This window comes from Achromobacter aloeverae (genome assembly GCF_004121055.1).
GTDB lineage: Bacteria > Pseudomonadota > Gammaproteobacteria > Burkholderiales > Burkholderiaceae_B > Bordetella_C > Bordetella_C aloeverae.
On sequence record NZ_PYAL01000001.1, the window covers coordinates 914,768 to 969,667 of the forward strand.

57 protein-coding genes (1 of these 57 running past the window's edge) are annotated in these 54,900 nt (G+C 66.5%); 22 read left to right on the top strand and 35 right to left on the bottom strand.

The window, feature by feature from the left end:
- Nucleotides 1-128: 128 nt before the first annotated feature.
- Genes C7R54_RS03995 through C7R54_RS04005 form a run of 3 tightly spaced genes read left to right on the top strand, consistent with a single transcriptional unit; the run spans nt 129 to nt 2,679 of the window.
- The gene (locus tag C7R54_RS03995) at nt 129-1,580 is read left to right on the top strand and encodes an aminotransferase-like domain-containing protein (RefSeq protein ID WP_129148861.1); all 1,452 of its coding nucleotides are present in this window, start codon (nt 129-131) and stop codon (nt 1,578-1,580) included.
- Complete coding sequence (locus tag C7R54_RS04000) at nt 1,580-1,873, top strand: helix-turn-helix domain-containing protein (protein WP_129148862.1); 294 nt, start codon at nt 1,580-1,582, stop codon at nt 1,871-1,873. Before C7R54_RS03995 ends, C7R54_RS04000 begins: the two co-directional genes overlap by 1 nt.
- Before the next feature lie 23 nt (nt 1,874-1,896).
- On the top strand, nt 1,897-2,679 hold the full coding sequence (locus C7R54_RS04005) for a hypothetical protein (RefSeq protein ID WP_129148863.1): 783 nt from the start codon (nt 1,897-1,899) through the stop codon (nt 2,677-2,679).
- A gap of 69 nt (nt 2,680-2,748) precedes the next feature.
- Here the strand turns inward: C7R54_RS04005 and C7R54_RS04010 are convergent, their stop codons facing one another.
- The 13 genes from C7R54_RS04010 to metE all read right to left on the bottom strand — a co-directional run bounded on the left by C7R54_RS04010 (nt 2,749) and on the right by metE (nt 15,356).
- A complete protein-coding gene (locus C7R54_RS04010) occupies nt 2,749-2,880 on the bottom strand; it encodes an entericidin A/B family lipoprotein (RefSeq protein WP_129148864.1) in 132 nt (43 codons plus the stop codon).
- A gap of 62 nt (nt 2,881-2,942) precedes the next feature.
- Nucleotides 2,943-3,638, bottom strand: a complete 696-nt coding sequence (locus C7R54_RS04015) for a fumarylacetoacetate hydrolase family protein (RefSeq protein ID WP_129148865.1) — start codon at nt 3,636-3,638, stop codon at nt 2,943-2,945.
- 75 nt (nt 3,639-3,713) lie between these two features.
- On the bottom strand, nt 3,714-4,250 hold the full coding sequence (gene ppa / locus C7R54_RS04020; RefSeq protein WP_129148866.1) for an inorganic diphosphatase: 537 nt from the start codon (nt 4,248-4,250) through the stop codon (nt 3,714-3,716).
- A 186-nt stretch (nt 4,251-4,436) separates the two neighbouring features.
- Nucleotides 4,437-6,059 carry a heme biosynthesis HemY N-terminal domain-containing protein gene (locus C7R54_RS04025; RefSeq protein ID WP_129148867.1) on the bottom strand — a complete coding sequence of 541 codons (1,623 nt, stop codon included), beginning with the start codon at nt 6,057-6,059 and terminating at the stop codon, nt 4,437-4,439.
- 3 nt (nt 6,060-6,062) lie between these two features.
- The gene (locus C7R54_RS04030) at nt 6,063-7,271 is read right to left on the bottom strand and encodes a uroporphyrinogen-III C-methyltransferase (protein ID WP_129148868.1); all 1,209 of its coding nucleotides are present in this window, start codon (nt 7,269-7,271) and stop codon (nt 6,063-6,065) included.
- Nucleotides 7,272-7,319: 48 nt separating this feature from the next.
- Complete coding sequence (locus tag C7R54_RS04035) at nt 7,320-8,099, bottom strand: uroporphyrinogen-III synthase (RefSeq protein ID WP_129148869.1); 780 nt, start codon at nt 8,097-8,099, stop codon at nt 7,320-7,322.
- A gap of 105 nt (nt 8,100-8,204) precedes the next feature.
- On the bottom strand, nt 8,205-8,327 hold the full coding sequence (locus tag C7R54_RS29365; protein ID WP_275669677.1) for a hypothetical protein: 123 nt from the start codon (nt 8,325-8,327) through the stop codon (nt 8,205-8,207).
- Nucleotides 8,324-9,034, bottom strand: coding sequence for a TerC family protein (locus C7R54_RS04040; protein WP_129148870.1), 711 nt, complete (start codon nt 9,032-9,034; stop codon nt 8,324-8,326). The genes C7R54_RS29365 and C7R54_RS04040 overlap by 4 nt, the downstream gene beginning before the upstream one ends.
- Before the next feature lie 109 nt (nt 9,035-9,143).
- The gene (locus C7R54_RS04045; RefSeq protein ID WP_129148871.1) at nt 9,144-9,842 is read right to left on the bottom strand and encodes a TerC family protein; all 699 of its coding nucleotides are present in this window, start codon (nt 9,840-9,842) and stop codon (nt 9,144-9,146) included.
- A 400-nt stretch (nt 9,843-10,242) separates the two neighbouring features.
- Nucleotides 10,243-11,124 (bottom strand): succinate--CoA ligase subunit alpha, encoded by an 882-nt coding sequence (gene sucD / locus C7R54_RS04050; RefSeq protein ID WP_129148872.1) that lies wholly within the window; start codon nt 11,122-11,124, stop codon nt 10,243-10,245.
- 24 nt (nt 11,125-11,148) lie between these two features.
- Nucleotides 11,149-12,309 carry an ADP-forming succinate--CoA ligase subunit beta gene (sucC, locus tag C7R54_RS04055; RefSeq protein WP_129148873.1) on the bottom strand — a complete coding sequence of 387 codons (1,161 nt, stop codon included), beginning with the start codon at nt 12,307-12,309 and terminating at the stop codon, nt 11,149-11,151.
- A 10-nt stretch (nt 12,310-12,319) separates the two neighbouring features.
- Complete coding sequence (locus tag C7R54_RS04060) at nt 12,320-12,919, bottom strand: DUF2889 domain-containing protein (RefSeq protein WP_129148874.1); 600 nt, start codon at nt 12,917-12,919, stop codon at nt 12,320-12,322.
- Between the two features lie 130 nt (nt 12,920-13,049).
- Complete coding sequence (gene metE / locus C7R54_RS04065; protein WP_129148875.1) at nt 13,050-15,356, bottom strand: 5-methyltetrahydropteroyltriglutamate--homocysteine S-methyltransferase; 2,307 nt, start codon at nt 15,354-15,356, stop codon at nt 13,050-13,052.
- A gap of 110 nt (nt 15,357-15,466) precedes the next feature.
- On the opposite strand from metE, the gene C7R54_RS04070 reads away from it, so the two are divergent.
- The gene (locus tag C7R54_RS04070; RefSeq protein WP_129149438.1) at nt 15,467-16,399 is read left to right on the top strand and encodes a LysR family transcriptional regulator; all 933 of its coding nucleotides are present in this window, start codon (nt 15,467-15,469) and stop codon (nt 16,397-16,399) included.
- A 7-nt stretch (nt 16,400-16,406) separates the two neighbouring features.
- On the opposite strand, the gene recX is transcribed toward C7R54_RS04070, so the two are convergent.
- Together recX and recA are read right to left on the bottom strand one after the other, a co-directional pair.
- A complete protein-coding gene (recX, locus tag C7R54_RS04075; RefSeq protein ID WP_129148876.1) occupies nt 16,407-17,111 on the bottom strand; it encodes a recombination regulator RecX in 705 nt (234 codons plus the stop codon).
- Nucleotides 17,112-17,116: 5 nt separating this feature from the next.
- Nucleotides 17,117-18,181: a recombinase RecA gene (gene recA / locus C7R54_RS04080; RefSeq protein WP_129148877.1), complete on the bottom strand. Its 1,065-nt coding sequence runs from the start codon at nt 18,179-18,181 to the stop codon at nt 17,117-17,119.
- A gap of 325 nt (nt 18,182-18,506) precedes the next feature.
- Between recA and C7R54_RS04085 the strand changes: the two genes are divergently transcribed.
- The 3 genes from C7R54_RS04085 to C7R54_RS04095 all read left to right on the top strand — a co-directional run bounded on the left by C7R54_RS04085 (nt 18,507) and on the right by C7R54_RS04095 (nt 22,608).
- Nucleotides 18,507-19,196, top strand: a complete 690-nt coding sequence (locus tag C7R54_RS04085) for a response regulator (protein WP_129148878.1) — start codon at nt 18,507-18,509, stop codon at nt 19,194-19,196.
- 115 nt (nt 19,197-19,311) lie between these two features.
- A complete protein-coding gene (locus C7R54_RS04090; protein WP_129149439.1) occupies nt 19,312-20,676 on the top strand; it encodes a sensor histidine kinase in 1,365 nt (454 codons plus the stop codon).
- 300 nt (nt 20,677-20,976) lie between these two features.
- Nucleotides 20,977-22,608, top strand: coding sequence for an MFS transporter (locus C7R54_RS04095; RefSeq protein WP_129149440.1), 1,632 nt, complete (start codon nt 20,977-20,979; stop codon nt 22,606-22,608).
- A gap of 533 nt (nt 22,609-23,141) precedes the next feature.
- Here the strand turns inward: C7R54_RS04095 and C7R54_RS04100 are convergent.
- A complete protein-coding gene (locus C7R54_RS04100; RefSeq protein ID WP_129148879.1) occupies nt 23,142-23,360 on the bottom strand; it encodes a hypothetical protein in 219 nt (72 codons plus the stop codon).
- Between the two features lie 141 nt (nt 23,361-23,501).
- Here C7R54_RS04100 and C7R54_RS04105 point away from each other — a divergent pair, with 141 nt between their 5' ends.
- Nucleotides 23,502-24,404, top strand: coding sequence for a recombination-associated protein RdgC (locus C7R54_RS04105; RefSeq protein ID WP_129148880.1), 903 nt, complete (start codon nt 23,502-23,504; stop codon nt 24,402-24,404).
- Nucleotides 24,405-24,496: 92 nt separating this feature from the next.
- On the opposite strand, the gene C7R54_RS04110 is transcribed toward C7R54_RS04105, so the two are convergent.
- The 5 genes from C7R54_RS04110 to C7R54_RS04130 all read right to left on the bottom strand — a co-directional run bounded on the left by C7R54_RS04110 (nt 24,497) and on the right by C7R54_RS04130 (nt 31,962).
- Nucleotides 24,497-25,600, bottom strand: a complete 1,104-nt coding sequence (locus tag C7R54_RS04110) for a lipocalin-like domain-containing protein (protein ID WP_129148881.1) — start codon at nt 25,598-25,600, stop codon at nt 24,497-24,499.
- A 148-nt stretch (nt 25,601-25,748) separates the two neighbouring features.
- Entirely contained in the window at nt 25,749-28,352 is a 2,604-nt protein-coding gene (locus tag C7R54_RS04115) for an ABC transporter permease (protein ID WP_129148882.1), read from the bottom strand.
- Nucleotides 28,352-29,047 (bottom strand): ABC transporter ATP-binding protein, encoded by a 696-nt coding sequence (locus tag C7R54_RS04120; protein WP_129148883.1) that lies wholly within the window; start codon nt 29,045-29,047, stop codon nt 28,352-28,354. The genes C7R54_RS04115 and C7R54_RS04120 overlap by 1 nt, the downstream gene beginning before the upstream one ends.
- Nucleotides 29,048-29,250: 203 nt before the next feature.
- A complete protein-coding gene (locus tag C7R54_RS04125) occupies nt 29,251-30,543 on the bottom strand; it encodes an aspartate carbamoyltransferase (protein ID WP_129148884.1) in 1,293 nt (430 codons plus the stop codon).
- A gap of 132 nt (nt 30,544-30,675) precedes the next feature.
- The gene (locus C7R54_RS04130; protein ID WP_129148885.1) at nt 30,676-31,962 is read right to left on the bottom strand and encodes an MFS transporter; all 1,287 of its coding nucleotides are present in this window, start codon (nt 31,960-31,962) and stop codon (nt 30,676-30,678) included.
- Between the two features lie 74 nt (nt 31,963-32,036).
- Here C7R54_RS04130 and C7R54_RS04135 point away from each other — a divergent pair, with 74 nt between their 5' ends.
- Nucleotides 32,037-32,720, top strand: a complete 684-nt coding sequence (locus tag C7R54_RS04135) for a TetR/AcrR family transcriptional regulator (protein ID WP_129148886.1) — start codon at nt 32,037-32,039, stop codon at nt 32,718-32,720.
- A gap of 6 nt (nt 32,721-32,726) precedes the next feature.
- On the opposite strand, the gene C7R54_RS04140 is transcribed toward C7R54_RS04135, so the two are convergent.
- A complete protein-coding gene (locus C7R54_RS04140; RefSeq protein WP_129148887.1) occupies nt 32,727-33,185 on the bottom strand; it encodes a hypothetical protein in 459 nt (152 codons plus the stop codon).
- Between the two features lie 123 nt (nt 33,186-33,308).
- Between C7R54_RS04140 and C7R54_RS04145 the strand changes: the two genes are divergently transcribed.
- Both C7R54_RS04145 and C7R54_RS04150 read left to right on the top strand, forming a co-directional pair.
- Nucleotides 33,309-33,572, top strand: coding sequence for a hypothetical protein (locus C7R54_RS04145; RefSeq protein ID WP_129148888.1), 264 nt, complete (start codon nt 33,309-33,311; stop codon nt 33,570-33,572).
- Between the two features lie 41 nt (nt 33,573-33,613).
- A complete protein-coding gene (locus tag C7R54_RS04150; protein WP_129148889.1) occupies nt 33,614-33,847 on the top strand; it encodes a hypothetical protein in 234 nt (77 codons plus the stop codon).
- Between the two features lie 127 nt (nt 33,848-33,974).
- Here the strand turns inward: C7R54_RS04150 and C7R54_RS04155 are convergent, their stop codons facing one another.
- The 3 genes from C7R54_RS04155 to C7R54_RS04160 all read right to left on the bottom strand — a co-directional run bounded on the left by C7R54_RS04155 (nt 33,975) and on the right by C7R54_RS04160 (nt 35,188).
- Nucleotides 33,975-34,487 (bottom strand): BPTD_2524 family lipoprotein, encoded by a 513-nt coding sequence (locus C7R54_RS04155; RefSeq protein WP_129148890.1) that lies wholly within the window; start codon nt 34,485-34,487, stop codon nt 33,975-33,977.
- Between the two features lie 208 nt (nt 34,488-34,695).
- On the bottom strand, nt 34,696-34,851 hold the full coding sequence (locus tag C7R54_RS28815; protein WP_158021145.1) for a hypothetical protein: 156 nt from the start codon (nt 34,849-34,851) through the stop codon (nt 34,696-34,698).
- 199 nt (nt 34,852-35,050) lie between these two features.
- The gene (locus C7R54_RS04160) at nt 35,051-35,188 is read right to left on the bottom strand and encodes an entericidin A/B family lipoprotein (protein ID WP_129148891.1); all 138 of its coding nucleotides are present in this window, start codon (nt 35,186-35,188) and stop codon (nt 35,051-35,053) included.
- A 142-nt stretch (nt 35,189-35,330) separates the two neighbouring features.
- Between C7R54_RS04160 and C7R54_RS04165 the strand changes: the two genes are divergently transcribed.
- A complete protein-coding gene (locus C7R54_RS04165; protein WP_129148892.1) occupies nt 35,331-35,540 on the top strand; it encodes a hypothetical protein in 210 nt (69 codons plus the stop codon).
- Nucleotides 35,541-35,611: 71 nt separating this feature from the next.
- Entirely contained in the window at nt 35,612-37,234 is a 1,623-nt protein-coding gene (locus C7R54_RS04170; RefSeq protein WP_129148893.1) for an NAD(P)/FAD-dependent oxidoreductase, read from the top strand.
- Nucleotides 37,235-37,308: 74 nt separating this feature from the next.
- Here the strand turns inward: C7R54_RS04170 and C7R54_RS04175 are convergent, their stop codons facing one another.
- Nucleotides 37,309-38,571, bottom strand: a complete 1,263-nt coding sequence (locus C7R54_RS04175) for a TIGR03862 family flavoprotein (protein WP_129148894.1) — start codon at nt 38,569-38,571, stop codon at nt 37,309-37,311.
- 118 nt (nt 38,572-38,689) lie between these two features.
- Here C7R54_RS04175 and C7R54_RS04180 point away from each other — a divergent pair, with 118 nt between their 5' ends.
- Nucleotides 38,690-39,046, top strand: a complete 357-nt coding sequence (locus tag C7R54_RS04180) for a hypothetical protein (protein WP_129148895.1) — start codon at nt 38,690-38,692, stop codon at nt 39,044-39,046.
- Here the strand turns inward: C7R54_RS04180 and C7R54_RS04185 are convergent.
- Entirely contained in the window at nt 38,997-39,296 is a 300-nt protein-coding gene (locus tag C7R54_RS04185) for a hypothetical protein (RefSeq protein ID WP_129148896.1), read from the bottom strand. The genes C7R54_RS04180 and C7R54_RS04185 overlap by 50 nt on opposite strands.
- Nucleotides 39,297-39,532: 236 nt before the next feature.
- Between C7R54_RS04185 and C7R54_RS04190 the strand changes: the two genes are divergently transcribed.
- Nucleotides 39,533-40,966, top strand: coding sequence for an aminotransferase-like domain-containing protein (locus tag C7R54_RS04190; RefSeq protein WP_129148897.1), 1,434 nt, complete (start codon nt 39,533-39,535; stop codon nt 40,964-40,966).
- A gap of 85 nt (nt 40,967-41,051) precedes the next feature.
- Here the strand turns inward: C7R54_RS04190 and C7R54_RS04195 are convergent, their stop codons facing one another.
- Nucleotides 41,052-41,339, bottom strand: coding sequence for a DUF1488 family protein (locus C7R54_RS04195; protein WP_129148898.1), 288 nt, complete (start codon nt 41,337-41,339; stop codon nt 41,052-41,054).
- Between the two features lie 371 nt (nt 41,340-41,710).
- Between C7R54_RS04195 and C7R54_RS04200 the strand changes: the two genes are divergently transcribed.
- Nucleotides 41,711-41,869: a DUF3309 family protein gene (locus tag C7R54_RS04200; protein WP_129148899.1), complete on the top strand. Its 159-nt coding sequence runs from the start codon at nt 41,711-41,713 to the stop codon at nt 41,867-41,869.
- A 115-nt stretch (nt 41,870-41,984) separates the two neighbouring features.
- Here the strand turns inward: C7R54_RS04200 and yddG are convergent, their stop codons facing one another.
- Nucleotides 41,985-42,890, bottom strand: coding sequence for an aromatic amino acid DMT transporter YddG (yddG, locus tag C7R54_RS04205; RefSeq protein WP_129148900.1), 906 nt, complete (start codon nt 42,888-42,890; stop codon nt 41,985-41,987).
- Between the two features lie 140 nt (nt 42,891-43,030).
- Between yddG and C7R54_RS04210 the strand changes: the two genes are divergently transcribed.
- Nucleotides 43,031-44,989 (top strand): putative bifunctional diguanylate cyclase/phosphodiesterase, encoded by a 1,959-nt coding sequence (locus C7R54_RS04210; RefSeq protein ID WP_129148901.1) that lies wholly within the window; start codon nt 43,031-43,033, stop codon nt 44,987-44,989.
- Here C7R54_RS04210 and C7R54_RS04215 read toward each other — a convergent pair.
- The gene (locus C7R54_RS04215) at nt 44,981-45,451 is read right to left on the bottom strand and encodes a MarR family winged helix-turn-helix transcriptional regulator (protein ID WP_129148902.1); all 471 of its coding nucleotides are present in this window, start codon (nt 45,449-45,451) and stop codon (nt 44,981-44,983) included. The two genes, C7R54_RS04210 and C7R54_RS04215, sit on opposite strands and share 9 nt — an antisense overlap.
- Nucleotides 45,452-45,455: 4 nt before the next feature.
- Nucleotides 45,456-47,063, bottom strand: coding sequence for an MFS transporter (locus C7R54_RS04220; RefSeq protein ID WP_129148903.1), 1,608 nt, complete (start codon nt 47,061-47,063; stop codon nt 45,456-45,458).
- Between the two features lie 203 nt (nt 47,064-47,266).
- Between C7R54_RS04220 and C7R54_RS04225 the strand changes: the two genes are divergently transcribed.
- The 4 genes from C7R54_RS04225 (at nt 47,267) to C7R54_RS04240 (ending at nt 50,919) form a co-directional block, all read left to right on the top strand.
- Nucleotides 47,267-47,698 (top strand): Lrp/AsnC family transcriptional regulator, encoded by a 432-nt coding sequence (locus C7R54_RS04225; RefSeq protein WP_129149441.1) that lies wholly within the window; start codon nt 47,267-47,269, stop codon nt 47,696-47,698.
- A 129-nt stretch (nt 47,699-47,827) separates the two neighbouring features.
- Complete coding sequence (locus C7R54_RS04230) at nt 47,828-48,649, top strand: IclR family transcriptional regulator (protein WP_129148904.1); 822 nt, start codon at nt 47,828-47,830, stop codon at nt 48,647-48,649.
- A 38-nt stretch (nt 48,650-48,687) separates the two neighbouring features.
- Nucleotides 48,688-49,452, top strand: a complete 765-nt coding sequence (locus C7R54_RS04235) for an HpcH/HpaI aldolase family protein (protein ID WP_129148905.1) — start codon at nt 48,688-48,690, stop codon at nt 49,450-49,452.
- An 18-nt stretch (nt 49,453-49,470) separates the two neighbouring features.
- Nucleotides 49,471-50,919 (top strand): NAD-dependent succinate-semialdehyde dehydrogenase, encoded by a 1,449-nt coding sequence (locus tag C7R54_RS04240; RefSeq protein WP_129148906.1) that lies wholly within the window; start codon nt 49,471-49,473, stop codon nt 50,917-50,919.
- Between the two features lie 42 nt (nt 50,920-50,961).
- Here C7R54_RS04240 and C7R54_RS04245 read toward each other — a convergent pair whose 3' ends face one another.
- Nucleotides 50,962-52,065, bottom strand: a complete 1,104-nt coding sequence (locus C7R54_RS04245) for an ornithine cyclodeaminase (RefSeq protein ID WP_129148907.1) — start codon at nt 52,063-52,065, stop codon at nt 50,962-50,964.
- Nucleotides 52,066-52,374: 309 nt separating this feature from the next.
- Nucleotides 52,375-53,712, bottom strand: a complete 1,338-nt coding sequence (locus C7R54_RS04250) for a D-alanyl-D-alanine carboxypeptidase family protein (protein ID WP_129148908.1) — start codon at nt 53,710-53,712, stop codon at nt 52,375-52,377.
- Nucleotides 53,713-54,038: 326 nt separating this feature from the next.
- Here C7R54_RS04250 and C7R54_RS04255 point away from each other — a divergent pair, with 326 nt between their 5' ends.
- Nucleotides 54,039-54,278 carry a hypothetical protein gene (locus C7R54_RS04255; RefSeq protein WP_129148909.1) on the top strand — a complete coding sequence of 80 codons (240 nt, stop codon included), beginning with the start codon at nt 54,039-54,041 and terminating at the stop codon, nt 54,276-54,278.
- Between the two features lie 17 nt (nt 54,279-54,295).
- Here the strand turns inward: C7R54_RS04255 and C7R54_RS04260 are convergent, their stop codons facing one another.
- Both C7R54_RS04260 and C7R54_RS04265 read right to left on the bottom strand, forming a co-directional pair.
- Entirely contained in the window at nt 54,296-54,601 is a 306-nt protein-coding gene (locus C7R54_RS04260) for a hypothetical protein (protein ID WP_129148910.1), read from the bottom strand.
- A 213-nt stretch (nt 54,602-54,814) separates the two neighbouring features.
- Nucleotides 54,815-54,900, bottom strand: the 3' end of a protein-coding gene (locus C7R54_RS04265) for a flavin reductase family protein (protein ID WP_129148911.1). The gene runs 514 nt beyond the window's last position; only the last 86 of its 600 coding nucleotides appear in the window; its start codon lies beyond the right edge, outside the window — the gene reads right to left on this strand; it ends in the stop codon at nt 54,815-54,817.

Genomic DNA, 54,900 nt, shown 5'->3' on the forward strand with positions numbered 1-54,900 from the left:
GGTGTACACCTGCGCCGTCTAAAAAAGAGCACAGTTGCCAGGACCAGCTTAGAATCCTGAAACTGTGCTCTTGATCAGTTCGCCCCCAATTCCCGCCCCATTCCCGCCCCATTCCCCCATCCCCGCCCATGAAGCTCTACCAGAAGCTCGCCGCCGACCTCGCGCACCAGATCGCCAGCGGCGTGCTGCGCGCCGGCGACAAGCTGCCGTCGATCCGGCAGACGCACCGGCAGCAGGGTGTGAGCGTGACGACCGTGGTCCGCGCCTACTCCCTGCTTGAAAGCCAGGGGCTGATCGAGGGCCGCCCCCAGTCGGGCTATTTCGTGCGTCATCGCGATGCGCCCAGCCCGATACCGGATACCGGCCTTGCGCCCTCCCGGCCAGAGCCGGCATCCGCGTCCGTGGACGTCAGCCGTCTCGTCCTCACGACGCTGCGCGCCATCGGCAGCGGCGCCGCCGTGCCGCTGGGTTCGCCCTACCCCGACCCGCGGCTGTTCCCGCTTCAGCGCCTGAGCCGCCATGCCCAGGCCATCGGCCGCCAATTCACCCTGCTGGGCGTGCCGGATGAATTGCCGCCCGGGAACCCGGAATTGATACGCCAGATCGCGCGCCGCTACCTGGAGAACGGCGCCCGCGTCGACCCCGCGGAGATCGTCGTCACCCTGGGCGCCACCGAGGCCATCAACCTGTGCCTGCAGGCCGTGGCCAGGCCCGGCGACACCATCGCGGTCGAATCGCCGACCTACTACGCCATGCTGCACGCGATCGAGCGCCTGGGCATGCGCGCGCTTGAAGTGGCCACCGATCCCGAAACCGGTATCGACGTCGACGCGCTGGCCAGCATCCTGGACCACCAGCGCGTGGCGGCCTGCATGGTAATGCCCAACTTCCAGAACCCCCTGGGCTACCAGATGCCCGACGCCAACAAGCGGGCGCTGGTCGCGCTGGCCATGCGCCACGACATGCCCATTATCGAAAGCGACGTCTATCACGAACTGCACTACGGCCCCACGCATCCGGGGTCGCTGAAGCGATACGACCGGCGCGGCCTGGTGCTGCATTGCGCGTCCATCTCCAAGAGCCTTGCGCCCGCCTACCGCATCGGCTGGGCCATGCCCGGGCGCTACCGCGACCAGGTGGAGAAACTGAAGTTCCTCAATACGCTGACCACGCCGTCCATTCCGCAACGCGCCATCGCCGCGTACCTGCAGCACGATGGCTACGAACGTCATCTGAGGCGCATGCGCAAGATGCTGGCTCAGCAGGCGCGCATGATGATGGCGGCGGTCCACCGTTTTTTCCCCGCCGGCACGCGCACGTCCAATCCGCGCGGGGGCTATGTCCTTTGGGTGCGGCTGCCGCCGCCCCTGGATGCCATGCGGCTTTACCGCCTGGCGCTGGCGCGCGGCATCACGGTCGGCCCCGGTCACATGTTTTCAACGGGGAGCGGCTACCATAACTTCATCCGGCTCAATTACAGCTACACTTGGTCGCCGGAAATCGAACAAGCCTTGATCACCCTGGGAAAACTGGCGACGACCTGCCTGCGCCAGGACACCGCCGCCGCAAGGAGCCGATGATGGTTGTTCCACCTGAAGCCCACGCAGACCGCCCGGATGGCGCCGACCACGTGGATCCCATCCTCGCCGCGGTGCTCCAGGCGTTCTGGGACACCCGCCAGGAAGCGCCCGGCAAGCGTCTATCGCTGGCCCGCCTGAGCAAGCGGGCCGCCCTGCCCATGAGCACGCTGCGCCGTACCCTCGCGCAACTGGAAGACGCCGGCCTGGTGACCGTGGCGATAGACGAGGACGGCGCCGGCAGCGTCGTGCCCGCCCCGGAACTGCTCGGCCTGATCGAGGATCTCCTGGGCTAGACCCACCCTGGAATGGAACGCGCATGTTTTCGAGTAGTCCGGCAAGACTGGTTTCCCTGGCTTCCCTGATAGGAACGACACTGTTGACAGGCTGCGCGGGCCCCACCGCGGTCAAGGCCGTGGTCGCTGATCCGCCGGCCTATTCGGCGCACCATATGACGGCCCGGAACCTGCAAGCGACCGGGCGCGAAAAGCTGCCGGCCGCCGGTTCCGAGGCCTTCGGCTACACGACGATCGTGATGTCCGGCGAGATACGCCAGACACCCGTCAATGGCCGCCCCTTCGACGTGACCTTCGAAAACACCTACTACAACGACCGTGACGACGGCATGCTGCGCGGCATCTTCATGCGCAAGAGCAACGGGCTGCCATCGAGCTTTCGCGTGGACCTGAGCTACCACGGCTTCGTACCCTTGATCGTCCAGGCCGGCTCATCGACCGCGGAAACGATGATGCGCACGCTGACCGCGCGCGACATCGATCAGTGGCCCCGGGACTTCGCCGCGATGCCTGAACACGGCAGTTTCACGTTCGCCTGGACCGCCGGATTCGCCGGAGACCCGGTGCAGACGTATCCGCGCAAGCTCACCTGCACCAGCGGCGAAAACTATCCCGCCTCCCGTTTCATGCCCCAGGTGCCGGGGCAGGCGATCGACCTGAAATGCAACTGGCTGGACGACAATGGGGTGCAGTCGGACAAGACCAGGCTGGTCTATCTGCGCGCCTATGCCTTGGCCCTGCCCGTGGAACAAACCACCGCGTCGTGGACATCCACGACTCGCTACGACACCCTCCAGGTCCAATGAGTCCAATGGGCGGGAATAAAAAACGCCACCCGCGAGGGTGGCGTCCTGGACTTCCAGCCATGCTGCCGCTTATTTTTCGGCCGCATTGCTGATGGCATTGCCGGCGCGGCTGAGGTCCTTGCCAGCCCCGGCGACCGTATTGCAACCGGTCAGCATCAACGCAAAAGCCACCGATACGGCCATTATGATTTTCGAGCGCATTATGCGATCTCCTAGCGAAATAAGTCGCCGGCGCCAGCGTCACCGCCAGCCCGGCGACTGAATCATACGATTTCCACGCGGAGTTCGCCCAGTCCCGCCACGCCGCCGACAAGCTGGTCGCCCTTGACCACCGCGCCCACGCCTTCCGGCGTGCCGGTGAAGATCAGGTCGCCGGGTTGCAGCTCGAACAGGCCCGACAGATACGCGATGCTTTCCGGGATATTCCAGATCATCGATGACAGATCGCTTTCCTGCTTGCGCGCGCCATTGACGTCCAGCCAGATTTCGCCCTTGTCGAGCACGCCCGTCACGCTGCGGGGATGGATAGGACCCAGCGGCGCCGACTTGTCGAAAGCCTTGCCCACTTCCCATGGCCGGCCCTGCTTCTTGGCCTCGCCCTGCAAATCGCGACGCGTCATGTCCAGGCCCAGGGCATAGCCCCACACATGGTCGTTGGCCTGGTCCACGGGAATATCCTTGCCGGCCTTCCCGATGGCGACCACCAGTTCCATCTCGTAGTGCAGGTTGGAGGTCTTGGACGGATACGGCAGCTTGCCCGTTTCGCCGTCGGCCACGGCGACGATGGCGTCGGCGGGCTTGCAGAAGAAGAAGGGATCCTCGCGGCCGGTAAAGCCCATTTCCTTGGCATGCTCGGCGTAGTTGCGGCCCACGCAGAAGACGCGGCGCACCGGGAACAGCGCGGCGCTGCCGGCGACGGGGACCGCCGTGACCGGCAAGGGGGGCAAGACATAATCCATGCTATGACCTCGATATTCAGGAGTAAGCCGCAAGGCCTGTCGCGCCTTGCAGCCCGTGGGATGCGCAAGCGGGGCTTATTTGTCGCCCTTGTTGTAGCGGTCGACGCTGCTGACGATTTCCTGGTGCGCGGCGTCCACGCCCTTCCAGCCCTTGACCTTCACCCACTTGCCCTTTTCCAGGTCCTTGTAGTGCTCGAAGAAGTGCTGGATGCGGCTGATGTCCTCGACCGGCAGGTCTTCATAGGACTTGATGTTGCGGTACGGCGGGTAGAGCTTTTCCACCGGCACGGCCAGCAGCTTGGCATCGCCGCCCGATTCGTCGTCCATTTCCAGCACGCCGATGGCGCGGCACTTCACCACGGCGCCGATCTGGATCGGGAACGGGGTGATCACCAGCACGTCGGCCGGGTCGCCATCTTCCGACAGCGTCTGCGGGATGTAGCCATAGTTGCACGGGTAGTGCATGGCGGTGAGCATGAAGCGGTCCACGAAGATCGCGCCCGTCTCCTTGTCGACCTCGTACTTGACGGGATCGGCGTTCATGGGGATTTCGATGATGACGTGGAACTCTTCCGGCAGCTTCTTGCCGGGGCTAACGCGATCGAGGCTCATGGTTCTAACCTTTATCAGTCTGGAAACGGTTCGAGAAAAAACGTGTGATGGATGGATGTCGCGAAATCGGCAGGAGCGCTGCGCGCAGCCCTTGTTCATGAAACCAGGGGGATCGAGCCCGTGACTACGGTCGGGGCTCGGACCAGGACCTGGGTCGACCTCTCCCAGCCCTATCCCCTCGGCATCCTAGGCGCCGCCGGATCGGCCTCCGCCGGTCTTGTCGCCATGCGGCTTGTCGTGCGCGTCGTCCGATCGGCTGGCGCCCGCGGGCGCCTCACGCGTCTCGGGCGGCACGTCGTCCAGCCCGGCCACCGGCAAGGGCGCGCTGTCGAAGTAATCATCCAGTTCAGCGGGCGGCTCGGCGTCAGCGATGACGGGCTCCGGCGACATGATGGTCGGATCGGCCAGGCCTTGCTCGGTCAGCGAACGCGCATCCGGATCCAGCACATAATCGGCCGCCGGCGCGAAGTCGGGCACGGGGTCGTGCACCGTGGCGGGCGCCGGCCCTGGCGCTTCCGACGCCTCGGACAGGAAGCCGCTTTCGGCATCCAGGTGGCGCGGATCGGCGTGCGTATCGGCAGCCGGCAAGGCTTCGTCCACCGCCAGCACGGGCAGGGCCACGCCCATCGCCACCGCGGTTGCCTGGCGCCAGTGCCGCGCCGCATCGGTAGGCCGGTCCAGGCGATCGTAGAGGCTGCCCAGCAGGGCATGCGAACCCGGATCGGCGCGACGGCTAACGCTGCGCAAGAGATAACGCTCGGCCTGCCCCCACAACTGGCCGACCAGGCACAGCGTGCCCAGCGCGGTCAGCAGGTCGGGATCGGTGGGACGCTGCTGCAGCCACGACTCGGCGCGCTCCAGGCGACGCGGCACCTGCGCCGCATCGCAGCGCGCATAGGCAGCCACCAGGCGCGGATCGAACTGGCGCGCGATGGCCGCGTCAAGAATGCGCGCGGCCTCGTCGCCCTCGCCCGCCGCCTCGAAGGCCGCCGATGCGGCCAGGGCGATTTCAGGCAGGACGCGCTCGTCCGTCTTCATGTCCTTCCAGATGGCGCGCCAGTCACCGGCCCCCGTAGCGGCGCGCAGGCGTGCCGCGCCGGCCGTGTCGATCATGGCCAGGGCCTCGTGCTTGTCCATGGCGCCGCGCCGCAACAGCCCGCGCGCCAGCGTGAATACCCGGTCATGGTGATTCAGGGCGCGCTCGGCCCGCAACAAGAGGCGCGATGTATGCAAATGCCGCGCGCCGCCGTCCTGCAAGGGTTCGAGCACTTGCAGCGCCTGCTGCGGACGCCCCTGTTCCAGCAGCATATCGGCGCTGACCGTGGCCACGGCCTCGATCAGGCCGGGGTCCGTGCCCGCATGTTCACGGGCGCGGTCCAGCATCACGTCGCGCCGCACGAACTCGCCCAGGCCCTGGGCCGCGCGCGCCGCCGACAGCGCCGCCAGCACGCGGCGGTTGCGCGCGCGGGTCTGCTCCAGCAGCTTGGTGAGATCTTTTTCCGCGTGGGCGTAGCGGCCTTCCAGCAGGCCGATCCAGCCGCGCTCCAGCAACTCATGGTCGCGCGCCTGCGCGCGGCGGCCGCGCCAGGCCCGCACCCGCTCCGGGATCGCCAGCAGCCACGCCAGGAGGCGCAGGCCGATATAAATGGCGAGGAACAGGCCGATCAACAGCAGCACCGTCAATGTCAGCGACATCTCGATGCGATAGGGCCAGACCAGGATCAATACGTTGCCCGGGTGTGCGCGCAGCACCACCGCCACGGCAACCGCGATAACCGCCAGCAATAACGTCCAGAACCAGGCGCGCATGGATCAGTCCCGTCCGCGCGTGTTGGTGCCGGCGGCGCGCAAGGCGGCCACGGCGCTCAGGCTGTCGCTGACATCGGGAACGGGAACGGAAATCTCCGTCTGCAACAGTTCGCGTGTCAGGTTCAACGCCGCCAGGGTGTCGGCGGAACGGCGATCGAAGTACGTATCCAGCGTCCGGTTGACCGACTCCAGCTCGCTCTTCCAGATCGCGGGCTGGCGCATCAGCAAGGACAGCTGGACGGACAGCAGCCGCTGGCGCAGCGTCGAACGCAGTTGCAGCGCCTGTTCCGGCGACAGCAACAGCGCCGACGGTTCGTCGACACGCTGCACGCGGATCAGGTCGCCCAGCTCGTGCACCAGTACCGCGCCGCCACGTGCCGGCCAGGAAGCGATCTCGGCGCGCCAGCGTTCCCACCAGGCAGCATCGGCTGGCAGAGTCTCGGCCGCCGAGGCAGGCGCGGCGGGGGCCACGGCAGGCGCCGCGCCGACGGCCGCGCCAGGCGCGGTGATGCCGGGGGCCGCCGCGTCGGGCGCCAGCAGCGGCGCCTTGCCGACCAGCGCGACCAGGCGTTCGATACGCGACGATTGCGCCGGAACGTCGACGGTAGGGACGGCGCGCAGCCGGTCGAGGTCGCCGTTGATAGCCTGCTGCAAGCTGGCGAAACGCGGCCTATCGGCGCGCGCCAGGCGCGATTGCGCGGTCTCCAGGGCCACGATGGCGTTGCTCACGTTCCCCGCCAGGCGTAATTGCTGGCTGGCGATGGTCAACATGCGCTCGACATCATTGGCCAGGACGTCATCGCTGGCGCTGTCGTTGAAGGCCTGCCAGGCCTGTTCGAGGGTGACGTACTGGCTCTGCGTTTCGCGCAGGGCGCTTTCCAGGGCGGCGGCCTTGCCTGCCTGGGCCTGCGCCAGGGCCAGGGCCTGGCGTGCATCGGCGCGAGTCTGCGCCAGGGCGGCGTTCAGATTATCGAAACGGGTGGCAACCTCGCGCCCCGCCGCCAGGAACTCCCGGCGCTGCATGAAGAGCGCCGCGGCCAGCACGATCGCCAGCACGATGACGACGACCAGGGCGGATATGGCGGGAGAGACGCCGCTTTTGCGCGCCGGACGCGGCGGCGGAGCGGCTGCGGGCTTGCCCGCGGACGGCGGCGTGGCGCCGGTGGCGGCCGGAGGCACGACCGGCTCGTTGGCAGGGGTATTGTCTGTCATGGGGCGATTGTATTCGCTCGGAAAGTGAAACGCGCGTGTCCCGGGCTATCAGGCGGCAACAAAAGCTTCAAAGAGTGCATCGTTGTCGGAAACATGCACACTTATTGCATGCTGCGCAATCCCCTCCTCGCTCACCATCCGCGTTGCCAAGGCGGGATGGGTCACAAGGAAGCGGCAGCCGCGCCACCATGGCAACACCCCCGCGCGGACCACATTGGCCCGCACGGCGGCGATGCCTTCCCCGCTGGTCAACAACCATGCCGGCCGCGCGTCCTGGTCGCGCCAGGCGCGCAGCTGCGCCATCTCGGCATCCCCCCATTGCGCAGGCGCCCGCAGATAGGCCGCGTGCGGCAGGACCTCTACCCCCGCGCCGCGCAACTGCTCGGCCAGCCAATCCCGCCCCTGGGTGCCGCGCACGATGAGCACGCGCCGCGGCAGGGGACCGCGCTGGCGCAAGGCATCCCACAGGGCTTCGGAATCATGGCTGGGGGCCGTCGGGCCCGGATGGACCAGGGTGGCGCCGTCGAACCAGCCTGTGGCGCGCACCGCGGCCGCGCTGCCCGGCCCCACCGTGCCGACGACGCAGGAAGACGGCCAGGCCGTCACGCCGGCGGCCCGCAATTGGGCCAGGTAATGCCGAGCGGCATTGCCGCTGACGAAGACCGCCAGGTCGTAGGCCTGCGGCCGTGGCAACTGGTCCGGTTCGCAAGACTGCGTGGCCAACACCAGCGCCGGCCAGTCGCGCACCTGCCAGCCGGCCGCCGACAGGCGTTGCGCCAGCGCGTGGTTATTGCCCTCGGGCCTCGTCAGGACTGCGATTTCGGACATGGCTCCCCGGCCAGCATAAACACAATGGACAAGCCCGGCATGGCAGCCGCGCTTGTCCATTGGAAGGCCGCACCCGGAATACCGGCTACGGCCCGGTGCCAGCGATCAGGAAAAACTGGCGGCAACCACCGTCGCGATGACGCCCAGGATGGCCAGGACGAACAATCCTTGCAGCAGGCTCAAGCCACTTTCGGATTGCTGGATATTGGTGGTTCTACGCAGACTCATTGAAGCGCTTCCTTGGAGACGATCTTGCGGCTGGCGAACCAGCGGCCCAGCAGGACCACCAGCAGCGCGCCGACGATTTCAGCCCCCAATTTAACCATACCGGGCTGTTCCCCAAAATTGCGCGTGATCAAAACATCGGTGACCAGCATGCCGCCCGCGATCCAGCCCAGCAGCGCGGCGCCCAGGGTGACAACCAGCGGATAGCGGTCGATCAGCTTCAGCACCAGGGTCGAGCCCCAGATGATGATGGGCACGCTGACCAGCAGGCCGAACACCACCAGGCCGATCTGGTGATCGGCGTGGGCGCCTTGCGCGGCGCCGGCGATGGCGATGACGTTGTCCAGGCTCATGACGAAGTCGGCGATGATGATGGTCTTGACCGCCGCCATGATGGACGTGCCGCCCTTGATCTTGTCATGGCCGTCGTCCTCCGGGATGAGCAGCTTGACGCCGATCCACAGGAGCAGGAGCGCGCCCACGATCTTCAAGGCCGGGATATTGAGCAGGGTCAGGGCGAAGGCGATCAGCACGACCCGCAGGATGATGGCCCCGGCGGTGCCCCACAGGATGCCTTGCATGCGTTGCTTGGGCCCCAGGTTGCGGCATGCCAACGCGATGACGACGGCGTTGTCGCCGCCCAGAAGAATGTCGATCAGGATGATCTGGAAAACGGCCGCCCAACTGAGCGTCTGGAAAAATTCAAGCACGGTACTACCCCCGAAACATGATTTGTTGCTGTCTGGACGGCGATGCCGTCCCCCCGTCGTTGTGCGAAACGACGGGGTTGGACCATGAATCGAGATTGTAGTTCAGGTTTCAGTCAGCTTTCCGCCGAGCGATCAGGATTTTCCCTAGGGCCAGCACCAGCAAGGCGCCGGCGATGCCCACCATGGTGGCGAAATTGTGCTGCGAGACCCCCAAGGCGGTGTCGATGCGGGCGATGGGCGCCTGCAGGGCCGGATCGCCCACCAGCAGTTCACCCGCGATGAAGCCCAGCAGCGCCGCGCCCACCCACACGATGATGGGGAAGCGCTCGATCACCTTCAGCAGCAGCGTGCTGCCGAAGATCACCAGCGGGATGCTGATGGCCAGGCCCACCACCAGCAGCGTGGTGTCGCCCATCGCGGCGGCTGCCACGGCCACCACGTTGTCCAGGCTCATCACCAGGTCGGCGATCATGATGGTCCGGATCGCCGACATCAGCGAGCCGTGGGTCTTGCCATCGCCTTCGTCCTCGTCCTCGGGCAACAGCAGGGTCACGCCGATATAGACCAGCAGGACCGCGCCGATGAGCTTCAACCACGGCAGCAAGAGCAGCTTGGCGGCGACCAGCGTCAGCACGATACGCATGATGATCGCGGCGGCGGAGCCGATGACGATGGCTTTTTTCTGTTGCTCCGGCGGCAGCGCCCGGGCCGCCAGCGCAATGACGACGGCGTTATCGCCTGACAGAAGAATGTTTACCCAGATGATTTGCAGCAATGCGAGCCAAAATGCAGCTTGTGTTAATTCCATACCCCTCTTTCCTCAGATCCCCGAAATGGTTAATGCCTGAACATGAATGAAATGCGCTGACCGCCTTGTGCGAGCAATGGCCGGTTCTATATATGTGTGTAGCGCGAGTTGTGCCGGCATTATAGAGACCTGAAAGCAATTATTCAGCTATTTGTCGGCTACCTGGAGGGTAAACGAGGGCTTTTTACAGGAGTTAACGTAAGAAAAACGGCCCAAACTTTCAGTCTCCTGAATATGAGCTTAAATAAACGCACACCCTCGCCATAATATGGACAAGCGCCAGTAATGCGGACAGCCCTACTTTCCGATAAGGAACGCTCCAATAAAAAACCCGCCACAGGGGCGGGTTTTTCAGGAAACCGACACGGGGCCGGCTTCCTGCCAGGCAGGCGCTGACGGTTTACAGCACCGACTTCAGCAGCTTGCCCATCTCGGACGGGTTGCGGGTCGTGCGGATGCCGCAGCTTTCCATCACTTCCAGCTTCGCGTCGGCAGTATCGGCACCGCCCGAGATCAGCGCGCCAGCGTGGCCCATGCGCTTCCCGGGGGGCGCGGTAACGCCGGCGATGAAGCCGACCACCGGCTTCTTCATATTGTCCTTCGCCCACAGCGCGGCGTTGACTTCGTCCGGACCGCCGATTTCGCCGATCATGATGACGGCGTCGGTGTCGGGATCGTCATTGAACAGCTTGAGCACGTCGATGTGCTTCAGGCCGTTGATGGGGTCGCCACCGATACCGACGGCGCTGGACTGGCCCAGGCCCAGTTCGGTGACCTGGCCCACGGCTTCGTAGGTCAGCGTGCCGGAGCGGCTGACGATGCCGATGCGGCCCTTGCGGTGGATGTGGCCGGGCATGATGCCGATTTTGATTTCATCGGGCGTGATCAGGCCGGGGCAGTTCGGGCCCAGCAGCAGCGTCTTGCTGCCCTTGGCCTTCATGCGGTTGCGCACTTCCAGCATGTCACGGACGGGGATGCCTTCCGTAATGCAGATCGCCAGGTCCAGTTCTGCTTCGACCGCTTCCCAGATGGCGGCGGCAGCGCCCGCGGGCGGCACGTAGATCACCGAAACGGTGGCGCCGGTGTCGGCCTTCGCTTCCTTGACCGAAGCGTAGATGGGAATGCCTTCGAAGTCCTCACCCGCCTTCTTGGGGTTCACGCCAGCCACGAAGGCGGCCTTGCCGTTGGCGTAATCGCGGCACATGCGGGTATGGAACTGACCCGTCTTGCCCGTGATGCCTTGGGTGATGACTTTGGTGTCCTTGTTGATCAAGATCGACATTTGTGAATCCTTGGCTATAGCTTCTTATTTGACGGCGGCAACGACTTTGGTGGCCGCTTCGGCCATGGTGTCGGCGCTGATAATGGGCAATCCGGAGTCGGCGAGCATCTTCTTGCCGAGTTCTTCGTTGGTGCCCTTCATGCGGACGACCAGCGGAACGCTCAGGTTGACGGCCTTGCAGGCGGTGATCACGCCTTCGGCGATCACGTCGCAGCGCATGATGCCGCCGAAGATGTTGACCAGGATGGCCTTCACGCCCTTGTTCTTGAGCATGATCTTGAAGGCTTCGGTGACCTTCTCGGCCGTGGCGCCGCCGCCGACGTCGAGGAAGTTGGCCGGTTCGCCGCCGAACAGCTTGATGGTGTCCATGGTGGCCATGGCCAGGCCGGCGCCGTTCACCAGGCAGCCGATGTTGCCGTCGAGCTGGATGTAGGCGAGGTCGAACTTGCTGGCTTCGATTTCAGCGGGATCTTCTTCGTCCAGGTCGCGGTAGGCAACGATTTCCGGATGACGGAACAGGGCGTTGGGGTCGAAGTTGAACTTGGCGTCCAGGGCAATGATGTTGCCCTTGCTGTCGCGGTTCAGCGGGTTGATTTCGACCAGCGAAGCGTCCGTTTCCATGTAGCACTGATACAGCTTCTGGAACAGGTCCACGGTCTGGGCGGTCGAGTCGGCGGGCATGCCGATGGCGTCAGCCACCTTCTTGCCCTGCTCGGCGGTCAGGCCGACCAGCGGATCGATGTATTCGGTGACGATCTTTTCCGGCGAGGAATGGGCCACTTCCTCGATATCCATGCCGCCTTCGCTGGAAGCGATCAGGGCGACCTTCTGCGTGGCGCGGTCGGTAACCAGCGACACGTAGTATTCCTTCTGGATGTCGGCGCCTTCCTCGATGTACAGGCGGTTGACCTTCTGGCCTTCCGGGCCGGTCTGGTGCGTCTTGAGCTGCATGCCCAGGATCTCGCCGGCCAGCTTGCGCACGTCCTCGATGGAACGGGCCAGCTTCACGCCGCCGCCCTTGCCGCGGCCGCCCGCGTGAATCTGCGCCTTGACGACCCAGACCGGTCCCCCCAGCTTCTCCGCGGCTGCCACGGCTTCGTCGACGGAGAGAGCGGGGATACCGCGCGGCACGGTCACGCCAAATTTCTTCAGCAGTTCCTTGCCTTGATACTCATGGATTTTCATGTGTTACCTGTCAGGTCGTATGAGAAAAAAATGAAGGGTCTGAGGCGGCTTGGTCGGCAGACTCCACGCCGACGTACCACTTCGGGTAATGCGTCTGGACCACGGGGCCCGTGACGTCGAGCGCATGGCAGCCATCCAGCTGGAAGGGCCGCTTCTGCGTTGTTTCGGCGTTCTCATGACGCCGGCTGGCCATGGACTGCACCGCGGCGGTGGGCAGCACCAGGGACAACTCGGTCATGTGAGTACAGCCCTGCACGCGGCCAAATTTTTCCTTGACGCTCTGACGAAAATTCTTCACCAGATTCATGCCGACCAGGTTCTGGTAGGCCGCTTCAATGCAGGCGCAATGCTCGCCGTAGGGGGCGGCATCGTAGGCAGCCTGCGCCGCGACGATCCGGTAGCTGTCGTCGATGGTAATACGCAGGTGCATGTGATGTATAGGGCGGCCGGCCGGCATCGTCGTGCCGTCGCTCCTGTAGAAATCGTAGGCCTTGACGTCGATCAGCTCTGCTTCGAGGTCCCACATGCCGTCGTCACGCGCATAGCCCTGCACACGGATGGACCGTGTGTGCAACGGTGTGCGCGAAATATCCGGCGGCGGCAGAGGCATGCGGTTGGACCAAAGTCAGGTTGTTGCAAGGCAACAAAACCTGAAAAGTATAACGCAGGGCGCATTCCATAAAAAAGCGGGGCGGAACCGTGCGGTATCCGCCCCGGCGGCCGCTGCCCCGCCCCGCGCTTCAGGCCGTCTCGCGCAGCGCCCGGGCCGCTTGGACCATGCTCACCAGCGACGCCTCCGTTTCCGGCCAGGCGCGGGTCTTCAGGCCGCAGTCCGGATTGACCCACAGACGCTCCCGGGGCAGGCGCGCCGCGGCCTTGCGCATCAGGTCCACCATCCAGCCCACTTCCGGCACGTTGGGCGTATGGATGTCGTAAACGCCGGGACCGATGTCGTTGGGATAGCGATAGTCCTCGAAGGCCTTCAGCAAGTCCATGTTGGACCGCGAGGTTTCGATGGTGATCACGTCCGCGTCCATCGCGCCGATGGACTCGATGATGTCGTTGAACTCCGAGTAGCACATATGGGTATGGATCTGCGTATCGCCCCGCACGCCGCTGGTGGACAGGCGAAAGCAATCCACCGCCCAGTCCAGGTAGGCTTGCCAGTCCGCGCGGCGCAGCGGCAGGCCTTCGCGTATGGCGGGCTCGTCGATCTGGATCACGCGGATGCCGGCCCCTTCCAGGTCGACCACCTCGTCGCGCAGGGCCAGGGCCAGCTGGCGGCAGGTCTCGGCACGCGGCTGGTCGTCGCGCACGAAGGACCACTGGAGGATGGTCACGGGACCGGTCAGCATGCCCTTGACCGGCTTGTCGGTCAGCGACTGCGCGTAGGCCGACCAGCCCACGGTGATCGGCGCGGGCCGGGCCACGTCGCCGAAAATGACCGGCGGCTTGACGCAGCGCGAGCCGTAGCTCTGCACCCAGCCATTGCGGGTGAAGGCAAAGCCCGCCAGCAATTCACCGAAGTATTCGACCATGTCGTTGCGCTCCGGCTCGCCGTGCACCAGCACGTCCAGGCCTATTCTCTCCTGGAAGCGGATGACCGCTTCGATTTCCTTGCGGATGGCGGTCTCGTAGGCCGAGTCGCTGAGCGCGCCGGCCTTCCAATCGCGGCGCAGGGCGCGGATTTCCTGCGTCTGCGGGAAGGAACCGATGGTGGTGGTCGGATAGGCCGGCAGGTTCAGCCGGGCCTGCTGGCGGACGATGCGTTCGCCGAAGGGCTCGCGCTCCAGCTTGACGTGGGTCGACCCGGCCAGGCGGGCGGCCACGGCCGGGTTGTGGATGCGCGGCGATCTGGCGCGGACCTGTAGCGCGGCGCGCTGGGTGGCCAGCGCTTCCCGTACCGTGGCGTCGGCGGCGTCGGCGGCGCCGCCCAGCGCCTGGCCCAGCACGTTCAGCTCGTCCAGCTTCTGGGCGGCGAACGACAGCCAGCTTTTCAGTTCGGCGTCCAGTTCCGTTTCGAACGCGAGGTCGACGGGAACGTGCAGCAGCGAGCACGACGGCGCCAGCCACAAGCGGTCCCCCAGCTGCGCGTGGACCGGCGCCAGGGTGTGCAGCGCCGCGTCCAGGTCGGTGCGCCAGATGTTGCGGCCATTGATCACCCCGGCCGACAGCACCTGGTCGTCGCGCAGCGCGGCAGCCACGTCGGCCAGTTGTTCGGGTGCGCGCACCAGGTCGACGTGCAAGCCGGCCACGGGCAGCGCGGCGGCGGTCCCCAGATTGTCTTGCAGGCCGTCGAAATAGGTGGCCAGCAGCAGCTTCACCGGCGCCTTGGCCAGGTCGGCGTAGACGCGGCCATAGGCGGCGCGCCACGCGGCAGGCAGGTCCAGCGCCAGGATGGGCTCGTCGACCTGCACCCATGCCACGCCCAGCCTGGCCAGGCGGTCCAGTACCTCGGCATAGACGGGCAGCAGCGCGTCCAGCAGGGCCAGCTTGGCTTCGTCGCCGGCGCCGGCGACGTACGCATCGCCCTTGCCCAGCCACAGCCAGGTCAAGGGCCCGGGAATCACCGGCTTGACGGCGTAGCCCAGCGCCTGCGCCTCACGCACCTGGTCGAACAGGGCCGTGCGCGCCAGGCGGTAGGTCTGGTTGGGGGTGAGTTCGGGGACGATGTAGTGGTAGTTGGTGTCGAACCACTTGGTCATTTCGCAGGCGGCGGCCGGAGTACCGGTGGGCGCGCGGCCGCGGCCCATGCGAAAAAGCGTGTCCAGGGTGACCGGCCTGTCGTCCCGCTGGGCAAAGCGCGCGGGGACGGCGCCCAGCAGCGTTGTCCATTCAAGGATATGGTCGTACCAGGCAAAGTCCCCCACCGGCACGAACGCCAGGCCGGCGTCGGCCTGCATTTTCCAATGACGGGCGCGCAGTTCGCGCCCCGTGGCTTCCAATTCTTCCTGGGTCGACTGGCCGGCCCAGTAGGCCTCGACCGCACGCTTCAGTTCGCGCTGCGCGCCGATACGAGGAAAACCCAAGTTATGAATTGTTGTCATGAAATTTAGAAATAAAGAGAGGTTCGCTCAAGTTTCAGCATTGTCTCCGCAAAGAGACTTGAGGCAAAATCAATCTCTGCATTTATTTCATGAAATCAGCTCATACAACCATGTTGGAAATCCGCCATCTCGAAACGCTCGCCGCCATCCGTGACGGGGGCAGCTTGCTGGAGGCCGCCGAACGGCTGCACCTGACCCAGTCGGCGCTGTCGCACCAACTGCGCGAGTTGGAGGCCCGGCTGGGCACCCCGCTGCTGAACCGTCGCACCCGGCCCGCGCGGCTGACCACCGCGGGCCTGCGCGTACTGGCCCTGGCCGACGACGTGCTGCCTCGCGTCCGCGCGACCGAACGCGAGCTGCAAAAGCTGGCCGCGGGACGCACAGGCCGCCTGCACATCGCCATCGATTGCCACTCCTGTTTCCAATGGCTGATGCCGGCGCTTGACGCCTTCCGCGCCCAGTGGCCGGAAGTGGCGCTGGACCTGTCGGCGGCATTCTCCTTCGCTCCCCTGCCCGCGCTGGTGCGCGGCGACCTGGACCTGGTGATCACGTCGGACCCGCAGCCGCTGGAAGCGCTGGAATACGAACCCCTGTTCACGTACGAAGTGGTGCTGGCGTTGTCCGGGGCCAATCCGCTGGCGAATGTGCGCTACGTGCAACCGGAACAGTTGGCCGACCAGGTGCTGGTCACTTATCCGGTGGACCGGCAACGGCTGGATGTCTTCACCCGTTTCCTCGATCCGGCCGGCGTCGAGCCCGCCGGCGTACGCAAGGCGGAACTGACGCCCATCATCGTCCAGCTGGTCGCCAGCAACCGCGGGGTGGCGGCCTTGCCGAACTGGGCGTTGACCGAATACCTGGACCACGGATGGCTAAGCGTGAAGCCGCTGGGGCCGCAAGGCGTATGGAGCACGCTGCACGCAGCCGTTCGGTCCGAAGACATGGACGCGCCCTATATCAAGGACTTCCTGAGAATCGCGCGCGACGTGTGCTTCCGCAACCTGACGGGCATCAAGGCCGCGCAGCGGGAAAGCAAGGGATAGGAGAGGACTACTCGTCGTCGCTTTCACCCAAGATGCGCCGGATGACATCGTGCGCGAACCCGCGGCCGGCGAGGAAACGAGCCTGCTTGGCATAGGCGGCGCGGTCGGCAGGCCGCTCGCCGTAGCGTTTTTCCCAGACGACGCGGGCCCGTTGGTACTCGGTGGCGCGCAGGTCCTGCTGCAACTCGCCCACCTGGGCCTCGGTTACACCTTTCGCGCGCAATTCCTGCACGATGCGGGCCGTGCCCTGGCGCTCGGCGCGTCGATGCACCAGGCTCTGCGCATAGCGCTCGGTGGAGAGCCACCCTTCCCGCTCCAGATCGTCGAGGACCTTTTCCAGGTCGTCGTCGGCCTCGGCATACGCAGCCAATTTGCGCGCCAATTCAGGGCGCGCATACTCGCGGCGCGAAAGAAAACCGACCGCGCGGGCCTTCAGGCTGGGACCACGGCGCGGGGCCGGCGCCGTGGCATCGCTGGGATCGGCGGAAGCGCTGGGATCGGTGGTCGCGGTGGCGGTAGAGGCGTTGGAGCGCCCTGCCCCGCGGTGTGAACGACGGTCTGAAGTGCGGGTATAGACCTCGCCCGCATCGTTCCCGTCATCCTCGGTCGCTGACGGTCGCCCGCGGGCCAGTTGCTCGAAACCGCCGTCATCATCGTCCGCGCCAGGCCGCCCGGCCCGGCGCGGACGCGAAGGTCCGGTTCCCCAGACCATACGGCTCAATCCTCTTCGGCTTCCGCCTCGCTGGCGGCGAAGGTGTTGGCGCGGCTGACGATACCCTGGTTCTCGCGCACGCGGTTTTCGATTTCCAGGGCGACATCCTTGTGCTCCTTCAGGTACTCGCGCACATTGTCCTTGCCCTGGCCGATGCGATCGCCGTTGTAGCTGTACCACGCGCCCGACTTGTCGACCACGCCGGCCTGCACGCCCAGGTCGATGATTTCGCCCTCGCGCGAGATGCCCGAGCCGTACATGATGTCGAATTCGGCCTGCTTGAACGGCGGCGAAACCTTGTTCTTCACGACCTTGACGCGGGTCTCGTTGCCGATGACTTCATCGCCCTTCTTGATGGAGCCGATGCGGCGGATGTCCAGGCGGACCGAGGAATAGAACTTGAGCGCGTTGCCGCCGGTGGTGGTTTCCGGGTTGCCGAACATCACGCCGATCTTCATGCGGATCTGGTTGATGAAGATCACCATGCAGTTGGTGCGCTTGATGGTGGCGGTGAGCTTGCGCAGCGCCTGGCTCATGAGGCGGGCCTGCAAGCCCGGCAGCGAGTCGCCCATCTCACCTTCGATTTCGGCCTTGGGCACCAGCGCCGCCACCGAGTCGATGACGATCAGGTCCACCGAGCCGGAACGCACCAGGGCATCGGTGATTTCCAGGGCCTGTTCGCCCGTATCCGGCTGCGAAATCAGCAGGTCCGTCAGGTTGACGCCCAGCTTGGACGCATATTGCACGTCAAGCGCATGTTCCGCGTCGACGAACGCGCAGGTACCGCCCAACTTCTGCATTTCAGCGACGACCTGGAGGGTCAGCGTGGTCTTGCCCGACGATTCCGGCCCATAGATTTCAACGACACGGCCGCGCGGCAGGCCACCGACGCCCAGGGCGATGTCCAGGCCCAGCGAGCCGGTGGAGACGACCTGGATATCGTGTTCGACCTCGTTGTCGCCATAACGCATGATCGAACCCTTGCCGAACTGCTTTTCGATCTGCGAAAGCGCGGCGGCCAACGCCTTGGCTTTTTCGGCGGCGGCGGCCTTGCTGTTTTTGTCGTCCATGAGGTGTGTCCTGTCTAAGTCCGGATGGGGATTTTGGGTCGAAATTCGGATCGAAATTCGGGTCGAGAGCGAGGGCGAACGCGAGCGGGTACGCGATGGCCCGTTTGGCGAATGCTGGATTATGGCATTGGATTCTACTGGACAAAAATCCAGTATGACAAGTCCGTCTCGGGATCTCGCGCCACAACCCGCCCGTGTATTCCCGGAATAGGCAAGCCCGTGCCGGCGTGCCAGAATCGCACCGGAGACACGAACCGGGCCACGAACCCGGTTCCCGCCCTGGCTGCGACCCCATAAATAACCAACACATAGCGAGCCCGGTCCCATGCGTATTCTGATTGCCGAAGACGACAGCATCCTGGCCGATGGCCTGTCGCGCTCGCTGCGCCACGGCGGCTACGCCGTCGACGCCGTGCGCGATGGCATGGCCGCCGACCTGGCGCTGACCGCGCAGGCCTTCGACCTGCTCATCCTGGACCTCGGCCTGCCCCAGTTGGCCGGCCTGGAAGTCCTGCGCCGCCTGCGTTCCCGCAATTCCCACCTGCCGGTGCTGATCCTCACCGCCGCCGACAGCGTCGAGCAGCGCGTCAAGGGCCTGGACCTGGGCGCGGATGACTACATGGCCAAGCCTTTCGCCCTGTCCGAGCTGGAGGCGCGCGTGCGCGCGCTCACCCGGCGCGGCGCCGGCGGCGGCGCCACGCTGGTGCGCCACGGCAGGCTGGTGTTCGACCAGACCGGCCGCGTGGCAACCGTCGACGACCAGACGCTGGACCTGTCGGCGCGCGAGGTCAGCCTGCTGGAAATCCTCCTGATGCGCAGCGGCCGCATGGTCAGCAAGAACCAGCTGGTGGACCACCTGTGCGAGTGGGGCGAGGAAGTCAGCACCAATGCCATCGAAGTCTATGTGCATCGCCTGCGCAAGAAGCTCGAGCCCAGCGGCGTCAAGATCATGACGGTACGCGGCCTGGGCTATTGCCTGGAACGGGAACCCGGTGCGAGTTTTCTCCCGAACTGAATCGACGACGCCGGCACCGCTGAACCAGGAGGCCCTGGACGTCGTGCGTGCCGGGGCGCGCGGCCCCAGCTTCCGGCCGCCGCGCCGTTCCCTGCTGGGCGAAATCCTCGACTGGATGCTGGCGCCGCTGTTCCTGCTGTGGCCGATGAGCGTCGCCATTACGTACGTGGTGGCGCAGCACATCGCCGACGTGCCCTATGACCGGTCGCTGGCCAACTCGGTGAACCTGCTGGCGCACCAGGTGCGGGTGGTCGACGGCAAGCCGGTCCTGCCCATGAGCGATACGCTGCGCCAGGCCCTGCGCGCCGACGAAACCGCCAGCCTGTTCTGGCTGGTGGTCGATGGACAAGGCCGTTACGTGGCCGGCGACCGCGGCCTGCCGCTGCCCAAGGGCACCGGCCCGGCCGAATCCGGCGCCGTGCGCTTCGAAGACGACAGCCTGCGCGGCTTCGCCATCCGGGTGGCCTATACCCGCATCCAGACCGATCCACGCGTAGCGGGGCCGGTCACCGTGCTGGTCGCCGAAACCGGCGAAAAGCGGGCGCAGCTCGCCAACGAAATCATCAAGGGCGTCATCATCCCGCAGTTCGTGGTCCTGCCTATCGCGGTGCTGCTGGTGTGGTTCGGCCTGTCGCGGGGCGTGGCGCCGCTCAATGCCTTGCAGCAGCGCCTGCGCGCGCGCCGGCCCGATGACCTGTCGCCCATCGACGAACGCGCCGCGCCAACCGAAATCGCCCCCTTGGTCGGCGCCATCAACGACCTGCTGGACCGCCTGTCGGCGACGGTGCAGACCCAGCGCCGCTTCGTCGCCGACGCCGCGCACCAGTTGAAAACGCCGCTGGCCGGCTTGCGCACCCAGGCCGAACTGGCGCTGCGCGACGCCAGCGCCGACGAAATGCAGGCCAGCCTGCGCCAGTTGGTGACCGGGTCCGAGCGCGCGACCCGGCTGGTCAACCAGCTGCTGCTGCTGGCCCACGCCGAAAATCCCGCCGCGGTGGGCATGACGCTCATCGACCTGGCCGACGTGGCGCGCGAGCAGACCACCCAGTGGGCGCCGCAGGCGCTGGCCCTGCGCACCGACCTGGGCTTCGAGGATCCCGACGGCAGGGTCCCCATCGAAGGCAACCCCATCCTGCTAGGCGAGTTGCTTAACAATCTGCTGGACAACGCCCTGCGCTATACGCCCCGGGGCGGCCACATCACCGTGCGCGTGCGGCGCCAGGGTGATTTCGCGCTCCTGGAAGTGGAGGACTCCGGCCCCGGCATTCCGCCGGACGAGCGGGAACGCATTTTCGACCGCTTCTACCGCGTGCTCGGCACGCCGGCCGACGGCAGCGGCCTGGGGCTGGCCATCGTCCGCGAGATCGCCGGCAAGCATGACGCTACCGTCGCCGTCAGCGACAACCCGGACCCGGCCCGCGCCGCGCCCGGCACCCGCTTCACCGTTACGTTTCACCGCCACGTTCCGTCGCCAGGCTAAGTCGATTGCCAGGGTCCGCCATCAAGGTCCACCACCAGGGCCCACCACCAGTGGTTCGCCGCCCGGGGTCACGGCCGCATCATCGCACCGAAGTTACATAAAGAAACACATTCATCGCCACAGGCCTGACAAACGTCAGACCCCCGTCAGCCTCGCGTCCTAACTTGCAGGCTGCCCCGGACTGATAACCGTCGACCGGGATAAAGAGCACGGCGCCCGATCGCCGGCCATTTTCGAGGAGACATCATGAGCACAGCATCCATGCCGCGCGCAGGGGGAGGCCTGGCGGCCCCGCCTGCCATGACCCGCAACGAACGCAAGGTGATTTTCGCGTCGTCGCTGGGCACCGTATTCGAGTGGTACGACTTCTACCTGTACGGTTCGCTGGCACCCATCATCGCCATGCACTTCTTTTCAGGCGTCAATCCGACCGCCGGCTTCATCTTCGCCCTGCTCGCCTTCGCGGCGGGCTTTGCCGTGCGTCCGTTCGGGGCGCTGGTGTTCGGCCGCCTCGGCGACCTGGTCGGGCGTAAGTACACCTTCCTGGTCACCATCGTCATCATGGGCCTGTCGACCTTCCTGGTCGGCCTGCTGCCCAGCTACGGGTCCATCGGCATCATCGCCCCCATCTGCCTGATCGCGCTGCGCCTGCTGCAAGGCCTTGCGCTGGGCGGCGAATATGGCGGCGCGGCCACCTACGTGGCCGAACACGCGCCCATGGGCCGCCGCGGCTTCTATACCAGCTGGATCCAGACCACGGCCACGCTGGGGCTGTTCCTGTCGCTGCTGGTGATCCTGGGGGTGCGCAGCTATGCCGGCGAGGAAGCGTTCCGCGATTCCTGGGGCTGGTGGCGCGCGCCGTTCCTGCTGTCCTTCGTCCTGCTGGCGATTTCGGTGTGGATCCGCATGCAGCTGAGCGAGTCGCCTACTTTCCAGCGCATGAAGGAAGAAGGCAAGACCTCGAAGGCGCCGCTGACCGAATCGTTCGGCCAGTGGAAGAACCTCAAGGTCGTCATCCTGGCGCTGCTGGGCCTGACCGCCGGCCAGGCCGTGGTCTGGTACACGGGGCAGTTCTACTCGCTGTTCTTCCTGACGCAGACGCTGAAGGTCGACGCCAACACCGCCAACATCATGATCGCGGTGGCGCTGTTGATCGGCACGCCGTTCTTCGTGATCTTCGGCGCGCTGTCCGACCGCATCGGCCGCAAGCCCATCATCATGGCCGGCTGCCTGATCGCCGCGGTGACCTACTTCCCCATCTTCCAGGGCATCACGCACTTCGCCAACCCGGCGCTGGAAAAGGCGCAGGCCAACGCGCCCGTGACGGTGCTGGCCGACCCCGCCGCCTGCTCCTTCCAGTTCAATCCGGTGGGCACGTCGTCGTTCACCAGCTCCTGCGACGTGATCAAGTCGTTCCTGGCGCGCAACTCGGTCAACTACAAGAACGAGGCCGCGCCCGCGGGCACGGTGGCCAAGGTGCGCATCGGCAATGACGAGTTCACCGCGTTCGAGGGCGCCGGCATGCCGGCCGCGGACTTCAAGGCCAAGGTCGCCGACATGGACAAGACGCTGACGACGGCGATCCGGTCCCACGGCTATCCCGCCAAGGCCGATCCCGCGCAGTCGAACAACGTCATGGTGGTGGTGCTGCTCACGATCCTGGTCATCTACGTCACCATGGTGTACGGCCCCATCGCCGCCATGCTGGTGGAACTGTTCCCGACCCGCATCCGCTACACGTCGATGAGCCTGCCGTATCACATCGGCAACGGCTGGTTCGGTGGCTTCCTGCCGCCCCTGGCCTTCGCCATCGTGGCAGCCACCGGCAACATCTATGACGGCTTGTGGTACCCCATCGTCATCGCCGCGATGACCCTGGTCATCGGCACCCTGTTCATCCGCGAGACCAAGGATGTCGACCTGAACCATTGATGATTCCGGGCCTGGCGCCACGCGCGCCGGCGCCCGCGTTCCCCTGCCGGGCAGGATGCTGCACCTGCCTGGCCTTGGAAGCTCCCCCTGGGGAGCTTTTTTTTATGCGCCGGAACGCGCAACCATGCCGCCGGACAACATCTCGCAAGAACCTCCCCCAATCGGGGAAACCGCGGATCCGGGTCCCCCGGTCCGCGGGTTTCGCCCCTGGAGGGGAACCGCGCGCGTAGCGCGGTTGGGGTGGGCCTTCCTCCCGGTCCGCCGGTGGCGCGTCCTGGGGGGCCGCGCGTAGCGCGGTAGGGGGGCCTCTACAAAAAAAAACGGCCCGCCTGGTAGGCAGGGCCGCTACGGGAGCACACGATGTCGCGCTGTTTAAGGCTCGCGGGGAGCGCGGCATCGGTGTCAGAGGGCGTCCATGCAGTCGGGGGACAGGGGGATCAATCGTCCTCCGACGGGTTGCATGACCGTCATCCGAGCAGGCAGTCTAGTTTCCCGCCTCTGACACCGTCCTGAAAAATTCAATACGAAAAAACTTAACGCCGCATTCCCGCGCCAACCACCACCACGCCCACCACGATCGCCGCGATGCCCGCCCATCCGGGTATCGGCACCGACTTCTCCGTTTCCGCGGTCGCCTTGATCGATCCAATCTGCAGCACGGTATCTTCCGATTTGTAGCTGAAGCCCCGATAAACCAGGGCGACGATGCCCAGCACGATCAGAAGCGCTCCGATAACGGTCGTGGTTTTCATGGCGGTCCTCTTCGAAGGATGAGTAGGGATGCGGCGGAAGATACCGCGCGGCCCCCCGGCCGTCAGTGACAGAACGTGTCCAGTGTCATGATCGGCGACAGCGTCCAGGTCGTATAGAATCCATCCTTTTGCCCGACGCTCATGTGGTTCAAGAATCTGAAGATATACCGTCTCTCCGCGCCCTGGACCGTCATGGGCGACGCCTTGGAAGACGCACTCGCCAAGTTCGCCTATCAAGGCGGCAATAACCTGGAAATGCAGAGCCTGGGGTGGATCGCCCCGCGCGAAAATGGCGGCCTGGCGCATGTCGTCAACGGCCAGATCCTGCTCTCCCTGCGTGCCGAAAAGAAACTGCTGCCGGCGACCGTCGTGAACCAGGTGACCAAGGCCCGCGCCCAGGAAATCGAGGAACAGCAAGGCTACAAGCCCGGCCGCAAGCAGATGAAGGAAATCAAGGAGCGCGTCACCGACGAGCTGCTCCCCAAGGCCTTCAGCATCTATCGCGACACCCGCGTGTGGATCGATCCACGGAATCACTGGCTGGTCATCGATGCCGCCGCGTCGGCCAAGGCCGACGAGGTGCTGGGCCTGCTGGCAAAGACCATCGATCCCTTCCCGGTCGAAGGGCTGTACGTCAACCAGTCGCCCGCCTCGGCCATGACGGGCTGGCTGGCCGCCGACGAAGCGCCGTCGAACTTCAGCATCGACCAGGACACCGAGCTGAAATCCTCCGGCGACAGCGGCGCGGCCATCCGCTACGTCAAGCACTCCATCGACACCGACGACGTGCGCCGCCACATCCAGAACGGCAAGCAATGCACCCGCCTGGCCATGACCTGGTCGGACCGCATCTCCTTCGTCCTCACGGAAGGCCTGGACGTCAAGCGGGTCGCGCCCCTGGACGTATTGAAGGAGAACACCGACGCCATGGCGCAGAACGACGACGAGAAGTTCGACTCCGACATGGCGCTCATGACGGGCGAACTGTCCAAGCTGATGGCCGAGCTGGTCGAGGCACTGGGCGGCGAAAAGAAAGGGATCTGAGCCCGCGCGCGGGCACGGGATCTGACAAATACTTAATAGCCAGTCATTTCCAGGTATCCCGACCCGCCCGTCGACAGCCGCACCGGTCCTTCCTAATAGGGAAAGGACGTCCCCATCCAGGCCTTGGGCTGCAAGGCGTCGACCGTGATGTCCACCTCGCCGTTGACATCGCCGGCGGCCTCGCCGCCGGTCACGCCGGCGATCCGCACGCGCCAGCGCGTAGGCACCTGGCGGCCATCGTCCTGGCGGCTCCACGCCAGGGCTTCCAACCGGACCTGGTCGCCGCGCAAGACGGTGGCGCGCCCATCCGCGTCTATCCACGTTCCCGCCCGATACGGTTCGCCGTTCGCCTGGCGCACCTGGAACAGCATCACCTTGGCGCCGGAAGCCAGGTGCAGGGAAAACCAGTCCCATCCCCGCTGGTCGGCGGACAAGGGCTGGCTGCTCCACTCGCGATCCAGCCACGCCCTGCCCTGTACCCGATGCACCTTGCCCGCGCGCTCCACTTCGCCGTTGACCCGGTAGAACGGCTGGCTGTAGTAATACGAAGCCTGTCCCTGCCCCGATTTCTCGCTATAACCGCCGTCGCCATGAAGCACCAGGGGACCGTCGGCCGTCAGGTCCAGGCTGTAGCGGAAGTCCTTGCCGCTCGCCTGCATGGTGAGGTGGTCGAAGTCCGGCCCCCGCAAGGACCAGTCATCTATCCAGGCGTTGAACGATGGCGGCGGCATGGCGGACGCCTGCGAGGACACGGTCTCGGCGCCGGACACGGAGGGGTGCCGGGCGTCGGCCGGCGCCCGCACGATCACCCCGGCCTGCCCGATGCCGCCGCGCGCGAACTTCTCGGCGAACTGATGGGCGCTCGCATCGGTGAGGGCCGCATGGGCCATCCAGGCATTCGGGCTGTCCCACCCGGCCTGCTCGGCGCCGGGCCGCAAGGCCGAGCGGAACAGGGTCCATTGGACGCCCCAATCGTGCCCATCCTCGTCCTTCAGGTCCGCCGTCACGTACCACCATTCGATGCGATACCCGTCATGCGGCCCGTGGTCGGCGGGAAAAACCAGGGGCCGGCCGCGCATGACGCGCGCATACGCGTCGGCGTCGCGTCCCAGGCCCGCATAGCCCGCGCGCGACGCCGGCGGCGCGGCAGCATCGTCACAACCGCCAAGCAGGCCGACCAGGAGCAGAAGGGCCATGAGCGCGCGGGCTACGGGTCGCGCGCGGGCTACGGGTCGCGGGCGGGCCGCGAGTCGGCGGACCATCGACGGGCGGGAGCCGACCAGGCGGGCGCACGGCATGGCCAGCAGCCTCGCCGCGGAACGGATCCAGGAAAAGTCCCGCCTATTACGTCTCATCGGCGAACTGCCTGATCAACTCCGCCGGCTGCCGGCGCCGCAACTGCCACACCGGCCATGCGGCCGCCAGCAGGCTCGTCAGCAGGCCCAGCATCCCCAGCGTCAACAACTGCGATGGGAAGACATACAGCGGAAGCCGCCAGCCGAAGGCCTGCACATTGACTACCGCCACCAGCGTCCACGCCAGCAGCACGCCCAGGGGCATGGCGCATAGCACCGTCATCGAGGACAGCGTCAGCACCTGGCCCAGCGCCAGCCAGGCCAGGCGGCGGCGCGGCACGCCCAGCGCCCACAGCGGCGCCAGTTGCGCCAACCGTCCCTGGCTCAGCGTCAGCAGGCTGATGAACAAGGCGATCCCCGCCACGCCCAGCGTCAACGCGTTCAGCGCGCCAGTGGCGGCGAAGGTGCGTTCGAATACTTGCGTGGACCACAGCTTGATCGACGCCTGCTCGGCGACTTGCATGCCCTCCCCCGCATAACGCTGCTCCAGCGCCGCCCGCAGCATCGCGACGACGTGCTCGCCAGCGCCGGGCGCGGAGGCCGCATAGACGTTCACGCTGCGCAACACCGCTGCCGGATCCCGCCGCCGCAATACGTCGGCGTCCATCAGCACATGCCCGCGCGGATTGCCGTAATCGGCGTAACGGGCCACCACGGTAAACATGGATGACGGCGCCGACGCCCCGGCCGCGCCCGCGCCCAGGTCGAGCGCATCCCCCAGCCGCAGCCCCAGCCGTCGCGCCAACTGCTCGCTCACCATCACGCCGCGCCCGGCCGCGACCTGCCGCCACGCATCGGCCGACTGCTCCAGCAGGGGCCATTGCCGCGCGGTCTCGGGGTCATCGACGACGCCCTGCAACTCCACGGGCCAGCCCCGTACCTGCGTGGCGGCACGCCACTGCGGCAGCGCCGCGCGCACGTCGGATCGCGTCCGCAGCCATTGCACGGCTTCGACACCCTGGGCGCTGTCGCGCGGGTTCAGATAAATGTCGGCGGACAGGCGCTGGTCCAACCACCCAACGAAGGTCTTGCGAAAACCTTCGGTCATGCCGCCCACGCCCACGCTGGCGCCCAGGGCCAGCAACAGGGCCATCAAGGCCAGGCTCAAGGCCGGCAATTGCTGCCGGCTGTCGGCGATGAACCACGATGCCAGGGGCCCGCCCGCGTGCCGCGCGCCCCAGGCCAGCATCGCGTCCAGCAAGACGGGAAGCAGCAAGGCCGAGGCCAGCAGGATTGCCGCCTGCATCGCGAACGCCGTCGCCAGGCTGTCGCCCGCCAGCGCGCACGCGATCGCGAATGCCGCCAGCAGGGCGGCCTGCAGTACGTGGCGCCGCTGCCGCGACGCCTGCGCGCCGCGCCACGCCTGCGGCCGCGCGATGGCCAGCAGGGGCAGGCGGGACGCGCGCCAAAGGCTGCCGGCGCCCGCAGCCAGCGCGCCCAGCAGGGTCATGCCCATGCCTGCCCACCACCACCAGGCCGGCAGGCTCAGGTGTCCCGCCACCTCCGCGCCATACAAGCCGCGCAAGCTGGCGGCCATATTGCCCAGCAATAGTCCCGCCAGCACATAGCCGCTGGCGACGCCGGCCACCCCGCCCACCAGTGCGAACGCACCCAGTTCGACCGCCAGCGCGGCCATCAGCGCTCGCAGGCTCACGCCGCATGCCCGCAAGGTGCGCAACAGGGACCGGCGCTGCTCCAGGGCAAGGCCGATGGACGCATGCACGATGAACAGTCCCACGATGAAGGCGAGCATGCCCAGCGCCGTGAGATTGAGATGGAAGCTTTCGGTCAGGCGTCCAAGATCGTCGCGGTCGTCGGCGCGCGCCAACACCAGTTGGTCGGACCACGGCGCGGGAGGCGCGAATTCGGCGCCCGCTCCCGCCGCCTGGCTTGCGCCGGCCACCAGCAGGCGCGACACCTTGCCCGGCTCGCGCAGCAGCGCTTGCGCATGGCCGATATCCGTCACCAGCACGCCCGGCGCCAGATCGGGTTGCACGTGCAGCACAGGCAGTTCCTTGCCGTCCAGCGTCACGGGCCTGGGACCCGCCCCCTGGCCATCCTTGCCCGCCATCCGGTCCTCTCCCGAGCCCTCTTTCGCCCCCTCTCGCTCGCCACCGCGCCAGCTTTCCGCCAAGCCCAGCCGCCGCACCGTATCCGGTCCGGCCCACACCTGCCCCGGCTCGCCGATGAACGTAGCCATATCGAAGGCCTTGGCGACCTGCCCCGCCACCGCCGTTCCGGGCGGCAGGCTGAACGGCTCGATGCCCATCACCCGCAGCGTCACGGGCGGCGTACCGGGAAACCGCAGCGAGCCCTCCAGCACGGGCGATACCTGCCATCCGGCGAGGCGCAGCCGCACGTAGACGTCCTGGTCGATAAAGTTGCCGTGGCGCGGCAGCCATTGCGTCTGCGCCGGTCCCAGCAGCACCGCGCTGGCGCGCGCATAATCGGCCCTGGCCTGCGCATTCAGGGCCTGGACGCCGCTCCACAGGGCCGTCGCCAGCCACAGGCCGCACGCGATGCTGGCGCATTGCAGGGGATGCCGGCGCCAATGGCCGGCCAGGGCCCGCATGCAGGAAAGAAATGCCCGCATCACATCCGCGCCGCCGTCGACGTGGCATCGGCATCGCCGTCGCCGCGGACCTGCCCCAGATGCAGGGTCACCCGCCGCGACAGGCGCGCCGCCATGCGCATGCTGTGCGTGACCATGAGCAGGCTGCTGCCCGCGTCGCGCACCAGCGCCAGCAGCAGGTCCAGCACGGCATCGCTGCTGCCCTCGTCCAGGCTGCCGGTCGGCTCGTCCGCCAGCACCAGGCCCGGCCGGCTGGCCAGCGCGCGCCCGATGGCCACGCGCTGCTGCTGGCCACCGGACAACTGCTCGGGATAGCGCGCCAACAGGGGCGCCAGTCCCAGGCGCTGCGCCAGGTGCTCGCTCCATGCCGCATCGTGGCGGCCCGCCAGGCGCGCCTGGAAATCCAGGTTGGCCGCCACATCGAGGCTGCCGATCAGGTTGTACTGCTGGAACACCAGGCCGATGCCCGTTCGGCGCCACTGCGCGAGGCCCGCTTCGCGCCGCGCATGCAGCACCTCGCCGTGGACCCGTACGCAACCGCTGTCGGGGTAATCCAGGCCGGCGACCAGGTGCAGCAAGGTGCTCTTGCCGCTGCCGGACTCGCCGGTCAACGCCAGGCTTTCCCCCGCATCCAGGCGCAGGTTCACGCCGCGCAACACCGGCAGGCGGCCCTGCGCGGTAACGAACGATTTATGCAGATCCTCGACGACAAGCACGCATGTCTCCTGGCGGCGCGTCCGGCCATGACAGCCCGGCCCGCCGACCGATGGAAAACCATGCCGCCCGCCATCCCGACGTACAGGATGCCGGCGGCGCAAAAACACGCAAACCCTCCGCAAAACACCCGCAAAAACAAAAGGCACTCCGCCCCAGGGGCGCGAGTGCCTTCCGAGACCACGCGGGGCGCGGTCCGACGAGCTTACTCCAAACCGTGGAACACCGAGTCGTCGGGTCCGACGTGCGAGGGATGCTGCCACGTCACGTCGCGCATCGAATGCTGCACCAGGCCTTCCACGCCCAGCAGCACGGCGAAGATGGCCATGCGGATGGGAATCCCGTTGTCGGTCTGGCGGAAGATGGCCAGGCGCGGGTCGTGGTTGAGGTCGGTGCTCAGGTCGTTGGCGCCGGGCCGGCTGTCGCGCGGCAGCGGATGCATCACGATGGTATCCGGGCCGCAATAGGCGTCGATGGTGGCGCGGTTGATCTGGAAATCCGGCGTATAGCCTTCTTGCGCCTCGTCGACGAAACGCTCCTTCTGCACCCGCGTCGCGTAGATGACGTCGGCGCCCGACAGGCCTTCGGCCAGGGACGTCTTCTGCTCGATCACATTCCCGTTGCGCGCGGCCTGCTCGATGATGTACGACGGCATTTCCAGCCCCGGCGGCGACACCAGCGTGAACTTCACGCCGCGATACAGGGCCAGCAGCTTGATCAGCGAATGCACCGTACGGCCGTATTTCAGGTCGCCCACCATGGCGATATGCGCGCCATCCAGCAGCTTGCCCAGGCGCGAGAACTCCGTGAGGATGGTGTAGAGATCCAGCAGCGCCTGGCTGGGGTGCTCGCCGGGGCCGTCGCCGCCGTTGACCACCGGAATATTGGTGGCGCGCGCGAATTCCGCCACCGACCCCTGCTCCGGATGGCGGATCACCATGGCGTCGACATAGCCGCTCATCACGCGGCTGGTGTCATAGATGGACTCGCCCTTGGCCATCGACGAGAACGTGAAACCGGTGGTGTCGCACACCGACCCGCCGAGCCGGCAAAACGCCGACCCGAAACTCACGCGCGTACGCGTGCTCGCTTCGAAGAACAGGTTGCCCAGCACCGCGCCTTCCAGCACCCGCGACACTTTCTGGCGGCGCGCGATGGGCTGCATCATGTCGGCCACGCGGAACAGGTCCTCCACCGACTCGCGCGTGAACTGGTCGACCGATAGCAGTTGCGGCTTGCCCTCCACGCTGATGCGTTCGCGCAGCGGCCCGGACAGCGCGCTCTGCGTATATTTTTCGAGCAGCACATTGTTCTGCACGATTTCCGTGACGAAGCGCTCCACCACTTCCGGCATGGTGCGGAATTCCTGCGAACCTTCCGGCAGCAGCCAGGTATCGAGGGCGCGCCGCTTGACGCCGATACGCGTGGCGAAAACGTCGCGCGTGAGGTTGAGGCGACGCATGGCGTCGCGCAAAAAGGCTTGCTGGGAAATGGACATGGTCGCCCCTGGGCGGTGGGAAGGATTATGTACGCTTTGCGTATATTAATCCCGAGCAAAAACCATGTCTATCGGATTTGCGCGACTTTTGCGTATATATGACAGCAGGGTCGCGGCGCGGTCCAATCATCCTCAGGCCGACGGCTGCGCTGCTGCGGTGCGAGCGACCTTCGCGTTGCGCACCTGCAAGGCGATGAGGGCGGCGACGACGCCGGTGGCGCCGGAAATCAGGAACGCATTCAGGTAGCTGCCCTGCGCGGTGCGGACGGCGCCCGCCATGAAGGCCGCGCTGGCGGCGCCCAACTGGTGGCCGGCCACGATCCAGCCGAACACGATGGGCGCATCGCGCTCGCCGAACGATTCCACGGTCAGTCGCAGCGTCGGCGGCACGGTCGCGATCCAGTCCAGGCCGTAGAACACCGCGAAAATGCCCAGGCTGTAGATGGAAAAATCGGAAAACGGCAAAAACATCAGCGACAGGCCACGCAGCCCGTAGTAGACGAACAGCAGCTTGCGCGGGTCGTAGCGGTCGGTCAGCCAGCCCGACGCCGTGGTGCCGACGAGGTCGAACAAACCCATCACGGCCAGCAAGCCCGCCGCGCGCACCTCGGCGATGCCCTGGTCATTGCAAAGCGCGATGAAATGCGTGCCGATCAAGCCATTGGTCGTGAAACCGCAAACGAAGAACGTGGCGAACAGGAACCAGAAGTTGCGGGTGCGCACCGCCCTGCCGAGCACGGCAAAAGCCGCTTTAAGGGGATTGGCATGCACCGGCGCGGGCGCCTTGTAGCCCACACCGGCGCCATAGGGGACCATGCCGATATCGGACGGCCGTTCAGGCAGGATCAGCCAGGCCAGCGGCAAAAGGCAGAAGCACACCGCGGATATCGTCAGGACCACGGGCCGCCACCCCCCGCTTTCAGCCAGGGCGGCCAGGCCGGGCAGGAAGATCAACGTGCCCGTGGCGGTACTGGCCGTCAACAGCCCCATCATCAGCCCGCGATGCTTGACGAACCAGCGATTGACCACGGTGGCCCCGAAGACGATGGCCACGCAGCCGGTGCCGACGCCGGACAGCACGCCCCAGCTAAGGACCAGTTGCCAGGGCTGCGTCATCCAGGCGCTGGCGCCGGTGGCGACCGCCATCAGCGTCAACGCGCACAGCAGCGTGCGGCGCACGCCGAAGCTTTGCATCAGGGCCGCCGCGAACGGGCCAACCAGGCCGTAGAGAAAAATACCGATCGCCGCGGACAGCGAGGTGACATCGCGGTCCCAGCCAAACGCCTTCTCCAGCGGCACGATCAGCACGCCAGGCGCCGAACGCTGGCCCGCGCCCGCCAGCAGGGCCAGGAAGGCGATGGCGACCACGACGAACGCATATTTCTGCCCGAAGGGACGCCGAGATATCGTTGAATTCATGTTACTGACCGGTACGTTTCAGATTGGCGCATAATACGGATCTGGCCTTCGCACTGTCAAGGACATTCGTGATCATGAAAAAAGCCCCCTCGACACCGTCGCCCGCGCCCTCCCCGGAGGCCGCGAAACCCTTGCGCGCGGCCGACCGCATCCAGCGCACCGCCGCCGAGCTTTTCTATCGGGAAGGCATCAGGGCGGTGGGCGTGGACGAGATCGTCAATCGCGCCGGGGTCACCAAGCCCAGCCTCTACCGCAGCTTCGGCTCCAAGGATGAACTGGCGGCCGCCTACCTGCGCGACTACGAATGCCAGTTCTTCGAGCGTTTCGAAGCGGCGATCGCCCCCCACCAAGGCGATCCGCGCGCCCAGCTCATTGCCTATTTCACCCATATCGCCAATCGGACGGCCTCGTCGGCCTATCGGGGCTGCGGCATGACCAACGCCGCCGTGGAATACCCGCGCGCGGCCCACGATGGCCCGCCGCACCCCGCCCGCCAGGTGGCGGAGGAGAACAAGCGGGAAGTCCGCCGCCGTTTCCGCGACATGGCGGCTGCCGCGGGCGTACGCGATGCGCAGGGGTTGGGGGACGCGCTGCTGCTGATCCTGGAAGGCTGCTTCATGACCGGGCAGTTGTTCGAAGCCGACGGCGACCGTCCCGCCAAGGCCGCGCCCGCGGCCGTGCGGCACCTGATCGATGCCTACCTGGCCGACAGCCACGATAGCCAGGCAGCGACCTGGCCAAGGACGGCCGGGCGGTAACGACGGCTAGGCGGACACCGGCGCCGGGACCGTGATCATCAGCATCGCCCTGCTGTTCTGGTAGGACGCATCGTCTCGTGTCATGTTCGCGCTGGCGCCTATCGCGCTCCAGCAGCCGAGCACGAAAGCGACCACCGCGCAGCCGTAGGCCAGCACGCTGACCAGCAGGGGCAGCCAATGGCCGCGACTGGCCCGGCCCGCCGCGATCTGGCGGAACAGGCAGAAATGGGAAAGATAGGAAAACAGCAGACCCACCGCGGCGCAGGCCAGCCCCGCCGTATACGCCAGCATCGCTTCCTGCAGGTCCGGCGGGTCGATATCCGGGCCCACGATGCCCAGCGTGAACGACAACGCCAGCAGCAAGGCGACGCCATTGGCCAGCCCCAGCAGCCGGAATCCCGCCAGGGCATGTTGGGTCAAGGCCTGGTAGGCGTTGGCGGGGCGCGTGTTTTCAGGCAAATCCATGGGATGAGGGCTCAAGAACCGGGTAGAAGGACGGCCCCACAGCATAGCGGGGAAACGCCACCACGGGAACGAGGCTTGCGGAACGGCGTGTTCCGCTACAGTCGCCCGATGGGGAACCTGCTGATGAACAAGCGACGCAACACGCAAACATCCACCGATGATCGCGCTGACCCTCCGCGCGAGACCGGCCTGAACGCCCGGATATTCCCACCCACGAGCCCGGTCGAGGTACCGCGCCTGCCGCCCAGGAAAACGCCCGCCGCCGGCACGTCCTCCACGGACGCCGCCACGGCGCATGCTCCCGTGGAACTGGACGAGGACCATAACTGGGCCGACAACACGCGGCCGGCGCCCTACAAGAAGAAGGTCCGCACCTCGATCTTCTGATTGTCCGAGCATCCGCGCCTCGTCAACGAACGGAGACCAATATGGCCACTACCGCACGCACCCTCAGCCCCGCCACCGACAAACTGCGCGACTACCAGACCCAGGCCGATGCCCGTGATGGCACGCACGTCCTGCCCATGCCCGATCAGCAGCCCGTGGTGGCCGGCATGCCGCGCCGCGCGCGGGCGCTTAGCGACCCCGGTGATCCTGGGATTCCCCGTCCGGAAGACGACGTCTACGGCAACCAGGCGTCGGACCTGTCGGAAAAGCCCTAGGGGTCCAGATCGGCGCCCCGCCCAGACCGCGGGCACCGCTCGCGGCAGGCTCAACGCCCCCGCAGTTGCCCGCTTCAGTTGCCCGCTTCAGTTGCTGGCTTCAGTTGCCGGCATCGGCTGCCCGGCATCAGTTGCCCGCATCAGGCAGTGGCACGCCCTGCAGTTCCGGAGCGCGCCGCTTCTGCAACGGGAGCGCTTCGCTGCCCGGCCCCTTGCGGCAGCTCGGCGTCGCCGATTGTATGGACTGACGCGCCGCTTCCATTTCCTGCTGGTCCCACGGATCTTCTCCGAAGACGGTGACCGTCACCTTCGCATAGCGCGCGGTGTTGACCGGACCGTCGGGCCGCACCTTGATCACCTCCAGCAGCTTGGCCGGCTCGGTGCGGTTGAAGACGGTGAACGTGCCGGTGGCGGTCCGCTCGTCGTAGGTCACGTTGGACAGATAATTGACCCCGTAGGCGTACACCACATCGGTATGGCAGACGCGCACGAATTCAGCGGTGCGGCGTGCCGCGGCCTGGTAGTCGACCTGCACCGGGAAGGTCGACGTGGGGAAATTTCCCTCGGGGGTAATGCCCTCGGCGGCGCAACCGCCGAGAAGAACCAGGGCGCTCGCCAAGAGAGGCCGGAAGACGGACATGGATGCTCCAGGGCAAAGGAAGACTCGAAACCCGGGAATTATGCATCAGCAGCGCGTGCCCCTGCCAGGCGGCCTGCCCGATCCGCGCTATCCCGTGCCTTTGGTTCGTCCATCCGCGCTATCCGCCGGTCCGTCCGGCCGGGCCTGCCGGTCCCCGGCCCGCGACGATACCCCGCCCACCGGTGCACCATGCGACCTCGGCGCCCCGTCAGCGCGCCGCCATCGGCCCCACGTAGGCGCCCAATGCGCTTGCTCCAGGCCGCGTCACGGCAATCTTGCCGGCACGCCGCTCGATGTAGTTCAGGGCTTCCAGTTGCCCCCGCACCGGCTGGGGAATCTCGAAACCCACCAGGGAAGCTTGCATACGCAATTCCTTCAGCCAGCGAAATTGCTCGGGCGTCAATCCAGGCGTCGTTCTGAACATTCTTATGCCCCTAAGATCAAAAATCGAGTCATCCTCGGGAAACAAAGCACGGGAAACGCGACCTTGCCGCCGCGCCCCCGCTCCGGCTACCGGATCAGCGCATCGGCCCTGCCGCCGCGCCGACCCGGCCCAAGGCCGATCACTTGTTACGATCGGCCGCGTTCTGGATTTTCTCGCCGCCGCGCTCGATGTCCTGGCCGGCGCCGTGCATGGTGTTGCATCCCGCTACGAGGGTGGAAAAGGCAAGCATCGCAATGAGAAGGGCTTTGTTCTTCATGGTCTATCCTTTGTTGGCGATAAAAGAAAAATCGATGGAATACATCGACTTCCCATGCCCATCAGCAAACGACATGCCCGCGGAATCCAGGCATGCGCCATGCCTGCATAGCGCACCATCGTCCCGGACCAGGAGGCCCGCCATGTCCCGCTACGCACCCACCACGCGCCATCCGCGCCCCCCGCAAGCCTGCGACATCGCCGGCCCGGGCGCCCGCCTGGCCCTGTTCCGCATCCACCGCGAACCGGCGCCGGGCGAACCGCCCTTGCCCGACGAGCCGCCGCTGCCCGGCGACCCGCCGCTGCCGGGCGATCCGCCGGGGTCGCCGCCCTCGCCCCAGGCCCAAGGGTGAACTACACTTGCGGCTGCGGCCGCATGACGCGGCCGCCCTGCTTTGCGCCATAAGCGGCGCCGGATCTCACCATGTTGCGTATTTCAGAAATCAAGCTGCCCCTCGATCATGCCGAGGATGCGCTACGCCCCGCCATCGTCCAAAAGCTGGAGATCGCGGACGACGATCTCATCTCCTTTTCCCTCTTCCGCCGCGGCTACGACGCCCGCAAGCAGGCCAACATCCTGCTGGTGTACTCGGTCGACGTGGTGCTGCGCGACGAAGCGGCCGTCCTGGCGCGCCATGGCGGCTCGCCGCACGTGGCCCCCACGCCGGACATGGCGTACCGCCCTGTCGCCAACGCCAGCGCGGCGCCCGGCGCCGCCCGCCCGGTGGTGGTGGGCATGGGCCCCTGCGGCCTGTTCGCCGGCCTGATCCTGGCGCAAATGGGGTTTCGTCCCATCATCCTGGAACGCGGCAAGGCCGTGCGCGAGCGCACCAAGGACACCTGGGGCCTGTGGCGCAAGGAGGTGCTCCATCCCGAATCCAACGTGCAGTTCGGCGAAGGCGGGGCCGGCACTTTCTCCGACGGCAAGCTCTACAGCCAGATCAAGGACCCCCGCCATCTTGGCCGCAAGGTGCTGGAAGAATTCGTGCGGGCGGGCGCGCCCGAGGAAATCCTCTACGTCAGCAAGCCCCACATCGGCACGTTCCGGCTGGTCAGCATGGTGGAAAAGATGCGAGCCAGCATCGAAGCGCTGGGCGGCGAAGTCCGCTTCGAGCAGCGCGTGGCCGACCTCGACCTGCAGCACGGCCAGCTGCGCGGCTTGACCCTGGCCAGCGGCGAATACCTGCCCTGTACGCATCTGGTGCTGGCCATCGGCCACAGCGCGCGCGACACCTTCGAGATGCTGCACGCGCGCGGCGTCTTCCTGGAGGCCAAGCCGTTTTCCATCGGCTTTCGCATCGAGCATCCGCAATCGCTCATCGACCGCGCCCGCTTCGGCAAGTTCGTGCGCCATCCCCTCCTGGGCGCGGCGGACTACAAGCTGGTGCATCACAGCGGCAACGGCCGCTCGGTCTACAGTTTCTGCATGTGCCCCGGCGGCACGGTGGTGGCCGCCACGTCCGAGCCCAATCGCGTCGTGACCAATGGCATGAGCCAATACTCCCGCGCGGAACGCAACGCCAATGCCGGCATCGTGGTCGGCATCACGCCGGACGACTATCCCGGCGGTCCCCTGGCGGGGATCGCGTTCCAGCGGCAGTGGGAATCGCGTGCCTACGAACTGGGCGGCGGCGGCTACCATGCGCCCGGCCAGACGGTCGGCGACTTCATCGCGGGCCGGCCATCCACCGCGCTGGGCTCGGTACAGCCCTCCTACAAGCCGGGCGTCACGCCGACCGACCTTTCCACGGCCCTGCCCGACTACGCCATCGAGGCCATCCGTGAAGCATTGCCCGCCTTCGATCGCAAGATCAGGGGCTACGCCATGCACGACGCCGTACTCACCGGCGTCGAAACCCGGACGTCATCGCCGCTGCGCATCACGCGCAACAACGACGACTACCAAAGCGTCAATACCGCCGGCCTGTTCCCCGCGGGCGAAGGCGCGGGCTATGCCGGCGGCATCTATTCGGCGGCCATCGACGGCATCGAGGTCGCGGAGGCCGTGGCGCGCGACCTCGTGGCACGCCAGGCCAAGGCCGCGTAACTAAGGCCACCTGAGCAAGGCCATCTGAGCAAGGCCATCTGGCCAAGGCCGCCTGAGCGCCGGGGCGGCCCTGGCTACGGACGCGCCCGCGCCAGCTCCAGGCGCCGCGCCGCGCCCGCCCCGGCCACCGCGCCGGCGGCAAAGCAGGCCGTCAGCAGATAGCCGCCAGTGGGCGCATCCCAATCCAGCATTTCACCGGTGCAGAAGACCCCCGGCATGCGGCGCAACTGCAGGTCCTCGTCCAGTTCGTCCAGGCAGACGCCCCCCGCGCTGCTGATGGCCTCGTCGATGGGCCTGGGCCGAGACAAGCGTATTGGCAGGTCCTTGATGCAACGGGCGAGCCACGCAGGGTCCTGGAATGCCTGCGCGGGCGCGCACTCGCGCAGCAAGGCCATTTTCACGCCCTTGAGTTTCAGGCGGCTTTGCAGATGACTGGACCAGGAACGCGCGCCGCGTGGATGCGCCACGTCCATGGCGACGCGGGCGGCATCCATTTGCGGCAACAGGTCCACGCGCATTTCGGCGTACCCGCGCGCGCGCCATTGCTCCCGCAGCGCCGCCGACAGGGCATAGACCAGCCCGCCTTCCACGCCGGTGGCGGTCACGATGAACTCGCCGCGCCGCGGCTCGCCGTCTCCGACGCGTGCCGCCACGGCCTTGACCGGCTCGCCCGCATGCCGGTCACGCAGGAAAGGCGACCAGGGCGCATCGAAGCCGCAGTTCGACGGCGCCAGCGCATGGACCGCCACGCCTTGCTCGCGCAGCACGGACACCCACGCCCCGTCCGATCCCAGCCGCGCCCAGCTGGCGCCTCCCAGCGCCAGCACCACGGCGTCGGCGGCAACGCTGGTCTCCCCTTGCGGACCAGCGAAACGCAAGGCGGCGGACGTGGAAGCGGGGCCTTCCGTCCAGCCTAGCCAGCGGTGCCGCATATGGAAATGCACGCCGTCCGCGCGCAAGCGCGCCATCCATGCCCGCAGCAACGGCGCGGCCTTCATTTCCTCGGGAAATACGCGCCCGGACGTGCCCACGAAGGTCCGCACGCCCAGGCCTAGCGCCCAGTCGCGCAAGGCTTGCGGCGACAGCGCTCCCAGCCAGCGCTCGATCCTGGGCCGTGCCGCGGCGTCGTAGCGGCCGAGAAAGGCTGGCAAAGGTTCGCTATGCGTCAGGTTCAAGCCGCCGCGCCCGGCCAGCAGGAATTTTCGTCCGGCCGACGCCATGGCATCGTAAACCTCCACGCGCGCGCCGGCGGCGGCCAGCACCTGCGCCGCCATCAGGCCGGCGGGACCGGCGCCGACGACGACGACAAGGGGCGGGGAATTGGGCGTAGGGGCCATGAAAGCGATTGCGGACGGGCAAAGGCGTAATACTAACAACCCGCGACTAACCAACCCGCGGCGCCTCGGTTAGCATCGAGGTTGGCGCCATTTCGCGCGCGCAGCACAGGATGCCACCATGAGCCATACGCCCCCCTCGACGCCCGATCAACCGCAATGGGGCTATGAACGTCCCGACTGCCGTGGCGCCAACGCGCTGGGCCTCTTCATCGACGATCTGCAACGGGTTCTGGACACCCACGCCGGGGACATCGCGGCGCAGCCGGCACAGTTGTACGAGGCACAGGCCCAGGCCAATGAACTGGTCCGCCGGTACGCGGCCCTGGACGGCGCCCCGGCGGCCTTCACCGGCCAATCCGTCAACTTGCGCGTGGCGCGCAACAGTGCCGGCGCCGTACAGCTGGTGCCCCTGTTTTCCGCCTCGCTCAAGCAGGCCCTGATAACCTTGTTGAATGCCGGCGGATCCAGGCAATAACCGCGCGGGCATGCATCATCAAGCGGCCGGCGGCGCGCGCGGACCAGGGAGCCTGTTCAACCACGCGCACGTTCGCCGGCCCGTCCGCGTAAAACAGCACGCGGCCGCCGTAGGCCATCGCGTGCGCCTGGCCGGGCACCAACGGTATGCGTATGGAAAAAGCGTCGTCCCCCAAGGGAACCCATTCCTGCACCATGACACGGCTGCCACACACTCCCAGCACGGTGCTGTTGGCACGAACGAACAACATGCGGGATTCTCCTCGCGCCAAGCTGATATCGCGAATACGCTCGATTTCTGTGTCCATTTGACGGCTCCACCGATCAGAATTGATCTGCCGCCAGATTAGGTTTCGCGCAATCGTTCTGGCAGGTACACATTGCCCTTATCTTCATCAAATCAGACGAACAAAGCCATCTCTGTTATTGTCGATTTCAAGACTATCTGTATCTACCCTGCCCATTCGGGCACCCGCATGATTGGGCCATGGAACCACTGTATCAACGCTTGGCCGATCACTATCGGCAAGCCATTCGTTCTGGCGTATTGGCACCCACGGCACGCATGCCGTCCGTCCGTAACCTGGTAAGACTGCATCACGTCAGCCTGTCCACGGCGCTGCAAGCCTGCCGCCGTCTCGAAGACGACGGCCTCATCGAAGCCCGCCCCCGGTCCGGTTATTTCGTCGTCAAGCGCAAGCGGGCGACGCTGCCGCCCATCGATGAACCCGACATCGGCAAGGTGCTGGACCCCGCCTCCTACGTCGGCATACACGACCGCGTGTCGGACTTCATCGCGAAGTGCGAAGTCCATCCCAACAAGTTCAATTTCGCCACCGCGGTAGCCACGCCGGACGCCTACCCCACGGATGCATTGAAGCAATCGATGCTGCGCATGGTGCGGCGCCATCCCCAACTCCTGACCAGCGCCGTTCCGCATGGCGGCCATCCATGCCTGCAAGCGGCGCTGGCGCGCCGGGCCCTGGACAGCGGCGTCAACGCGGCGCCCGACGACATCCTGGTAACGCACGGCTGCATCGAAGCCCTGAACCTGGCGCTGCGAGCGGTGGCCGGCCCCGGCGACACCATCGCGGTGGAATCGCCCGCCTACTTCGGCCTGCTGCAAATCCTTGAAAGCCTGGGCATGCGTGCGCTGGAAATTCCGACCAGCCCGCACACCGGCATCTCCATCGAAGCGCTGGACCTTGCCTTCCAGACGCATGCGGGCATCAAGGCCGTGGTGGCGGTGCCCAATCTGCACAACCCCTTGGGCAGCATCATGAGCGAGGCGGACAAGGCCAGGTTGGTGGCGTTGTGCGAGCGGCAGCACATACCCCTGATCGAGGACGACACGTACGGGGCCCTGGCCGATGGCGACGATCCCCTGCGCGCCGCCAAGGCCTGGGATCGCGAAGGCAATGTGATCTACTGCGCGTCGCTGCACAAGACGCTGGCGCCGGGGTCGCGCCTGGGCTGGCTGATCGGCGGCCGCTGGAAAGCGCGCATCGCGATGCTGAAGTTCGTGCAAAGCCGTCCCAACGAACCCTTGATGCAGTTGGCTGTCGCGGACGTCCTGGGCGCCAAGGCCTACGATCGCCACCTGGTGCGGCTGCGCGGCCGCCTGAAGGCGCAGCGTGAACGCATGGCCCAGGCCATCGCCGACTACTTCCCGCCGGGTACGCGCTTGAGCATTCCGCACGGCGGCATGCTGTTATGGGTGGAAATGCCGGATGGACGTTCGTCCAGAAGCGTGTTCGAAACGGCGCTGCCCCTGGGTATCCGGGTGGCGCCCGGGCGCATGTTTTCCAACTCGGACCGCTACGAACACTTCCTTCGTATCAGTTGCGGCGCGGCCTTCACCGCCGACGTGGAAGCCGCGATCCGCACACTGGGCCGCATCGTGGCCGAAAACCCGGCGTGAAGCGATCCCGCGGGAAAGCACGGCCTTGGCGGAATCAGTGGTCTTAGCGGTCTTAACGGCCTTAGCGGCCTTAGCCTCAGCCGCCCTAGCGGCCGGCGCGCTCATTGGGGAAATCGGCCGAGCTCAGCAGAACAGGCAAGGGGTGGCTTTCCCGAAATTTCCGCTCCGCCAGCGCATGCAAGGTGCGCCGGTGCCCGTGATATGCGTCCAGCAGGCTTGCTTCCTCCGCGCCGGCGCCAAAGCGGGCGCGCAGTACCTCCCACGAAACCCCCGCCTGTATCGTCCGTGCGCCCGCCGCGGCCTCGAACCAGATGACATGCGCGGCACGATCGTTTACGGCGTTGTCGTTTATGACGATATTATTCATTGACATGACACTCTCCGTAACGATTCTTGGGCTGTGCAGCGTCGAATAAACACGCTAGGCCATCGTAGCGAACGGCGGCTTTACCGTGTGTAACGCAGTTAAGCGTTCGACGTATTTGGGCAACATCATCCAAAAGAGAATTTGATTTTCCTCGAAAGCCTGCCCCAGCCCGCAGGCAAAACAAACCGCGAAGCGCGCGCGACCGCGATCGATCCGGTGTGTATCGGCCTCCGACGATGCCTGGCGCTGCCGACGGAAGCCGGCGCGATGTCGGGCGCGCTTCTTGCTTATTGCGCAGCAACGGTTCAGCGCGCTCCCGCGCAACCGGAACGACTGGCGACGGTCCCTGCCCAAGGGGCGGATAGAAGGAGAAGACCATGACTCTCGGAACCATCCTGTTGATCATCCTGATCTTGCTGCTCATAGGCGCGCTGCCCAGCTGGCCGCATAGCCGGAACTGGGGCTATTACCCGAGCGGCGGCCTGGGCATCGTGCTGGTCATCGTCATCGTGCTGTTGTTGATGGGACAGATATGAGGAAGGGTCGCCGCGGCCCACGGGTTGCTTGAGTGACACCCATTGAGTGCTGCTCATTGAGTGCCACCCATTGAATGCCACCCGTCGCGAACGCTCCCCCATGGGGAGCGTTCCGCTATCCGGCGGAGGGACCGCGACGACGGGTTGCGTGCCAGCACAACAGCGACCCCGCGCAGACCATGAGCGCACCCTGCCAGAACGCGAACGATAGCGGCGCATCCAGCACCCAGGCCGCCAGCGCCGCCGATAGCAGCGGCGTGAAGTAAGAGGCCGCGGCCATCACGGTCACGTTCCCATGCAGGATGCCGACGTTCCACGCGGCATAGCCTCCCCCCATGGCGCCCGCGGCCAGCAGCACGTGCAGCAGCGCCGTGCCGTCCACCCGCGCGACGCCGCCGTCGTACCACGCCGCCTGCACCCAGAAGGCCAACGCGGTCAGCGCGAAGAAAAAAGTGATGCCATTGCGTCCGGCAGCCAGCCGGGTGGTCACCGTGCAATACGCCGCCCACAGTACCGCGCCCAGCAAGGCCAGACCATAACTGAAGGGGTTGTCGCCGACATGGGCGGCCAGGCTGGCAAGCGCCAGCGCGTCGCTTCCTTGCGCCCAGGCCACGCCCAGCAAGGCCAGCGCCAGCCCTGGCCAGACCAGCCGGCCGGCGCGCTGTCCGTTGAAAAAAATGGCGAAGGCAACGGTCAGGCTGGGCCAAAGGTAGTTGACCATGCTGACTTCGATCGCCTGCTGGCCGCTGTGGGCGTATCCCAGGGAAAGCGCCAGGCAAGTCTCGTAGGCGACGAACAGCAGGCTGCCCGCGTACAGATAACGGCGCGGAAACGCACGCAGCGACGGCCAGCCCGCCGCGAAGTACAGGAACAAGGCGCCCACGGAATAAATCGCCGCCGCCCCCAGGGCCGGGCCGAGACTGACCGTAACGCTGCGAACGAGGCCGACCATCGCGCCCCACAACAGGATCGCGGAAAGACCTATCAAGGTGGCGTGGTTGCGGGCTTGCTTGCTGGGCATGGGTCCGGTTGTTCTTGCTTTGTATCAAAGCGCCAACAATACAAAAAAATCAAAATACAGCCCAATCTCAATAACACGGCGACACGCGCAAGGTCGCCTTGACGTCCTAGCGGCGATACGCGGCACATGGAGTTCGAAGGATGCAGTTGCAGGGCCGGGGATTTCGCTGGAGCGTGTATGGCCTGCTCACGCTGGTGATCGTGGCGGGGCTCGCCCTGTCCGCCTTCATGGCGGCCAAGGCCGAAAGCGTGGGCCAGGCCCTGCGCCCCTTGCTCAGTGAAAAGCTGCCGGCCTACAAGCATCTGGGCGAGTTCGAACACGCGGTGCTACTGTACCAGCTCGCCCTGAACAAATACGCGACGCGGTCCATCGACCATGACCGCTTCCTGCAATTGACGGCGCATCAGCGCAAGGACATCGCGCGTGGACTGGACAGCCTGCGGCGCGACTTTCCCGATCACGCCGGCGTGTCGCCCATCGGCGCGGCAAGCGCCGGCCTGCTGCCGCTGGCCGGCCAGCTCGACGACATGCTGGCGGACGCCGCCGGCAATCCTCCTGGCGCGCGCGGCCTGCTGCAACTGGCCAACCGCTATGCCAACGACATCCACGACCAGCTTGGCTATTTGAAGCAAGGGGTCTCGACCAGCCTGCTACAGGCGCAGGCCCTCACCCATACCGGCATCGACGCGATGTCGCGCCTCGTGCACGCCTATACGCTGCTTACCCTGGCCGCATCGCTGTTCATGATGTACCACGTGCGCGCTCGGCTGCGCACCGAGCAGCAGCTGGCTTTCCAGGCCTCGCACGATCCCCTCACCGACCTGGCCAACCGCCGGTCCTTCGAACGGCGCCTGCGGGCCGTCAAGGACCGCTCGCACACGCTGGTGCTGGGCATGATAGACCGCTACGACCGCGTGGTCGGCGGCCTGGGATATGCCTACGCGGACCGGTTGATGCGCGAAATCGCCCACCGTTTGCGCGCCGCGGCGGAACGGCACGGAGGCGAGGTCTTCCGCCTGGACGGCGCGACCTTGGCGGTCCTGTATCGCGGCAAGCAAGACGCCGGCGGCAAGGAGATGGCCGCCACGCCGGACGCACTGGAGGCCCTGCGCGCCGCGATGCGCCATCCCTTCCGTTTCGGCCAGCACGAGGTCTTTCCCAGCCTGAGCCTGGGCAGCGCGCAGCATCCGGCGCAGTCCCGGGACGTGGCGCAACTGCTGACCCACGCCGACGCGGCGCTGCGCGCCGCCCGCGAAGCCGGCGGCGACCTGCTGGTCCCGTACTCCGAAGCCCTGGGCGAGCAGACCCGGCATACGCTGCAGCGCGAAGCGCAGCTGGCGCATGCCCTGGAGCGCGAGGAGCTCGTGCTGTACTACCAGCCGCGGGAAAGACTGGCCAGCGGCGAACTGGCCGGCTTCGAGGCCCTGCTGCGCTGGCGGCACGACGGCGAACCGATCTCGCCCGCCGAGTTCATCCCCATCGCGGAAGAGTGCGGGCTGATCATCCCGATCGGCGCATGGGTGCTGGAGCAGGCCTGCCGCCAGGCGCGACTGTGGCAGGCACTGGCGCCGGAGCTCGTCGTCGCCGTCAATATTTCGCCGCGCCAGTTCGCCCATCCGGACTTCCTGCGCATGGTGGCGCGCGTCGTGGCCGAGACCGGCGTCGATCCCGCGCGGATCGAGCTGGAAATCACCGAAGGCATGCTGATGCACGATCACCGCCGCGGCGAAGGCCTTTTGCACGCCCTGCGCGAACTGGGACTGCGCCTGGCCATCGACGATTTCGGCACCGGCTATTCCAGCCTGGCCTACCTGAAACGCTTCCCGGTGGACATGCTGAAAATAGACCAGTCCTTCATCCGTTCCCTGCGTCCCGACGGCAACGATGCGGCCATCGTGCGGGCCATGATCAACATGGCCCGTCACCTGGGCTTGCGCGTCATCGCCGAAGGCGTGGAGACGACCGCGCAACGCGGCTGGCTGCGCGACTGGGGCTGCGACGAGATCCAGGGCTTTTGGTACGGCAAGCCCATGCCCGCGGCGGTGGCGGGGGTCTATGTCAGATCGCCGGCAACGGTATCGATACCCGCGTCAGCGTGAGGCGGGCGTGGCCTGGGTCGCTTGCTGGGCGGCCTGCTGGGCGCCCTTGAAGTTTTCCTCCAGCAGGGTCAGCACCTGGTGAAAGACTTCCAGCTGCCTGGCCGACAGGCCGTCCAGCGCATGCTCGAAGAATTCCGCGCGGCGCGGCAGCGCGTCGGCCACCACGCGCTTGCCCTGCGCCGTCAGCGTGGCGTTGATCAGGCGATTATCCTGCTCGTCGATGCTGCGGCTGATCCAGCCCAGGCCTTCCATGGCCTGCAGCTGCCGCGTCAGCGACGCGGGATCCAGCCGGCAGCGCTCCGCCAGGAACTTCTGCGAGCAGCGTCCCTCTTCATGGAGCGCCAACAGGATGCGCCAGCGCGGCAGGACATGCCCCACCTGGGCGCTGAAGGCGCTCATCATGACGCGATAGGTCTGGCCCAGCTGCTGGACGGTCCGCAGCCCCTGTTGTTCTTTTGTCATGACGCTATTCTGCCACGGGAGCGCTCGCCGGCTTGCCGGTCGCCCGCGCCAGCTTGATCGGCGGCACGCGCCGCACGCCCCACAAGGTGAGGATGGCGACGACCAGGACCACGATCTGGCCATCGTGTATCGCGCTTACCAACGATTCGCGCGCCATCTCCAGCAAGGACGAACCGTTGCCGCCGGCCGCCGCGACCTGCCCCATGAAGTCCGACTGCGCCTGGGGATTGACCAGGATCTGCGGATCGTCCAGTTGCGCCATCCAGTGGCCCGCCTGGCTGGCCGCCAGCGAGGACTCGACGCCGCTGACGTAGCTGTGATTCACCATGGTGCCGACCACCGCCGTGCCTATCATGCCGCCTATCATGCGCAGCGACTGCAGCAAGGCCGTGGCAATGCCGAGATGGGAACGACCGGCGGTTTGCTGGGCGAACACCGTCAGGTTGGGCATCACGAAGCCCAGGCCCAGGCCGGCCATCAGCATATAGGCCGCAATCAGCGCGCGCGGCGTGTAGTGGTGGGTGGTGATCACTCCCGCCGTCGCCAGGCAAAGCAGCAGGCACCCCACATAAAGCATATGGTTGGGATTCTTGATGCGCGTGACGATGCGGCCGTTGGTGATGCTGCCCACGGTGATGAACGCCACCATGGGCGTGATCAGCAGGCCCGCATCCTTGGGCGACAGCCCGAAGCCGCCTTGCAGCAGCAGCGGCGCGTAGAACAGGAAGGAAAACATGGTCACGCCCAGCAGCAAGGCGAGGGTGAACAGCGCGGCCAGGCTGGGGTTGCGGAACATGTCCAGCGGCAGCAGGGGCTGGGCGCAGCGTCGCTCCCAGTAGATCAGCAGGACAAAGGCCAGCACGCTGGCGGCGGCCAGGCCGAAGGTCGTGGTGCTGGCGCCTTGCCCGGGCAGCAGTTCCACCATCAGCTGCAAGCCGCCCAGCGCAACCGCGATCAGCAAGGCGCCCGGCCAGTCCAGCCGGATATTGCCGCTGCGCTCGCCATGGCGCAGATGCGGAAGGTGGCGCACCACGAACCAGAGGCCCAGCAGGCCGACCGGCAGGTTGACGTAGAACACTGACCGCCAGCCATAGTATTCCGTGAGATAGCCGCCCAGCGTCGGCCCGACGGCGTTGGCGATGCCGAAGGCCGAGCTGAACATGACCTGCCAGCGCAAGCGCACGTGGGAATCGGGGAAAAGATCGGGAATACAGGCGAAGGCGGTACCCACCAGCATGCCGCCGCCTATCCCTTGCAGCGCCCGCGCCAGCACCAGGAAAAGCATGCTGTTGGCCGCGCCGCACAACACCGACGCCAGGGTGAAGAGGACGATGGCCCCCACCACGAATGGCTTGCGGCCGTAGTAGTCCCCCAGGCGGCCGAAGATGGGGATGGTCACCACGGACGTCAGCAGGTAGGACGTGGCCACCCAGGCATACAGGTCGAAGCCCTTGAGCTCGGCCACCACCGTCGGCAGCGCGGTGCCGACCACCGTCTGGTCGACCGCCACCAGCATGACGACGAAGCACATGCCCAGCATGGCCATCAGCGATTGACGGAAAGGCAGCACCTGGCCGGCGGAATGAGGGGTGACTGGGGCACGCGGCGCCATTTATGGACTCATCAATAATTGATCTATCAATGATTCTACCGCAACACCCTCATTCGCGGCACGGGCCAGTTGGCGGAGCCGGATGGCGTTGCGCCGGTGGTACAGTGAAATCCCTCCGCTGCCCAGGCGCCGGGGCGCGAGCCATCGCGATCGTGCTTCTTGCATGCTTCGTGGTGCGCGCCCGCCGCGCCACCGCGACCGACATGCTAGACACGCTGGACGATCTCGACCACCGCCTTATCGCCCTTTTGCGCGACGACGGGCGACTGCCCACCGCCACGCTGGCGAAAAAACTCTCGGTTTCGCGCGGCACGGTGCAGAACCGCATCGACCGGCTGCTGCGCAGCGGCGTCCTGCTGGGCTTCACCATCCGGCTACGCAGCGAGGTCGAGATCCCCGCGGTGCGCGCGATGACGCTGGTCGAGGTGCGCGGCAACGAAACGGACGCCGTGGTGGCGGCATTGCGGCGCCTGCCGGAAGTGGTCGAAGTCCATTCCACCAGCGGCCGCTGGGACCTGATGGTCGAAATCCGGGTACAGGACCTGGCGACCTTCGACCGCGTGCTGCGCGACCTGCGCAGCATCAAGGGCATCGCCAATTCCGAGACCAACCTGATGCTGGCCCATTACAAGTAAATGCCGGACAGGCGGCCGCCGGCCTTAAGGCGCGACGCCGTCCCGCGTTGACGAGGCCATGGGGGGCGCTTAGAATCGTCTGATATCCGAACATTTGTTCGTATTCCGATCAAACATGACCCTGAGCGCATGACCGCAGCCGCCCCCAATCCCAAGAACCAGGTCAACTCCGTCGCCAAGGCCTTCGCCGTGATCCGGGCCTTCGACGCATCGCTGCCCGAACTGACCATTTCCGAGATCGCCGCGCGCGCCGGTCTGGACCGGGGCACGGCCTTTCGCCTGATCCACACCCTGGAAACGCTGGGCTATGCGCACGCCGTGCCCGACAGCAAACGCTTCCGGCTGGGTTTGAAGTGCCTGGAATTGGGCTATGCGGCGCTGTCGGGCCGGCAGGAACTGGCCGACCACGCGCAAGCCCTGCTGCGCGACGCGGTGCCCGCCCTTGCCGACGCGGCCTCGCTGGGCGTGCTGGACCAAGGGGATGTGGTGTACCTGCGTCGCGTGCAGGCGGGCCTGGGTCGCCACAACATGCAACGCGGACCGGGCACGCGCATCGGCGCCTATGCCTCCGCGCTGGGGCACGCCATGCTGGCCTTCCTGCCGCACGAGCAGAGGATCGCCGCGCTGGAGAGCGGGCCGCGCGTCAAGTTGTCCGAGCATACGGTGGTCGAGATGGATGCCTTGCTGGCGCGCCTGGACGAGGTACGGGCGCGCGGCTACGCGCTGTCCGATGGCGAGAACGCCTATGGCTTGCGCACCCTGGCCGCACCGGTGCTGGATGCCGACGGCATGCCGCTGGCGGGCGTCAGCCTCACCATCGACGCCGGCCGCATGAGCATGGCCGATTTCGTGACGCTGGCCGCCGCGCGCGTGCAGCGGATGGCGCGCGAACTGACCGATGCCGTCAGGCTATCGGGCGGCGCCATCCGCGTGGGCCGGCCGCCAGGTTGAACGCCCTGCTCCTGGATTTTTCCACCGTGAGGATAGACATGGAATTGCGTACCAACCGCTTCAAGCGCGATCTCGGCCGCCGCCAGCAGATCGGGATGTTTTCCACCCTGGGCGGCGCCGTCACGACGGAAGTCTTCGGCGCCTGCGGCTTCGACTGGATCCTGCTCGACACGGAGCATTCGCCCAATGAGTTGCCGGACCTGATTCACCAGATGCAGGCGCTGGCCGCGCTGGACGTCAACGCCATCGTGCGGCCCGCGTGGTCGGACATGGTGCTGGTCAAGCGCATCCTGGACGCGGGCGCGCAAACCCTGCTGTTTCCCTATATCCAGAACGCCGAGGAAGCGGCTGCCGCGGTCAGCTATACGCGCTATCCACCGCACGGCGTGCGTGGCGTTTCGGGCAGCTCGCGCGCCGCGGCCTATGGCTTGATCCCCGGCTATTTCAACAAGATCGCCGACGAAATCTGCGTCCTGGTGCAAATCGAAACCGCCGAAGGCTTGAAGAACCTGGAGGCGATCGCCGACGTTCCCGGCGTCGACGGGGTATTCATCGGGCCGGCCGACCTGTCGGCCTCGCTGGGCCACCTGGGCAATGCCACGCATCCGGACGTGCAAGCCGCGCTGGACGATGCCTTCGCCCGCCTGCAGGCCAAGGGCAAGCCTTCGGGCTACCTGACCACGCGCGAGGACGATGCCGCCCGCCGCCTGGCCCAGGGCGTGAGTTTCGTCGGCGCCGCCACCGACACCTCCATCATCACCAACGCCACCACCAGCCTGCTCGGCCGGCTGCGTCAACGTTGATCCTGTCGCGAGCGCCCCATGAAAGATGCTTCCATCTCCTATCCCGAACTTGCCCTCCTGATCGATGGCGAGTGGCTGGACAGCGCCAGCCGTCCGGGCCGCACCATTACCAACCCCGCCACCGGCGCGGCCCTGGGCGCCCTGCCCTATGCCAGCGAGGCCGACCTGGCGCGCGCGCTGGATGCCGCCGAGCGCGCGATGGCCGGCTGGCGTGCGGTGCCCGCCTATGATCGCGCCATCATCCTGAACCGCGCCGCGGCCCTGCTGCGCGAACGCTGCGAGGCCATCGCCACCGCCCTCACGCTGGAACAGGGCAAGCCCCTGGCCGAAGCGCGCGGGGAAATCCTGACCGCCGCCGACATCTTCGCCTGGAACGCCGAGGAAGGCCGGCGCGCGTATGGACGCATCGTGCCGTCGCGCACGCCTGGCCAGCGCAACATGGTGGTCAAGGAGCCGATCGGCGTCGTGGCCGCGTTCGCGCCCTGGAACTTCCCTGCCGCCACGGCGGCGCGCAAGATCGCCGGGTCGCTGGCGGCCGGTTGCGCCTGCATCATCAAGCCCGCCGAGGAGACCCCGGCCACCGCGCTGGCGCTGGCGCGCGCCCTGGTGGACGCCGGATTGCCGGCCGGGGTGCTGAACGTGGTGTTCGGAGAGCCGGCGTACGTATCCGGCTACCTGCTGCGCTCCCCCGTCATACGCAAGGTGTCCTTCACGGGCTCGACCGCTGTGGGCATCCAGCTGACCACGCTGGCCGCCGCGGACGTCAAGCGCTGCACCATGGAGCTGGGCGGCCATGCGCCGGTCATCGTGTGCGACGACGTCGACCCACGGGAAGCCGCGCGGTTGGCCGTTGCCGCCAAGTATCGCAATGCCGGCCAGATCTGCGTCGCCCCGACCCGCTTCTATGTGCAGGATGGCATTTTCGACGCCTTCGCGGCTGCCTTCGCGCAAGCGGCGGCCGACCTGGTCGTGGGCAACGGCCTGGATGCGGCGACGCAGATGGGCCCCCTCGCCAACCCGCGCCGCATCGACGCCATGGAAACGCTGACGGCCGAAGCGGTGGCGCTGGGCGGCAAGCTGCTCACCGGCGGCGAACGCCTGCCGGGCGCCGGCTATTTCTACCGTCCCACGGTCCTGGCCGAGGTGCCGGAACGGGCCCGCATCATGAACGAGGAGCCTTTCGGGCCGGTCGCCATCCTCAATCGCTACGCGGAGCTCCCGGATGCCTTGCGGGCGGCCAACCGCCTGCGCTATGGTCTTGCGGCCTATGCGCACACGCACGATGCGCGCCGCGCCCAGCAGATCGCCGACGGCTTGCAGGCCGGCACCATAGGCTTGAACACCTATACGGTGACCCAGACCGAAATGCCTTTCGGCGGCATCGACCACAGCGGCGATGGCAAGGAAGGCGGGATCGAAGGCCTGGACGGCTACCTGGTCACCAAGATGGTCATGCACTTGCCCTGACGGGGGCAGCGGTGCGGGGGCCTTGGCGGGAGTCCTCCAGGCCTACGCAGCCGCGGACAGGCGCTGTTGCCCGGAAAGCGCGACCGGCGCCTGCCCGGCCGGGTTCGGATGCATAGTCGAATTCGTGTTCGCCAGCGTGACGCCGAAGAGATTCTTGGGATCCCCAGCAGGCGGCACCAGTTGCACCAGCGTGCCGATGCCATGCGCCTGCGCCAGCCGGTCCAGGTAGCAAAGCGCGGAATAATCCTCCAACGCGAATCCCACGGAATCGAAGACCGTGACCTGCCCGTCGGACTCGCGTCCCGCGACGCTGCCGTCCAGCACGCGCCACAACTCCACCACGGGGAAGTCCGCCGGCATTTGCTGGATCTCGCCTTCGATGCGCGATTGCGGCTCGTACTCCACCACCACGCGCGCCGCGCCCAGGATGTCCGCGTGCAATTCGGTCTTGCCTGGACAGTCCCCGCCCACCGCGTTGATATGCATGCCCGGCTCCATCATCTCCGGCGTCAGGATGGTGGCATAGGCCTTGTCCGCGGTAACGGTGGTGACGATGTCCGCGCCCCGCACGGCTTGCGCCGTGGATGCCGCGCAGGACACCGCCAGCCCGGGTGCCGCCTGCGCCAGGTTGCGCCGCAGCTTGGCCGTCGCGGCGGGATCGATATCGTATAGGCGCACCTCCTTGATACCCAGCAGTGTATGGAAGGCGATGGCCTGGAACTCGCTCTGCGCGCCGTTTCCTATCAACGCCATGCGCCGCGATCCATGCCGCGCCAGGATCCGCGCCGCCATGGCGGACGTGGCGGCGGTTCGCAGCGCCGTCATCAGGGTCAGCTCGGACAGCAATCGCGGGTAGCCCGTATCGACGTCGGCGAGCGCGCCGAAGGCCATGACAGTGGGCAGGCCCGTGGCCGTGTTGGACGGATGGCCGTTGACGTACTTGAATGTGTAGCGGACGCGATCGGCGACCGGCATCAGTTCGATCACGCCGCGCGCCGAATGGGCTGCGACGCGGGGCGTCTTGTCGAAGTCGTTCCAGCGCAGATAGTCCGCCTGGATGGCGTCCGCGAGTTCGGTCATGAAGCGGCCAGGGCCTATCGCGCGTACCAGGGCGGCAAGCTGGGGCACATCGATGAAGCGGGTCATATCGGGCTCTTTTTTCTGTCGAACAGGTATTGGGAGTGCCCCTCCATCATGCTCGAGCCCGAAAATAACGAATAGACAGAGAACTGACTATCTTTCCAATAAAGGATGGCAGATAGTCAGGAAAAAATGTCGTTTTGCTGGAAAGCCGGCCGCCGAAAACGAAAGCGCGACCGGAAATCGGCGGCCGAAAACGAAAGCGCCGCCGGAAATCGGCGGCCGAAAATGAAAGCGCCGCCGGAACCGGCGGCCGAAAATGAAAGCCCCGCCGGAACCGGCGGCGCGGGGCGCCCTGGCGGCGAACGGGCCTGTTCAGGCGGCGGGCTTGTCGCCCCCCATCATTTCATGCACCCACAGCTTGACGCCGTCCCAGCCGCGGCCGAAGAAACCGGCCTCTTCGACCGGCTCCAGCGCACGCACTGGGAAGTTCATCACCGCTTTGTCGTCGAGCATGACGTTGACGCGCCCGACGGTATCGTCCTTCTGCAGCGGCGCGACAAGCGCATGGTCGCGCGGCGCCAGCGTCGGCTTCAGCCGACTGGCCCAGGCGCGCGGCACGGTGACGTACACGTCCCGCTCGAAGCCGATCTTCACGTCATCCTGCTTGCCCTTCCACACCTGCGGCGTGGCCAGCACCTGCCCCTTGGCGTAGAGCTTCACGGTCTCGAAATTGCCGAAGCCCCAGTTCAGCAACTGCCCGGTCTCGGCCGTGCGCACCTTTTCCGAAGGCGTACCCATCACCACGGAAATGAGACGGCGCGGTCCCGAGGCGCCCGGCCGCACCGCCGAAACGATCATGCAATAGCCGGCGGCATCGGTATGCCCGGTCTTGCCGCCATCGACCGAAGGGTCGATCCACAGCATGCGGTTGCGATTGGGCTGCGTGATGTTGTTGTAGCGGAAGGACTTCTGGCTGTCGTAGCGCACGTAGAGATCCGGAAAGTCCTGGATCAGGCGTCCCGCCAGCTTGGCCAGGTCCGAGGCCGTCGAATAGGTCTGGGGATCCGGCAGGCCATGCGGGCTGTTGAAATGGGTGTGCGCCAGCCCCATGGCCTGCGCCTCTTCATTCATCTTCTGCACGAAGGCTTCTTCCGAACCCGAAGCCGCCTCGGCCAGCGCCACCGCCGCGTCGTTGCCGGACTGGATCAGCAGTCCCGACAGCAGATCGTCGATGCTGACCTGCTTGCCCGGCTCGATGAACATCTTGGAGCTGCCCGGCGCCACCTTCCAGGCGCGCACCGAGACCGTCGCCATCTGGTCCAGCTTCAGCGTGTGATCGCGCAGTCCGCGGAAGATCAGGTAGGCCGTCATGATCTTGGTCAGGGAAGCCGGCTCCACCCGATCGTCCGCGTTGCGCGACGCGATCACGGCGCCGCTGGTCTGGTCCAGCAGCAACCAGGCCTTGGCGTCCAGTGTCGGCAGGGGCGCGGTCGTGGCATCGTTCGGAATACCGAAGACGGGCGGCGGTCCATTGTCGGCGACAGGCGCGGCATCGGCCGGGGGCGCGGACTGCGGGGCCTTGGCGGCTTTTTCGGTCTTGTGGCTTTTGTGGGGCGGCGGCGTGGTCGTGGCCTGCGCCGGCAGGGCGAGCGAGACGGAAAGACAGATGGCGTTCAGGGAAAACAGGGCTGCGGCAGTGCGTTTCTTCATAAGGCGATGGGCGTCTCTATCTCTATGTGTCCGGTCTTACAAGTGGCTGACCGCCAGCGGCGCCATGCATGGCCGCCGCCAGGTCGGATCCGGCGAGCTCATTAGGTCGAAAAACCGGCGGCAAGTTCACATGACCGAAGGCTGCATCATACCCGTGCTCCTACCTGGGCTCATGCCTGTGCCTTAATACGCCAATCGGATAGGCGTGGCCCAGCGGACCACCTAGACTGTTGGCACATAACGAACCGACGTCACCGGACTAATCCGCCGCGGCAATGGATCCGTACGGCGCAACGCGCGGGAAGCGGAATGGGACAGGAGACACCATGACTGCGGCCATTTGGGAAATCTCGATCTCCGAGAGCGGCGCGAAATTCTGGCTGGAGGATGGCCGGCGCTACGTCGTATGCCTATGCAGCCCGGAGGTATTGCGCAGGGTGGAGGCCCGCACCGGCCTGACGGGTACCGCGGCCCTGCGCGCGGCGCAGGGCGAGTTGATCCAGGAGGCGCACCAACGCCTGGTCGACCATGAAGCGCCCCCGCTGCGGCTGCAATATCACGATTAGGTACGGGGACCCGGCGCTCAGGCCCGCTTGTCGTCCGCCTTGCGCGATGCCGGCCCGAACAGGGATCGCCAACTCGACACCAGCAGCCACCATGCGCCCCATGCCAGCAGCAGGCCGGCGGCGATGCCCCATACGTTCTGCCGCTCCACGGGACGCAGCAATTGGGACCAGGCGCTGGCGCCCGCCCAGGCCGCCAGTACCAGGGCGATGAGGCCCGCCAGGACTCTCAATGCCAATGCGAGGACGCGGTGGGTGGAGCGGGACAGCGCCGCCACGCCGTGATGCCTGACTTGGCCGATATCGCTGGAATGTCTATCGTTCATGTCCTGGTCTCCTCGGCCGGGTTGGTCGGCCGGGCCTCGTCGTCCGGATTTGTCGGCCGGGCCCGGGCTTCCGTCCGGCCAGTATCGCTTCGATACCCGCGCGCCCTGCCCCTCGCAGCGACCCGCATAGGCAACACGTTAAAACGTTAGAGACTTGCCGTATACCTTCCCGGACCGCGCTGATGCATCGAAGCCACACCCGCGCGGGTTGCGTCAGGCCAGGGATTTCGCCCGCAGCGTGCGTCCCGCGCAGACAAAAACGCCGGCGCCGAGATGATGCAGGGTGTGCAGGTCGGCAT

Bases quoted from the DNA above. Each gene is read 5' to 3' on its own strand.
- C7R54_RS03995 (WP_129148861.1), top strand. From the start codon at position 129: ATGAAGCTCTACCAGAAGCTCGCCGCCGACCTCGCGCACCAGATCGCC.
- C7R54_RS04000 (WP_129148862.1), top strand. From the start codon at position 1,580: ATGGTTGTTCCACCTGAAGCCCACGCAGACCGCCCGGATGGCGCCGAC.
- C7R54_RS04005 (WP_129148863.1), top strand. From the start codon at position 1,897: ATGTTTTCGAGTAGTCCGGCAAGACTGGTTTCCCTGGCTTCCCTGATA.
- C7R54_RS04010 (WP_129148864.1), bottom strand. From the start codon at position 2,880: ATGCGCTCGAAAATCATAATGGCCGTATCGGTGGCTTTTGCGTTGATG.
- C7R54_RS04015 (WP_129148865.1), bottom strand. From the start codon at position 3,638: ATGGATTATGTCTTGCCCCCCTTGCCGGTCACGGCGGTCCCCGTCGCC.
- ppa (WP_129148866.1), bottom strand. From the start codon at position 4,250: ATGAGCCTCGATCGCGTTAGCCCCGGCAAGAAGCTGCCGGAAGAGTTC.
- C7R54_RS04025 (WP_129148867.1), bottom strand. From the start codon at position 6,059: ATGCGCGCCTGGTTCTGGACGTTATTGCTGGCGGTTATCGCGGTTGCC.
- C7R54_RS04030 (WP_129148868.1), bottom strand. From the start codon at position 7,271: ATGACAGACAATACCCCTGCCAACGAGCCGGTCGTGCCTCCGGCCGCC.
- C7R54_RS04035 (WP_129148869.1), bottom strand. From the start codon at position 8,099: ATGTCCGAAATCGCAGTCCTGACGAGGCCCGAGGGCAATAACCACGCG.
- C7R54_RS29365 (WP_275669677.1), bottom strand. From the start codon at position 8,327: ATGAGTCTGCGTAGAACCACCAATATCCAGCAATCCGAAAGTGGCTTG.
- C7R54_RS04045 (WP_129148871.1), bottom strand. From the start codon at position 9,842: ATGGAATTAACACAAGCTGCATTTTGGCTCGCATTGCTGCAAATCATC.
- sucD (WP_129148872.1), bottom strand. From the start codon at position 11,124: ATGTCGATCTTGATCAACAAGGACACCAAAGTCATCACCCAAGGCATC.
- sucC (WP_129148873.1), bottom strand. From the start codon at position 12,309: ATGAAAATCCATGAGTATCAAGGCAAGGAACTGCTGAAGAAATTTGGC.
- C7R54_RS04060 (WP_129148874.1), bottom strand. From the start codon at position 12,919: ATGCCTCTGCCGCCGCCGGATATTTCGCGCACACCGTTGCACACACGG.
- metE (WP_129148875.1), bottom strand. From the start codon at position 15,356: ATGACAACAATTCATAACTTGGGTTTTCCTCGTATCGGCGCGCAGCGC.
- C7R54_RS04070 (WP_129149438.1), top strand. From the start codon at position 15,467: ATGTTGGAAATCCGCCATCTCGAAACGCTCGCCGCCATCCGTGACGGG.
- recX (WP_129148876.1), bottom strand. From the start codon at position 17,111: ATGGTCTGGGGAACCGGACCTTCGCGTCCGCGCCGGGCCGGGCGGCCT.
- recA (WP_129148877.1), bottom strand. From the start codon at position 18,181: ATGGACGACAAAAACAGCAAGGCCGCCGCCGCCGAAAAAGCCAAGGCG.
- C7R54_RS04085 (WP_129148878.1), top strand. From the start codon at position 18,507: ATGCGTATTCTGATTGCCGAAGACGACAGCATCCTGGCCGATGGCCTG.
- C7R54_RS04090 (WP_129149439.1), top strand. From the start codon at position 19,312: ATGCTGGCGCCGCTGTTCCTGCTGTGGCCGATGAGCGTCGCCATTACG.
- C7R54_RS04095 (WP_129149440.1), top strand. From the start codon at position 20,977: ATGACCCGCAACGAACGCAAGGTGATTTTCGCGTCGTCGCTGGGCACC.
- C7R54_RS04100 (WP_129148879.1), bottom strand. From the start codon at position 23,360: ATGAAAACCACGACCGTTATCGGAGCGCTTCTGATCGTGCTGGGCATC.
- C7R54_RS04105 (WP_129148880.1), top strand. From the start codon at position 23,502: ATGTGGTTCAAGAATCTGAAGATATACCGTCTCTCCGCGCCCTGGACC.
- C7R54_RS04110 (WP_129148881.1), bottom strand. From the start codon at position 25,600: ATGGCCCTTCTGCTCCTGGTCGGCCTGCTTGGCGGTTGTGACGATGCT.
- C7R54_RS04115 (WP_129148882.1), bottom strand. From the start codon at position 28,352: ATGCGGGCATTTCTTTCCTGCATGCGGGCCCTGGCCGGCCATTGGCGC.
- C7R54_RS04125 (WP_129148884.1), bottom strand. From the start codon at position 30,543: ATGTCCATTTCCCAGCAAGCCTTTTTGCGCGACGCCATGCGTCGCCTC.
- C7R54_RS04130 (WP_129148885.1), bottom strand. From the start codon at position 31,962: ATGAATTCAACGATATCTCGGCGTCCCTTCGGGCAGAAATATGCGTTC.
- C7R54_RS04135 (WP_129148886.1), top strand. From the start codon at position 32,037: ATGAAAAAAGCCCCCTCGACACCGTCGCCCGCGCCCTCCCCGGAGGCC.
- C7R54_RS04140 (WP_129148887.1), bottom strand. From the start codon at position 33,185: ATGGATTTGCCTGAAAACACGCGCCCCGCCAACGCCTACCAGGCCTTG.
- C7R54_RS04145 (WP_129148888.1), top strand. From the start codon at position 33,309: ATGAACAAGCGACGCAACACGCAAACATCCACCGATGATCGCGCTGAC.
- C7R54_RS04150 (WP_129148889.1), top strand. From the start codon at position 33,614: ATGGCCACTACCGCACGCACCCTCAGCCCCGCCACCGACAAACTGCGC.
- C7R54_RS04155 (WP_129148890.1), bottom strand. From the start codon at position 34,487: ATGTCCGTCTTCCGGCCTCTCTTGGCGAGCGCCCTGGTTCTTCTCGGC.
- C7R54_RS28815 (WP_158021145.1), bottom strand. From the start codon at position 34,851: ATGCAAGCTTCCCTGGTGGGTTTCGAGATTCCCCAGCCGGTGCGGGGG.
- C7R54_RS04160 (WP_129148891.1), bottom strand. From the start codon at position 35,188: ATGAAGAACAAAGCCCTTCTCATTGCGATGCTTGCCTTTTCCACCCTC.
- C7R54_RS04165 (WP_129148892.1), top strand. From the start codon at position 35,331: ATGTCCCGCTACGCACCCACCACGCGCCATCCGCGCCCCCCGCAAGCC.
- C7R54_RS04170 (WP_129148893.1), top strand. From the start codon at position 35,612: ATGTTGCGTATTTCAGAAATCAAGCTGCCCCTCGATCATGCCGAGGAT.
- C7R54_RS04175 (WP_129148894.1), bottom strand. From the start codon at position 38,571: ATGGCCCCTACGCCCAATTCCCCGCCCCTTGTCGTCGTCGTCGGCGCC.
- C7R54_RS04180 (WP_129148895.1), top strand. From the start codon at position 38,690: ATGAGCCATACGCCCCCCTCGACGCCCGATCAACCGCAATGGGGCTAT.
- C7R54_RS04185 (WP_129148896.1), bottom strand. From the start codon at position 39,296: ATGTTGTTCGTTCGTGCCAACAGCACCGTGCTGGGAGTGTGTGGCAGC.
- C7R54_RS04190 (WP_129148897.1), top strand. From the start codon at position 39,533: ATGGAACCACTGTATCAACGCTTGGCCGATCACTATCGGCAAGCCATT.
- C7R54_RS04195 (WP_129148898.1), bottom strand. From the start codon at position 41,339: ATGTCAATGAATAATATCGTCATAAACGACAACGCCGTAAACGATCGT.
- C7R54_RS04200 (WP_129148899.1), top strand. From the start codon at position 41,711: ATGACTCTCGGAACCATCCTGTTGATCATCCTGATCTTGCTGCTCATA.
- yddG (WP_129148900.1), bottom strand. From the start codon at position 42,890: ATGCCCAGCAAGCAAGCCCGCAACCACGCCACCTTGATAGGTCTTTCC.
- C7R54_RS04210 (WP_129148901.1), top strand. From the start codon at position 43,031: ATGCAGTTGCAGGGCCGGGGATTTCGCTGGAGCGTGTATGGCCTGCTC.
- C7R54_RS04215 (WP_129148902.1), bottom strand. From the start codon at position 45,451: ATGACAAAAGAACAACAGGGGCTGCGGACCGTCCAGCAGCTGGGCCAG.
- C7R54_RS04220 (WP_129148903.1), bottom strand. From the start codon at position 47,063: ATGGCGCCGCGTGCCCCAGTCACCCCTCATTCCGCCGGCCAGGTGCTG.
- C7R54_RS04225 (WP_129149441.1), top strand. From the start codon at position 47,267: ATGCTAGACACGCTGGACGATCTCGACCACCGCCTTATCGCCCTTTTG.
- C7R54_RS04230 (WP_129148904.1), top strand. From the start codon at position 47,828: ATGACCGCAGCCGCCCCCAATCCCAAGAACCAGGTCAACTCCGTCGCC.
- C7R54_RS04235 (WP_129148905.1), top strand. From the start codon at position 48,688: ATGGAATTGCGTACCAACCGCTTCAAGCGCGATCTCGGCCGCCGCCAG.
- C7R54_RS04240 (WP_129148906.1), top strand. From the start codon at position 49,471: ATGAAAGATGCTTCCATCTCCTATCCCGAACTTGCCCTCCTGATCGAT.
- C7R54_RS04245 (WP_129148907.1), bottom strand. From the start codon at position 52,065: ATGACCCGCTTCATCGATGTGCCCCAGCTTGCCGCCCTGGTACGCGCG.
- C7R54_RS04250 (WP_129148908.1), bottom strand. From the start codon at position 53,712: ATGAAGAAACGCACTGCCGCAGCCCTGTTTTCCCTGAACGCCATCTGT.
- C7R54_RS04255 (WP_129148909.1), top strand. From the start codon at position 54,039: ATGACTGCGGCCATTTGGGAAATCTCGATCTCCGAGAGCGGCGCGAAA.
- C7R54_RS04260 (WP_129148910.1), bottom strand. From the start codon at position 54,601: ATGAACGATAGACATTCCAGCGATATCGGCCAAGTCAGGCATCACGGC.